A 57,671-nucleotide genomic window follows, 5' to 3' on the forward strand; every position below is an offset into this window, starting at 1 on the left:
GTGAAGCGGCCGAAGACCGACAGCCGGCCGCGCGTGGATCTGCACCGCAGCAGCCTATCGCCCGGCCCGGCTGGGGTCCAGGCTCGGCCGACCGGCAAGCCCCGTCGGTGAGCGACGTGACGCCGGACTCCCGGCCCTGTGAATCAGTCAGCGGGCCGTGACCCTGCACGCCGATCAGTCCTTCGCGATCGAGGGCAGAGGGCGCATTCTGAACAAACGCTCACATGCGAGCGTTGGTTATTGTCCGTTTGCTATCCCAAGGCCGCTTCCCACGACCTTCGCTCTCGCCTACGATATCGCGGGAACGATCAGCTCAGGAGGATTCCTGCCAATGGACGAACCGGCAACACCCTTGGGTCCGACGCACCGTGAGTTCCTAGCGAACACCGGAAGTGTCGCGGCCGATGCCCTTGGTCGCGCGGAGTCGCTTTCAGATGGCGGCGAGCAGGGGGGCATCCCCGATGGACCGGCCACGGCTGCAAACGTCGTCGGCTCGATCCCCCTGAAGCTACGGGTCAATGGCAGGGAGCGTGACCTGCAGATCGATCCGCGCACAACGCTGCTCGACTGCCTTCGCGAGACCATTTCGCTCACCGGCACGAAGAAGGGATGCGACCACGGCCAGTGCGGGGCCTGCACCGTCCACGTCGATGGCAGGCGTGTCCTTTCCTGCCTGAGCCTCGCCATCTTGCTCGACGGCGCCGAGGTCACCACGATCGAGGGCCTCGGCACGCCCGACGCGATGCACCCGATGCAGGCCGCGTTCGTCGAGAGCGACGGCTACCAGTGCGGCTACTGCACTTCGGGCCAGATCATGTCCGCCGTCGCGCTGCTCGACGAACCCTGCGGGCCGACCGACGCCGACGTCAAGGAATTGATGAGCGGGAACATCTGCCGGTGCGGCGCCTACGCGAACATCGTGCAAGCGATCCAGCAAGTGCGCCACCCGAAGTAGACAACGTCAAGGATAATGCTCCCGTGCACACATTCGAATTCACCCGCCCCGTCGACGCTGCCGGCGCCATCGCACTGGCCGCCAGGGCGACCACCGCCCAGCAAGGCGCCGACGTCCGCCTCATCGCCGGGGGCACGACGCTCGTCGACCTGATGAAACTCGGCGTCGAAACGCCGAAACAACTGGTCGACATCAATCGCCTGCCGCTCGATCGCATCGAGCCGCTGCCGCAGGGCGGCCTGAAGATCGGCGGCACCGTGCGAAACTCGACCCTCGCCAACGACGCCACCGTGAAGCGAGATTACTCCGTCCTCTCGCAGGCGATCCTCCAGGGCGCCTCGGCACAGATCCGCAACATGGCCACGACCGCCGGCAACATGCTCCAGCGGACTCGCTGCGTCTACTTCCGCGACCCGGCGATGCCCTGCAACAAGCGCGAACCCGGCAGCGGCTGTCCGGCCATCACCGGACACAATCGCATGCTGGCCATCCTCGGCGCGAGCGACGCTTGCATCGCCACGAACCCCTCCGACATGTGCGTCGCGCTGGCCGCCCTCGACGCCACCGTGCACATCCAGCGAACCGCGGGCTCGCGGGAGGTCCCCTTCGCCGACTTCCACGTCCTCCCCGGCGATACGCCGCAACGCGAGAATGTGCTCGAGCCGGGAGACCTCATCACCCACATCGAACTCCCACCGCCGCTGAGAGGCGCCAAACACGTCTACCTGAAGCTGCGAGATCGCGCGTCCTACGAATTCGCGTTGGCCTCCGCCGCGGTGGTCCTCCAGATCGTCGGCGGAACAATCGTCTCAGCCCGCCTCGCCCTCGGGGGCGTCGGCACCAAGCCCTGGCGTTCTCCGGAAGCCGAAGCGGCGCTCGCCGGCCAGCCCGCCGACGAGGCAACTTACATCGCCGCCGCCGATGCTGCCCTCCGCGACGCGAAGCCGCAAAGCCAAAACGGATTCAAGGTCGAGCTCGCCAGGCGGTGCATCGCGCACGCCCTGCGAAGCGCCGCCACCGCTTAATTCCGCGACGGAGCGAAGGACCCTACCATGCCCGCATCTCCAGCACCCGCCGCGTCCTCGCCCATCGGCCGTGCCACCCCGCGCATTGACGGACCCTTGAAAGTCACCGGCAGTGCGAAGTACTCGTCCGACTTCAATTTCCCGGGCCAGCTCTACGCCGTCCCCGTCGGTGCCACGATCGCCAGCGGCAGGATCACCTCGCTCGACGTTTCGATCGCCGAGAAGATGCCCGGCGTCCGAGCGATCTTTCACCGCGAGAACATCGGCCCGATCTATCGCTCGGTGCGGCAAACCGGATTCGAAGGCATCATGGAGGAACGCCGCCCGCCGTTCGAAGACGACGTCGTCCGCTACTATGGCCAGTACGTTGCTCTGGCCGTCGCCGAAACCTTCGAGGCGGCCAAGGCCGCTGCCGACGCCGTGCGAGTCGCGTACGCGCCCGAGAGGCCGAACGTCGACTCCCACCTCGAAGCCGACAACGAACCCGACACGGTGCTCACCACCTTCGGACCGCATGAGCGCTTGCAGATGGCCCGCGGCGACGCCGATCGGGCCTTCGCCGCCGCTCCTGTCAAGCTCGACGAGACCTATGTCACGCCGACCGAAGCCCACAACCCCATCGAGCTGCACGCCACGAACGCCGTCTGGGACGGCTCGACGCTCACCCTGTATGAGACGACCCAGGGCGTCGTCAATGCGCGCAGCGTCCTCGCGCAAGTCTTCGGCCTGGCACCCGAAAACGTTCGCGTCATCTCCCGATTCCTCGGCTCTGGCTTCGGCGGCAAGCTCTGGCCCTGGACGCACAGCGTGCTCGCCGGAGCCGCGGCGCGTGAGCTCCGACAGCCGGTGAAGCTCGTCGTCAGCCGCAAGATGATGTTCGAAACCGTCGGCCACCGCCCCCGCACGCAGCAACGCATCCGCATCGGGGCCACTCCCGACGGCAAGCTCGTCTCGCTGATGCAGGACTACATCTACCAGCGCTCGATCCTCGATCTCCACCACGAAGACTGCGGCGAGTCGACCGGCATCCAGTACAGCGTCCCCAATCTGCGTGTTACCTTCGGCCGCGCCAAACGCCATATCGGTGCCGGCGCCGACTTCCGCGGCCCCGGCCGCGTCCCCGGCCTCTACGCCACCGAGGCCGCGATGAACGAACTGGCGGGCCGGCTCGGGATCGATCCGATGCAACTCCGCATCATCAACGAGCAGGAAGTCGACGAGTCGCTCAACATCCCCTTCTCGTCGCGTCATCTCGTCGACTGCTTCCGACTCGGCGCCGAGAAGTTCGGCTGGGCCAGGCGCGATGCCGCCGTCGGCTCCATGAAGCGCGACGGCCTGATCCTCGGCTGGGGGATGGCCGGCTGCTCGTGGATCGCCGCCCGCATCTCGGCGGAAGTGGTCATGCACCTGCGCGACGATGGCACCGTCCGCGTCGCTTCCGCCACCCAGGACATCGGCACCGGCACCTACACCATCCTCGCCCAACTCGCCGCCGAGAGGATCGGCATCCCCCTCGATCGCATCGAAGTGACGCTCGGCGACACCGCATTCCCTGCCGGCCCCGTCTCCGGCGGCTCGCTCGTCACCGAATCGGTCATCCCTGCGGTCCTCAAGGCTGCCGACGCCGTGATCGAATCGCTGCTCACCGTCGCCGTCACCACGCCCGGTTCGCCATTCGAGGATCGCCAGCCGATGGAGCTCGCGTTCGAAAACGGTCGGGTCTTCATCAAGGCCGACGGCCCCGCCAATGGCACGCCCTTCGCCGACCTGCTTCGCCAGGCCAAGTTGGCGATGGTCACGCGCCGGGCGAGATCCGAGGGCAACTTCGACGCTCCCGATCCCAAGTTCTCCACGAACTCCTACGGCTGCCACTTCGTCGAAGTCACCTGGCAGCCCGAGACCGCCCGCCTCCGCGTCAGCCGCGTCGTCTCGGTCATCGACGGCGGCAAGATCCTCAATCCCCTGGCCGCGCGCAATCAAATCGAAGGCGCCGTCGTCATGGGCATGGGAATGGCCCTCTTCGAGCACGTCGAGTACGACCCGCAGAACGGGGCTCCCATCAACGCGAGCCTCGCCGACTACATCGTCACCGTGAACGCCGACGCCCCGCCCATCGAAGTCCACTTCCTCGACCACCCCGACAAGGAGGTGAACGAACTCGGCGCCCGCGGCATTGGCGAGATCGGCCTCACCGGGATCGCCGCCGCCATCACCGACGCCGTCCACCACGCCACCGGCGTCCGCGTCCGCGAGCTCCCGATTACAATCGAAAAGCTCCTGTGAATCGGCAGCCGCCGACGGGTCACGAAAAGGCGCATCCGAAATGAACAGCAGACCATCGTTCGACGAAACGTAAAGTCCGGAATCAGACGACAGGGTGCGTCAATTGGGGCAGACCACGCAGCACTCTAATCAACATGCCGCTCGATACGGCTCGCCGGGTGGACAAACCGACGCAGCCCGCTTCGGCGTGGTCGTCCAGCGGCGTTTCGGACCGTAGCAGGCACCTGCCCCGAAGCACTTCGCCGCGGCCGGCCCGTGATGATCCGGAGCCGAGAGGCTGGCACGGTGCTCCTCCCGCAGGCCGAGGTTCGCGGGGCCGCCGAGGTCGCCCCGCGAACCTCCCGGGTCGCCGTTCAGCGGAAGAGACGCTGGACGAAGAGGTAAAGGTTATTCTTCCACTCCGTCGGGTCGTGGCCGTTGCCGTCGACGTGCCAGACGTGCGGGACGTCGTTCTCCTTGAGATGGGCGTGCACGCCCTGGCTGATCCGGAGCAGGTTGTCCTTCGCGCCGCAGGCGATCCAGAGCAGCTTGAGCTGCTCGCGGGCGCGGTCAGGGTCGGGCACCAGCTCGGCCGCGGGCTTCGTGTTCGGGGCCGCGGAGAAGGCGCCGACCCAGGCGAAGGTGTCGAGGTGGGCCAGCCCGAAGTTCAGCGCCTGGCCCCCTCCCATGGAGAGGCCGGCGAGGGCGCGGTGCTCGCGGTCCGCCTTGACCGAGTAGCGCGACTCGATCGCGGGGATGACGTCGTTGAGCAGGTCCTCCTCGAACGCCGCGAAGGCCGGGGCGCCGGCGAAGACGTTCCCCTCGGCCCGGTCGTTTTGCTGGGCGCGGCCGTTGGGCATGACGACGATCATCGGCTCGGCCGCCCCCTCGGCGATCAGGTTGTCGAGCAGGACGTCGGGCCGGGCGAAGCGCTGCCACTCGGTCTCGTCGCCGCCGATGCCGTGCAGGAGGTAGAGCACCGGGTACTCCCGCTCCTCGGAGTAGCCCGGGGGCGTGTAGACGTTCATGCGGCGGGTCGTGCCGACCGACTCGGACTCGTAGGAGATCATCTCCAGCGTCCCGCGGGGGATGCCGTCGCGCGGCTCGTCGAAGCCGGCGGGGGGATCGGGGAAGGCGGGAACGTCGTCGGGGTTCAGCACGATCGGCGGCCCCTGCCCCCGACGACGGGGCGCGCCGGGCCGTCCGGCCGGGCCGGCGGCCTCCCGATCGTCCGGGGACGCGGCCTCCCGCCCGGCCTCGGGGGCGCCGCCGAACAGGAGCGGCGCGAACTCGTGCAGGCTGCGGCGCCAGGTCTGCCACTCGTGCGAGGTGCCGGGCGACTCGTAGTAGACGTGCTCGATCCCGGCCTTTTCCAGCGCCTCGTGGTAATTCTTCACGCTTTGATACATCCGCTCCGGCTCCTCCGTGCCGATCCCGAGCCAGAGCACGTCGACCTTCTCGTTGAAGGCGTCGGCGTCGGCCATCACGCCCCCGTGGGCGGTCTCCGGGTCGAAGGCCACGCCGCCGAAGCCCCCGCCCGCCCCGCTGAACCCGCCGATCGACGAGAACAGGTCGAGGTGCTTCAGGGTGATCTGGAAGGTCTGCATGCCTCCCATCGACAGCCCGGCCATCGCCCGGTGCTCGCGGTCGGGGATCGTGCGGTAGGTCGCGTCGACCATCGGGATCAGGTCCTCGACCATCACGCCCTCGAAGGCGGAGAACATCCGGGTGAAGTCGGGGCGGCCGCCGGGGGGACGGGCGGGCTCGGCGTCGCCGGCCCGGCGTGCGTAGCCCTGCTCCATGACCACGAGCATCGGCCTGGCCTTCCCCTCGGCGATGAGGTTGTCCATGATGAAGCCGACGCGGCCCTGGTTGGGCCAGCCCCGCTCGTCCTCGCCGGCGCCGTGCTGGAGGTAGAGCACCGGGTAGCGTTGCCCACCTTCATCATAGCCGGGCGGCGTGTAGACGAAGATCCGTCGCCACTGCTGCGTCGTCTCGGAGAAGTACCATCGCTCGCGGACCTCGCCGTGGGGCACGTCCTTCGGGAGGTAGAAGTCGGCCCCGTCCTCGGGGATCTCGATGCCGCTGGTCATCTTGCCGGTGCCGAAGTAGGTCTCGCTGGAGGGGTCGTTGACCTCGGCGCCGTCGATGAAGACGCGGTAGTAGTGGAACCCCGGCACCTGGGGCCCGGTGGTGGCGGTCCAGACGCCCTCGTCGTCCTTCTCGGCGGGATAGCGCTGGTCGTCGAAGAAGCCGAAGACGACCTGCCGGGCCTCCGGTGCCCGGATCCGGAACGTGACCCGCAGGTCGGGGTGGATCCGAGGGAACTGCGCCCCTCGGATGTTGCTGGGCGCGGGGACGGCATCGGCGGGCCCCGGGGCCTCGTCCTGGAAGGGGGCCGTGGCCAGGAGCAGGTGCAGCAGGCCGGTGAGCAGGATGCTGTTCATCGTCGGTCCTCCCGTGTTGGGTCGATCGGGACCGCGGACAGCGTCCTGGCCCCGGCACGCCGAAATGGTGCTCTCTTTGGTATCAGCGGCGGGAACGGCCGTTCGGGCCGTGCCGCATGATCGCGATCGGCATCGGGCCGCCCTGCGGGTCAGGTCGCCCGACGCGGGGAGCAGGCCCTCAACGACCGGACCGCCTTCGGTTCCTTCGGGCGGGGACTTGATGATAGGCCCGCGATCGCGGGGAAGCCATGAGGTCACATCTGGAGGGCACCCGCCCCGGGCCCGTCGCCCTGGATGCCGATCGACTGCTGGACCGGGATCCCGGGCAGCTCGTGGCCCTCTCCGTCGGCGTCCGGGTCGAGGGACTCGACAAGGCGATCGACGGCGCGGCCGATTGCCTCGGAGTCGCGCCGGGATGGGTCGACGGCGAACTCGAATGCGAGCCCGCCGAGGCCGAGGCGAACGGAACGACCCGAGACGCCAAGTACGGGCACCCGGCCGGGGATCGGGGACTCCCCGGGATCCCCGATCCCGGCCGACGACTCCGCCCCGGTGATGGTGGCGGATGCCCGTCGGAAACCGGCCCGCCTCGCTCCCCGAGGACCTCTGCGGGATCCAACTGGGGTCTCAATTTACTCGACGAAGCAGGTCCGCATCCGGCGGTGGGCGTCGGTGACGGCGACGAAGTAGCGGCGGACCTCCTCGGGATCGTCCTCCTCGATCGCGTGCTTGAGCCGCTCGACCTTGTCGATGAGCACCCGGGCCTTCATCCGGCGGTAGCGGCTGAGCGTGCCCTCGCGGAGGTAGACGCTCACCTGGAGGCGGCGGACCCAGTCCTGGTAGAGCGGGATGAAGTACTCGGCGTGCTCGGCGTCGCCGCTGGTGGCGGCGGAGAGGACCTCGGCCTTGATGATGTTCAGGTCGTCGAAGATCTGGTCGGCCGGCGGGTAGTAGGTGTAGCAGGCCAGCACGCTGAATGCGACCAGGCCGAGGAGCCCGACACCGCCGAGCACCGGGCCTGGGATCGTGATGTCGTACCGCGAGCGGGGACGATCGGCCCCGGCCGGCCCGGGGGTGCGTTCGAGCCAGTCCTCGATCCGCCAACGCCGATCGAGCCGTCGCAGCGCCAGCCCGGCCAGGCCGACGCCGAGCAGCACGCCGAGGGCCTTGATCTCGTGCGGCATGACCTCGTCGGCAAGCTCCCGCGAGACGGCCGAGAGGCTGCCGCTCCCGGGGTGGAACGGGCAGCAGTAGATGTCGAAGGCGTGGGTGTGCCCGGCCGGCTCGACCCCGCGCGGGGTCAGCGGGGCGTCCATCGCGTAGGCCAGCCCGACCACCACGACGAGCAGGCCGCCCAGCCAGGCGGCCGACCGCTTCGCCCCGTAAGCGCGGGCGACCCAGGCGAGCAGGCCGAGGTTCGCCCCCGCCCCGAAGGTCAGCAGCACGAACGCGGCGGACACGGAGTTGCCGTGCTGGAACATCGAGCCGAGCTGGGCCATTGCGACCATCGGCGTCGCGTAGGCGGGCAGGGCGACGGCCGTCATCTCCAGGGCCGCGAAGGGGTTATCCCGCTCCATCCGGTCCATCAGGCTGCCCGCAGGCAGGGCGACGTTGAGGAGGACGACCCCGAGCAGGCCGACGAGGATGTAGCCGGAGGTCGGGCCTGCCAGCTCTCGGGCCGCCGAGACCAGCAGCGCGATCATGCGCCTCGGCCCGTACGCGACCGGCGGCGGCGACGGCTCGGCCGAGGCGTTGTCCGGGAAGACGCGGTCGAAGGCGACCCCGACGGCCGTCACCACCAGCAGCGAGGCCAGGGCGAAGGTGAAGATGACCACAGGCTCCGAGAGCGAGAGCCCGTAGAGCACCGAGAGCGGATTGAACAGCGGCGCCGTCAGGGCGAAGGCGAGGATCGTCCCGCCGGAGAGGCCGTCGCGGCGAAGCTCGCGGGCGACCGGGATGACCCCGAGCGAGCAGACCGGCAGCAGCATGCCGATCGCCCAGGCCCTCGGCAGGGCCCAGCGCGTGCCGGCCCCGAACAGACGGCGGGTCCCCTCCGGCCCGACCAGCCGCCGGAAGATGGCGGCGATGACCAGCCCCACCAGGATGGTCGGTGCCGCCTCGGTCAGCGCCTCGACGAGGCGCTGGACCCCGCCCCAGAAGATTGCGTCCATCGTCCTCGATTCCTCCCGATGTCCCCGGTGCCTCGGACGTGATCAGTCCCCCGCCCCTTCTCCGGCGACCTCGCCCTCGGCCGAGATCCCTGCCAGGTCCGTCCCCTCGCCGGTCGCCTCGGCCTCGATCGACCGCCGGGGCCTCGGAAACCAGGCCGGATCGGCCTCGTCTCGGACGCGACGGAGATCGTGCACGTCGGGCTCGACCGCGGCGAGACGGTCGCCGCCCACGGCGTTGCCGTCGTCGAGGTCGGAGAGGGCCGACTCATAGGCGGCGAGCAACCGGGCCGCGAGGGCGTCGACCCGGTTCCAGGGGCCCTCGGGCATGTCGCTGTCGGCGGCGACCTCGGGGAGCCACTTCGCCAGGTCGCGCTGGATCGGCAGGAGTTCGTCGTGGGCCTCGTCGACCCGACCGGCCGAGAGGGCCGCTCGGCTCGCCTCGTGGCCGGCGATCAGGCGATCGACGGCGTCGGGGAAGTCGGTCGGCCGGTGAGCCGGGTCGACGTGGGCGGCGTGGTCGTGGTCGTGATCGTGATCATGGTCGTGGTCATGGTCGTCTGCGCATCCGGCCAGGGCGGCGAGCAACGCGAGGGTTCGGGCAATCGGCTTCATCAGGTCGCTCCCAGTCGGGGTTAGGCACGCCGGGCCTTGGGGTAGACGGGCACGGGGACCGAGTCGAGGACTTCGGAGACGACGCGGGAGGCGGCCTCGGGCTCGACGCCGAGCCGCACGTCGAGCACGGGCCGGGCGACGGCCTGCACGTCGTCGGGCGTGACGAAGGCGCGGCCGTCGAGGAAGGCCTGGGCCTGGGCCAGCCGCTGCCACGTCAAGAGGCCTCGCGGGCTGAGTCCGAGCGTCACCTGGCGGTGCCCCCGCGTCGCGGCGGCGAGGTCGACGAGGTACTCGGCCACCATCGGCCCGACGGCGACCCCGGCCACGTGCTCCTGCAAGCCCCGAAGCCGGCCGTGCCCGATCGGCTCGATGGGGGTCGTCTCCTGGTCTTCACCGGATCCGACGGCGGCGGCCAGCATCGCCAGCTCGTCGAGCCGGCCGGGGTAGCCGATCCGCAGCTTCATGGCGAAGCGATCGAGCTGGGCCTCGGGCAGGGGATAGGTGCCGTGCTGCTCCACGGGATTCTGCGTGGCGATGACGAAGAAGGTCCCCGAGAGGACATGCCGGACCGAATCGACCGTCACCTGACGCTCGGCCATCGCCTCCAGCAGGGCGCTCTGGGTGCGGGGCGTGGCGCGGTTGATCTCGTCGGCCAGGAGCACGTCGGCGAAGACGGGGCCGGGCAGGAACTCGAACTCGCGCGTCTTCTGGTCGAAGACGCGGAAGCCGGTGATGTCGCCCGGCAGCAGGTCGGGGGTGCACTGCACGCGGGCGAAGCGGCCGCCGATCACGCGGGCCATCGCCTTGGCCAGCGTCGTCTTGCCCAGTCCGGGGAGGTCCTCGATCAGCAGGTGTCCCCGGGCGAGGAGGCAGGCCAGGACGTGCTCGATCACGTCGGTCTTGCCCCGCAACGCGGCGTTGAGGGCGGATCGGATCGCCTCGACCGCCTGGCGATCGGCGTCGACCAGGGGCGCCTCGGTGGCTTCGGTCATGATGCCAGTTCCCTCGGGAGATTGTCTGTGGGGGTGATCGACCGGAAGGTGCGGAGCGTCCAGCCCCGCACGACGCGGCGGCAGAGGGCCCGGCAGTCGACATCGGACGGGAGCGGGCCGGGGGCGTAGGCGCTCCACTGGGCGAGCCGGACGAGCGCTCGGAGGTCTCCTCCCAGGTGGTCGGGCGCCGACGCGACGATGCCGCCGCACCAGCGCGACGGCGTCTCGCCGATGGTCCTGGCCCGGCCCGCCAGGGAGGCCCGACGCTCGACCAGGCGGAGGGTCGCGAGCACCGCCCGCGACGGCGCCCCGACCCGCGTCGCGAGGCACCAGGCGAGCGTCCAGGCGCGGTCGAGCACGTCGCGGCGTCGCCAGGCCAGCAGGCCGATCCCGACCGCCACGAACCCCAACCCCGCGGCGTTCCTGCCGGCCCACTTCCCGGCCGAGCCCAGGCCCGCCAGCACGCGATCGAGCGGCGATCGGACCGGCGGCATCAACTCGAAGCCCGGCGTCGGCTCGACCGCCACCCAGTCGCCTCCGGGGACCTGGACCTCGACCCAGAGATGGGCGTCGCCCGACGCCACGGCGACGTGCCGCGCGACCGGGTCGTACCTCTTCGGGTCGACGTAGAGGCCGCCGACGACCCGCGTCGGGTAGCCGAGCGACCGGAGCATCAGGGCCGCCGCCGTGGCGAACAGGTAGTCGGGACCCCGTCGGGTGTCCTCCAGGAAGTGGGCCATCACGTCGGGGCAGCCCTCGGGGGGCGTCGCCGCCCGATCGAACGAGCAGTGGCCGCGCAGGTGGGCGACGACGGCCTCGACCTGCCGCCAGCCCCTCGGGACCCCGGCGGACCAGTCCGAGGCCAGCCGGAGCAGGACCGGGGGACACTCATCGACCTGCGAGTATCGGAGGAAGGCGTCGCCGGGTCGCTGCGAGAAGGCGAGCCGCCGCAACGACTCCGGGAGCGGCGAGCGCGCCTCGGTGTCGATCACCGTCCCCGGCGGGATCGACCGGCCGCTCATCCGCAGGACGCCCGGCTGGGCCCACTCGTAGAAGTCGACGCGGTTGACGCTGCCGACCCGGAACCGCTCCAGGTGGGCCGGGCTCGGGATGCTCGCCGTCTCCAGCAGGCCGACCTTGACCCGATGCGTCACCCGCCCCGAGAGGTACGGACGGGCCGTCGCCTCGACCCGCAGCCAGGGGCTCTCGGGCCCCTCGCCCCGGAGCCGGGCATCGTTCGGCGACGGCGGGCCCTCCGCCCAGGACTCGCCGTCGAAGGTGTCGTAGGCGACGAGCCTCAGGTGGGCCGGCGCCCGGCCCCGGACGTAGAGCAGGGCGTCGGCCTCGGCCCCCGGCGGGTCGCGGGGTCCGGGCGGCTTGCGGTGCGTCGAGAACTCGCGGCCGGCGCGATGGTCCTCGGAGGGGTGCTCCCGACGCCTCTGAATCTCGGTCGGCCCGAGCGCGATCGCCTTCTCCTGCTTCTTCTTCATGGGTTCGCCGAAGGTCTCGCTGAAGGCGTCGTACAGGCTCGGCTGATCCGTTTCCAGGTAGACCTCGCTCTGGGAGAAGCCGACGCTGTCGGCCGAGTCGCGGGCATCGACCTCGTTGGGGCCGTCGCCGACGCCGGAGCGGGCCTCGGGGTCCGACCAGTCGGTGCCGCCCGAGGAGGGGAACAGGCCGGCGAGCGCCGCGGCGGCGGTCGTCGGGCCGACGGCCGCGATGGCCAGCATCGCCGCCGTGCCCCCGAGTGCCACCGCCGCGCCGGCCAGCGGCAGCCGGCCCCTCGGCGCCCTGCACGTCGGCAGCCCGAGCCAGTAACCCGCCAGAAGCCAGCCGGCGCCGATGACCGCGAAGGTCCCGGCCATCACGGTCATCACCTGCCCCTCGACCAGCGACGAGCCGGCCAACACCCCGAACAGCGCGACCACCGCCGCCAGCCGCCCCGCCATCGGCTTGCGGGACAGGGCGGCCAGTCCGAGTCCCAGGTTCCGCAGCCCCTCCAGCAGCATCGTCTCCGGCATCACCCCGCCGCCAAGCACAGCGATCCGTGCCGGATGCCAGGCGAACGGCAGGGCGGCCAGGACGAGCAGGGCGATCGTCTCCCGCCGCGTCGGCAGTCGACCCCGGTCGCCCCGACCCCGGCCCAGCAGGGCGAAGGCCGCGAGCATCGCGGCGACGAGCCCTCCTGCCCGGAGCAAGGCCAGGCCGGTCGAATGCGTCATGCCGCGGAGGGCCAGTTCCAGGCTCGCCACGCCGATCGCCGCCAGGGCGATGGTCAAGCCGACCGCCTGGCGGCCCCGCCGGTGTTCCTCAGCGGACATCGCCGATCTCCTTTCGCTGGAGCCAGACCTGTCGGGCGACGCGAGTCGGGTCGTCGATCACGACCCAGGGGCGGATGGGCCAGGCCGGGTCGATCGGCGACCCGGCCACTGCTCCCTCCTCGAACGCCGACGCCGCGAGCACCGCGAACCGCTCGACGGTGCCTCCCGGGCGCCCTCGACCCCCGAGGCGCGCCCGGTCGGTGCAGACGACGACCCGCAAACCCCGGCCGAACCGCCGGCAGGCCGGACCGTCGAGCAGGTCGGCAAGCGGGCCGTACCCCTCCGCATCGAGCCGAGCCATCGCGTCGAGCACCGCCGCACGGCGGGCGGCGGTCGTCCCGCCCTTCGCCGCGATCGGGCGATCGCCGACGACGAGTTCGGCGTCGGCCCCCTGGCCGATCCAGTCGTCGAGCAGGCTGGCGGCCACCCGGATCGCCCATTCGAGCGAGCCGTCGGGCCCCCGGCCGACGTGGGAGGCCGGATCGAGGTCGAGCACGACCTGGATCCTCGGGGCTGCGGCCGCCTGCCGCTCGCAGACGATCAACTCGCCGTGTCGAGCCGTCTGCGACCAGTGGACCCGACGCATCGGGTCCCCCCGGCGATAGGGCCGGACGCCGAGCAGGTCGCCCGCGTCGCCGGGGCGGTCGCGGAAGGAAGCCCCCTCCGAGGCGTCGCCGCCGGCCTCCTCGGGGATCGGGCCGACGGGGAAGGTCCTCGGCCAGATCAGCACGGGACGCCCCACCGCCAGCAACCGGGCCGACTCGCGCAAGCCGAATGGGAAGCCGGTCGTCAGCCGGGCGCCGCCGACCGGGTGCTCACCCCGACGATCGGGCACGAAGTCCCACTCGACGACGCCCCGCCGCCAGCCGCCGACGTGGGCCAAGGCCAGCTGGCTCGGGTCGTCGGCCGCCCCGCCTCCGAAGCGGATTGCGAGCCCCCAGGCCCCCCACGGCGCCCGGTTGCGGAACTCGAGGCGGGCGGCGACGGGCTGCCCTTCCCGGCCTCGGCGCCGCTCGAACGAGACGGCCCCCCGCAGCCCCCGGAGGCTGACCCAGGGCCAGACGACGCCCAGGCCCATGACCGTCGCCAGGCCGCCGGCCAGCGCCAGGCCCCTCGGGTGCAGCACCAGGCCGCAGAGGACCGCCGCGACCGTCGCCGTGCCGAGCACCGCGATCGGGTGCCGGACGACCGGGTCGAGCCGCCGGGCCCATCGGAGTTCGCGTGACAGGACGGAGCGGGGCCGCGCGGGCGCGGTCCCTCCTCGGGTAAGAGTCGTCATCGCCGGGCGTACTCACCATGCCGCCGCGCCGGTCGGATGGCCCGACCGGGCGGCCCTCGCGGGCTCATCACCGGCGACGATCGTCGCCGGTGCCGGTTGCGGGGCAGGTCCCCGGGCCGGCCGCCCCAAGAACTCGGCGGAGGGCGATCCATCCTGCGCGGTCATCGCGCCGGCAATCGCGCATCCTGGGCGGGGGAGTCGGTCGGGGGGGGTCAGGCGGGCGAAATGGGCGGAGCCCGAGGATCGCCTGGAAGGCGATCGGGCGACCGGATGTCGGTCGGAACCGTCGGGATGACCGCGGCGATGGCGACCGATTCCGAGCGGATCGGTTCAGGAAGGTCGAGCAGTTGCCCCTGGCCGGCGACGTGGCAGATCAGGCAGTCCGAATGGTCGGATGCCGGCGAGGCGGGGGCGGGGTGGTCGTCCTCGGTCGAGCAGCTCGTCGCGGCCCCATCATGCGAGCCATCGACCAGCGCATGCAAGCCACCCCCACAGGCCGAGGTCAGCCCGTAAGAGGCGAGCAGCAACGCCGTGATGATTCGTTGGAATGCGGCCGTCATGGGTCGCCCAAGAGTTCAGCCTTCGAGATGCCTGGTGAAGGCCGGGAACCGGGACCGACTTACTGGTTTGTCACGGATATATTGCGCGAACCACCTTCCAGGGTCAACGGGTGCTCCACGTGATTGTCAGGCCCCGATCGAAATGTCCGGTCGATGCGCCCTCCAGCCCAAGCCTGGAGGACGCCATGAACCCCGATCGGATTAGCATCAGCGAACATGATCGCAAGCCCTTCACCGTCCTCAAGCCGGTCCTCGACGGCCGCCGGTCCCAGGCCGAGGCCGCCCGACTGCTCGGCAGGAGCACCAGGCAGGCCCGACGCCTCGTCGCCCGACTGATGGACGAGGGGGATGCAGGGCTGATCCACACGCTCCGGGATCGCCCCTCGAGTCGAATTCCCTGGGCGTGGGAGGGATCAGGCCGGGGCGAGGGGCTCGGTGCTGGGGAGGAGGGAGAGGAGGCGGGAGGCGGTGTGGTCGGGTGGTTCGGGGGCGGAGAGGGGGAGGAACTGGACCTCGGCGAGGGAGCGGAACCAGGTGAGCTGGCGCTTGGCGAACTGGCGGGTGCGGGTCTGGATGAGGTCGAGGGCGGCGGACTCGGAGGGGAGGCGGCCGGCGAGGAGGTCGAGGACCTCGCGGTAGCCGACGCCCTGCATGGGGACGGGGTGGGGCGGGTGGGGCCGGGCGAGCAGGCGGCGGACCTCGTCGATCAGGCCGTCGGCGAACATGGATGTGACGCGGCGGTTGATGCGGTCGTACAGCTCGGCGCGGGGGCGGTCGAGGCAGAAGACGGGGACGGAGGCGGGGGCGGGACGGTCGTGTTCCTGCTGGAGGGCGCTGAGGGGTCGGCCGGTGAGGGTGAAGACTTCGAGGGCGCGGATGACCCGGCGGCGGTCGTTCGGGTGCAGGCGGGAGGCGGAGGGGGGGTCGACGGCGGCGAGCCGGGCGTGGAGGGCGGTGTTGCCGAGGCGGTCGGCCTCGTCTTCCAGGGTTCGGCGGAGGCCGGGGTCGGCGGCGGGGCCGTCGAAGAGGCCGCGCAGGAGGGCTTTCAGGTACATCGGCGTTCCGCCGACGAAGAGGGCGGGCCGGTTGCGCGAGGCGATGGCGCGGAGGGCGTCGGCGGCCCGGTCGCGGTAGTCGGCGACGGAGGCCGATTGCCAGGGGTCGAGCACGTCGATCAGGTGGTGCGGGATGCCGCGGCGCTCGGCCTCGGTGGGCTTGGCGGTGCCGATGTCCATGCCGCGGTAGAGGGTCATCGAGTCGAGGGCGATGACCTCGGCGTCGAGCCGCTCGGCCAGGGCGATGCCGACGCCCGTCTTGCCTGAAGCGGTCGGGCCGGTCAGGTAGATGGCGCGGTGGAAGGGGTTGGCAGTCGGCATGGGCGTCGGGTCGGGGCGGGTGGCGTTGCGTTGCGGTTGTCGGGGACGGCGGCGGATGGACGGTTGCGGGCCGGCGCGGCGACGTCGGGCGGCGAGGATCGCGCCAGGCGTGCTCTGGAACGTCTTGCGGCTGCGCCGCCCGGACAACGCCCCGCGTTGTCCGGGCCACCCGAGGGCACATTCAATCGCATGCGGAAGCGACGACTTTTCAACGATCACTGATCAACGGCGTCCTGCTTCTTGAGGACGAACAGGTGTTCCTTCTCGTGATCGGGCTTGAAATCGTCGGGGTAGTCCTCGCCCTGGGCGTCGTAGATGAGGGTCAGGAATCCGGGGGTCTCGTCGAGGGAGACGAGGGCCTTGCCTTTCGTGCCGACGGTGTCGTCGGACTCGGTCTGGAGTTCGTCGTCGGTCTCGGACTTGACCTTGACGGTTTCGAGCGAGAGGCGGCCGGAGCCGTCGGAGACCTCGTCGATCTGGTAGCGGGCGGCGTAGATCTCGCCGCCGTCGGCGCGGTGGAGGCTGATGCGGTCGGGGGTGATGCGGACGGTGCCTTGCAACTCCTCGTCGGAGACGCGCTCGTCGCCGCGCTGGCCGCGTTCCATCGCATAGACGCCGAGCAGGGAGTCGCGAAACGACTCGCGGGCATCTTGCGAGGGGGTGGGCGTCGGGGCGAGGGTCAGGGCGGCGAGGGCGATCGAGGCGGAGAGGGAAAGCATCGGGGGTCGCTCCTGGGGTTCGGTCTCATCGAAGGGAGAAGGCGTACGCCTCGACCCAGAGGGGGGCAAGTCCGATGCCGGGTGAATCGGATGAGGAGGATCGGGGGGCGGGGTTCCCTTCTTAGAGTTCCCAGACGCGGCGGCCGCCGAGGAACATGGACATGACGCCGTCCTGGCTGACCTTGAGGACGGGCCCGTGGTAGCTGGCGGCGAGGGCGGCGACGGTGCGGGCCCCTTCGGAGGCCCGGGCGGCGAGGATGGCCTCGGGGGTGATGCGGAGGATGGCGCCGAAGGCGAGCAGGTGGGCGCGGCGGTCGACGACGACGGCGCCGTCGATCCCGGCGACGGCCTCGAGGACCGAGGCGTCGAGGTCGCCGACCCGACGGCTGAAGATCAAATGATGCAGGGCCCGCTTGGCCATGCGGGGGGGGAGGTGGTCGGGGTCGGACGGGGCGTCGGGATCGTGGGGGATCATGTCCTCGATCCGGTCGCCGGGGGCGACGAGGTGGGGGAGCGATTCCTCGGGGTCGCGCAGGAGGACGATGAGGGCGCCGACGCGGTCCTCGGAGAGATTGAGGGCGGCCTGGAAGAGGCGAGCGGCGAGTCCGGGCGGGGCCTGGTCGCCGACGGCCTTCGTCCAGGAGGCGAACTTGCTGGGCACGTCGAGCAGTCGCCAGCGGGCGTTGGAGAAGGTGAAGGCGGGCACGCCGCCGGCGAAGACCTTGATCTCCTGCGAGGGGGAGAGGACGAGGCCGACGTGGTCGCCGGTGCGGGTGGCCCGGGCGTGGTGCTCGAAGCGCCGCGGGCAAGGGGCGGGCAAGGGGGCATGGCCCTGCACGCGCTCGGTCCAGCGCTCGATGTCGACGGCCCAGGCGAGGTCGCCGCGGCGGTCGACGACGAAGACGGTGCGGAGGCCGTCGCAGAGGCGGTGGATGATCTTGATCGAGGTCAGTCGGACGTTGTAGCGGGGGGCGTCGGGGGCGTTGGTGCGGTCGGGGAAGGCGGGGTCGGTCTCGGTGCCGAGCAGCAGCGCGCCGGAGGAGACGCGGCGGTCCTCGTAGGTCGAGAGGGCGGCCATCCGCATGGCTTCCATGGCCACGGGCAGCCGCATGGGGGAGGGAGGGTCGAGGTACTCGGTGACGATGACGTCTTCGAGGGCGTAGTCGAACAGCTCGGTGCGGTCGACGGCGTCGACGTCGATGAGGGTCCGGAAGCGGAGGTCGAGGACGCGGACGATCGTCTCGACGAGCTTGCGTTCGGAGCTGAGCAGGGGGACGGGGCTGACCGGCTGGAAGATGTAGCGCGAGCCGAACCAGTCGATGATCAGGTCGAGGCCGTCGGGGTCGTTCAGCAGGTGGTAGTTCGGCTCGTCGGGCCGGGCGTTCCAGTGGATCGGGCTGTGGTCGCCCTCGAGGCGGAGGCGGGAGTCGGGGAAGAAGTGGTCGAGCTGCTGGCGCAGGAGCGCGTGGTAGAGGCCGACGAGCCGGGAGTTGGATCGGAAGGAACGCTCCGGGATCGGGACCGTCGGCTCGGGCATCGGCAATCGTCCCCCAACGCTCGGAACGGCTCGGGAAAGGGGCGGAGGAGTTGGGACCGGGCGGAGTAGTGTAGCGGTTTGCCCGGGCCGTGTCGCGGTCGATTCCCGGGTCGGGCACGATCGGGGCACGGCCGGGCGGCGGGCGCGATCGGGGACGCGATCGCGCCGGCGATCGGGGCCAGGGGACGCCCGAGGGGGGGGCGGTCGGGGCGGCCCCGGCTCAGTGGACGTCGTCGGTGTCGTGGAGGTCGGAGTCGGGGTCGGCGTCGGGCTCGGGGTCGACCGGGGCGTGGCGGCAGACGAGGACCAGGCGGTCGTCGTGGCGCTCGGTCTCGACGAGATCGGCGGGCAGGCCGTCGAGCGACGGCGGCGTGGCCGGGGCGTCGTGCAGGAGCCAGCCCTCGCCGCGGTCCTCGATCGAGCAGACGAGGCGGTCGGATTCGAGGCGGTAGTGGACCGAGGCGATCGGCCGGCCGTGGCCGGGGCCGGCGTCGTCGTGCTGGCGTCCCCAGGAGGAGGCGGAATCCCAGAGGTCGCGCAGGGCGGCGATGACGGCGCAGAGCGAGTCGTCGGGCAAGGGGGTCCAGGCGCGGAGGAGGCTGCGGAGGCGAGACAGCTCGCGGAGCGGCTCGAGCGGGTCGCGCAGGTCGAAGGAGAAGCAGCCCTCGGCCGGGCGTCGGCCGACGTCTTTCCGCCAGGCGTCGGCCGCGGCCAGGGCGCGGAAGATCTGGTCGGGGGTGTAGGGCTTGGGGACGAAGTCGTTGGCCCCGGCGGCGTAGCAGCGGGCCTCGTTCTCCTCGACCCGGGCGGCCGAGACGACGACGACGGGGATGAGCGTCGTCTCTCGGGCCGACTTGATGACGCGGCAGACCTCGTAGCCGCTGAGGTCCGGCAGCATCAGGTCGAGCAGGACGACGTCGGGCCGATGCCGGTGCAACTGGTCGAGGGCCTCGATGCCGCCGAGGGCCGACTGGGGCCGATAGCCGCGCATCTGGACGAGCATCGAGAGCAGCGTGTTGGCGTCCGGTTCGTCTTCAACGATCAAGGCGGTCGGCATGAGACCCCCTGAGGGGCAGGAGCGGCGGGTTGGTCCGATTGCTGCCGAGGGGCCAACCGGCAGGCTCAACGACCCGGGGAGGCGGAAAGAACGCGGGGCCCGGATTATTCTACCCGTCCGACCCGGTTTGGGACAGCGGCGACTGGATCTCGGGGGCGGCGTGTCTCGGCAAGGCAACGGAGACGGTCGTCCCCTGCCCCGGGGTGCTGCGGGCGGACACCTGGCCGCCGTGCAATTCGACGAACTTCTTGACCAGCGTCAGCCCCAGGCCGAGCCCGCGCTTCTGGAACCCGAAGCTGCCCGAGGAATGGCCGGCGGGGTCGAACTCGGTGAAGAAGGGCTCGAAGATCCGGGCCACGGCGCGGGCCTCGATGCCGACGCCGTGGTCGATGACGTCGATCGTGATCCGGTCGGGGCCCTCGGCCCGGGCGACGAGCTGGATGAGGCCGCCGTCGGGGGTGAACTTGATGGCGTTGGTCAGGAGGTTGACCAGGGCGTCCCGGACCTTGTCGGCGTCGAGCGTCGCCCGGCCGAGGCCGGGGCCGTAGTGGCGTTCGAGGCGCTGGGAACGGGCGTGGAGGAACGGCTGGATCTGGTCGGCCACGTCGTCGAGCAGGTGGACCAGGTCGACCGGGGCGAGGCGGACCGAGAGGCGGAAGTCCTGGGCGTTCATCAGCTTCAGGGTGTCGGCGACGAGCCGGGCGAGGCGTCGGGAGCCCTCGGAGAGCTTGGCCAGCAGCTCGGCCTCGACCTCGTCGCGGTCGGGCCTGAGCAGGCGGAGCAGCTCGCTCATGCCGTGGACGAGGGTGATGGGGGTGTTGAACTCGTGGCTGGCGACCTCGAGGAAGGCGCTCTTGACCTCGTTCAGCTCGGTCAGCTCGCGGTTGGCGACGGTCAGGCGGTCGTTGGCGGCGCGGAGCTGCTCGACGAGGCGGCGACGGTCGGCGATCAGCTCGTACTGGGCGACGGCCTGGGCGAGGACGGCGTCGAGCTCGTCCGGCTCCCAGGGCTTGAGGAGGAAGCGGAAGATCTCGCCGCGGTTGACGGCGTTGATGACGGCGCTGATCTCGGCGTAGCCGGTGAAGAGGATCCGGATGGCCTCGGGGGCCAGCAGGCGGGCCCGGGCCAGCAGGGCGTCGCCGCTCATGCCGGGCATGCGCTGGTCGGAGAGGATGATCTGGACGGGTTCGCCCGCGTCGAGCACCGCGAGCGCTTCCTCGCCGCAGGAGGCCGTGAGGACCCGGAACCGACGCCGGAGCAGGCCGGAGAGGCTTTCCAGCAGGCTCGGCTCGTCGTCAACGATCAGCAGGGTGTGGAGACGATCCATGAGGCGAGCTGCACGGGTGGCTTCCGGTTCGGGTCGGAAGGGAGCGATCCAGAGGGACATCGACGGCGGGGGATCAGGAGGCCGGGAACGGCCGGTTCGGGCGACCGAGGGGGCTCAACGCATCATTCCGTTCTGGGGCGAGGGGACGAAGGCCCATCGTTCCTGATTCTGGTCCTGGTCCATTCGGGGTCGGGGCGGGCCGACGCGGGGCGGAGCCGGTCGGCTGCAGGCGCGGGGGTTCGCGGTTCAGCCGGCCGATCCCTCGGGTTCCGGGGGGGGCGGCGGGGGCAGGGTGCCGCCGAGGCGCTCGATCTGGGACTCGAGGCACGAGACCCGGCGATTGAGCGTCTCGAGCTCCTGCTTGAGCCGGTGGCGGTCTTCCTCGACGGCGACGAGCCGGTCGTACTCGGCGGCGGCGGATCGGACGGCATCGAGCAGCTCCTCGGGCTGCCAGGGCTTGCGGAGGAACTGGTAGATGTGGCCGTGGTTGATGGCCGCGATGATCGATTCGAGGTCAGCAAATCCGGTGTAGAGCATCCGGATCGCCTGGGGCATGCGGGCCTGAGCACGGGTCAGGAAGTCGACGCCGGTGATCGAGGGCATCCGCTGGTCGGTCATGATGATGTGGACTTCCTGCTCCCGGAGCGTCCGCAGGCCTTCTTCGGCCCCGTGGGCCTTCAGGACGCGGAACTCCCGGCGCAGGAGGTCGTGAACCGAGTCGCAGACGTCCGGTTCATCATCGACGACGAGCAGGCAGTGCTTCATCGTGGAAGACTCGAGGGGCATGGAGAACGGTCTGGTCGGCCGGGGAGGAGGCCCGGTCCCGACGGACTCAGCCAGCCAGCCGGGGATACAGCATAGCAAACCGGGCGCCGCTCGTCGAACCCGGCCGCCGCCCGATGACGCGTCCACGCGACATCGCCCGGATCGAGGGGGCGACTTCCCGAATCGAGGAAGCCGGCCCCCCGGGGCGGGAGGAGGGGGGCTTCGGGTGCCGTGATCGAGGATCGGCGGGGGCGTCGTCGGGGCCTCTCGGGGCGGCCGGGGCGTCCCGGGGCCGCCGGCCGGGGGTCGCGCCGGCGCCCGAGTCCGGGGCCCGCGGGCCGGCGACGCGGGGCTCATGTGTCAAATCAAAAACATGGCCAAGAGATGACTGCTCGACGCTCTTGACTTTCGGAGGCAAGGCAGCCATGCTAGCACATGGAAAACCACTGCTGCGGGAATTACGACGGATGTCAGTCGCCTTGTGTACTGCCCACCGGAACAATCCTCCAGAGTGATGAGCTTACGAGCCGATTCCTCCCTTGCTCGCAACGGCTTGCCACCCGCTTGCTCCGAGCCCCCTTCTGAGCCTCCGATCGTTCGAGTGGGGCATGGACGCAACATCCCGCCTCTTTCCTCCTCCGGGGCGTGCCGGGTTCAGGAATTTCCGACACGTTCGTTCCTTCTCAGGATCTTGCCAGCGGAACCTCGATGAGCAGCAACTCCACGACAGTTTATTCAGCCGCGCCGACGGCTCGAGATCGTTTCGTCCCCGTTCTTGCCGGCCTGGTCGCGGCGGTTTTGCTCACGGCCTCGGGCTGCGGTGAAGGCGCGGAGGGTCGCAAAGCCGTCTCCGGGACGGTGACGATGAATGGCGCGCCGCTGAACGACGCGATGATCGAGTTCTCGCCGATGAGCACCGACGGCGGTTCGTTCTCGGGCGCGGCGATTGTGGACGGCGAGTACAGCATCCCCGCGAACAAGGGCCTGCTGCCGGGCCAGTACAAGGTCATGGTCACCATGGCCGGATCGGCCCCGGAACCGGAGCTGGACGAGATGCCGGGCGACTCGTCCGTCGTCCCGGTGGCGCCGGAATTGATCCCGGCGAAGTACAACTCCGAGAGCACCTTGACCGCCCAGGTCGAGTCCAGCGGCGAGAACACGTTCGACTTCGAACTGACCCGGTAATCGCCGCCTGGAGCATCCGCCCCGGGGGGATCCCCTCGCGCAATGCGAGGGTCTCCGGCCCTCGGGGCCTCAGTCCCCGCCCCGTCTTCTCGCCGGGTCGTTCGACGCACGTCTCTCCCGGCCTTCGTCTCCCTTTTTTTTATTCGTTCCGATCTGTTCACGAAAGGACGGACTCATGAATCCGAATCGTCGTCGCGGTTTCACCCTGATCGAGCTGCTGGTGGTGATCGCCATCATCGGCGTGCTCATCGCCCTGTTGCTGCCGGCCGTGCAGAGCGCCCGCGAGGCCGCCCGCCGCGCCCAGTGCACGAACAACATGAAGCAGCTCGGCCTGGCCGTGCACAACTACGAGAGCACCCACGGCTCGCTGCCCCCCGGCCGGCTCGGCTGCTGCTGGGGCACCTGGGTGGGCTACGTCCTGCCGTACCTGGAGCAGGACGCGGTCTACTCGTCGTACAACACCCAGGGCAGCGCCACGTCCGAAGGCGTCATGGGCAATACCTCGCTCCGCTACGGCGGCGCGGCGAATGCCACGGCCGTCTCGACCCGGCTGAACGCCCTGTCGTGCCCGAGCGACTCGCCGAACGCCCCGCTGACCGTCACGGTCAACGGCGTCCGTTACGGGGTCCAGTCGTACAACTACGCCGGCAACTACGGCAACACCGGCTACGCCCAGCAGGCGAACCTCAACGGCGTGGCCTTCGGCGGCGCCCCGTATGGCTACCTGAACGAGCGATCTCCCGGCGACCCGGCCCGATCGGCCACCCCCGGCCAGGTCGTCAAGTTCGGCGACATCCGCGACGGCCTGAGCAACACGATGATCCACGGCGAGGTGATCGTGGCCCAGGGCGTCGACCTCCGCGGCTTCGTCTGGTGGGGTGACGGCTCGTCTTACACGAGCTACCTGGCCCCGAACTCGCCGCTGCCCGACCGCATCTACTCGGCCAGCTACTGCAAGTACCCGATGATGGACAACCCGCCCTGCGCGGTGTCCGACGCCACCAACCCGAACATGTTCGCCTCGCGCAGCCGACACCCGGGCGGCGTGAACGTGACCATGGGCGACGGCTCGGTCCGGTTCGTCAAGAACACGATCGACATCTTCACCTGGCGGGCCCTGAGCACGACCCGCGGCGGCGAGGTCATCAGCGCCGACCAGTTCTGAGTCGGTTGACGAGCGGCCTCGTTTCTCGCGTCTCGGCTTGCAAGGCATGCTCGCAGCGGCCTTGCGAGTCGGGTCGGGTCGAGACAGTCATCTGATCCACGCCCGAGGGGCGGGGTTCCCCTGGTCCACTCCATCGATTGGGAGTGGACCAGGGGGGCCTCGCCCCTCGGTGCGTTTCGCGGGGAGGCTTTGCGAAGCCCCCTCACCCCGGCCCTTGCGCCGCGGGCGGGGAGAGGGGGGCGGATTCGACCCTCGCCCCCGATCGCGATGCCGCGAGGGGACGGGCGGGTCCGATCGACATTCCTTTTTCCCGATGAAGGGATTGACGTGTGGATTTGGCTCGGGGAACCTTGTCGTGTTCCGCGAGCATCGGACCCGAGTTCGGGACCGGCCGGTCGATTGGCATCCGGAGGAGGGGTTCCCATGAGCGGCGAACTGGACCGACGCCCGACGGGCTACGTCGTCGGCACCATCCTCGGCGCGGATGGCAGGCCCTCGGGGAGGCCGAAAGAGGTTTGCGTGGTCGACCCGGGGGGCGGGGCCGAGCTGTGCCGGGTGCCCGTGGACGCTCGGGGCCGATTCCTGCTGCGGCGCAAGGCGGTGGACGGGCTCTCGTCCGAGCCGGTCGAGCTGCGGGTGCTGTGCGAGCGAGGCTCGGTGATGGGCAGGGCGGAGACGATCGTCCCGCGATCGACCGCGGCTCGCCTGAAGCTCATGCTGGACGCGCCCGGGGCGGGCCGCCCGGCGGCGGTCGCCGGGCCCCCGCGGCGCCCGGAGCGGGGGCCGGACCTGGTCGCGGTCGAGACGCTGGCCCGGATTGCCGAGGCGCTGAAGGGTCGCGTGCCGGAACGGGACGGGAGACCGCTCGTCCCCTCGTGGGTGAATGCGTCGATCCGGGAGTTGAATACGCTGGCCTCGCTGGGCCGGCGCGTGCTGGAAGGGGATCGATCGGCCGATCGGCAGTTCCTCCGCATGGTGGGGGAACCGGGCCGGGGCACGAGCAACCCCCTGGCGGACCGCCCGACCGGGTCCATGGGGGGCGGGGGGGCGGTCGGCTCCGGCGGCCCCGCGGCCTGGATGAGGATGGGGGGGAGTCCCGGCGCCGGCGGGCTGATGCGGTCGGCGGGCCCCCGGGGGGGAGGCCCCCCCTGCATCGTCGATGCGGCCGGGGCGTTTGTGGCCACGGCGGCCGGGTTCCTGCTGGACCGCTTGCGGGCGGATCGGCTGGGCGACCTGACCCAGCCGGGGGCCCTGGCCCGGCAAACGGCCGACCTGATCAAGGACCGGGCCTTCGCGCTGGAAGGGTTCCGTGACGAGGTCCTCGATGGGCGGTTCGGCGGCGGTTCCTCGTTCCAGCCCCCGATCGGCCCCGGGGGGGGCCTCGGGCCGGATGAGCCGCTCGACTGGCCGAGGGGCGGCCCGATCCCGGGGGGCGGCCCGATCCCGGGGGGCGGCCCCGGAGGGGGGGGCGGAGTTCCGATCCCGGGTCCGGGGACGCCGAGCCCGGGCGGCGGGGTCGGGGGCGGTGTCGGGGGCCTCCCGTGCAGGTTCTGGGTCGATTGCGTCGACGAGATCGTCGATGCCGCGGCGAATTACCAGCCGCCGGCGATGTGCCCGCGCGAGGACGTGATCGGGAGCATCAGCCCCTCCGCGGTTTGCCTCGGGGCGACGGACGTCGAGCTGGAGATCCGGCCGCTGGCGGGCCAATCGTTCTCGTCGACGGGCGTGTGCAACGTGCTGCTGCAGCGGGCGTTCAACAGGAGGGTCCGGCTGGAGACGATCAGCACGTCGGCGAACCTGGTGCGGGTTCGGCTGGGCGAGGCGTTGTTCTCCGGCTGCCTCGGTTTCCGGGGGGCGGCGGCGGGGACTCCCGGGAACATGGCGTTCATCGACTCGTGCTTCCGGATGACGGGGATGCTGCGCAACCCGGTGCTCGACCTGGCCCGCGCCGGGTTCGACGCGACTCAGATTGCCTGCACGGGCCGGAACCGGCTGGACGTGGTGCCGCCGCCCCGGTTGGTCCTGCTGCATGCCGCCGGCGAGCAGGGTTCGGCGAGCGGGGCGACGCAGGTCTCGGTCGCGGAGGAAGGTTGTCGCCCGGTGACGCTGTCCTGGCAGTTCGACCTCGGGAGCGAGAGCGGATGGGCCGACCCGGGCCAGTACATCGAGGTGCGGGTGATCGCGTCGGACGGGACGGTCGCGGGCCAGGGGCTGCCGCCTTCCGGGAGCCTGGTGGTGACGGCCCGGGAGGACGAGGAGTACGTCATTCGGGCGGCGTCGGTGGTCAACGGCTCGACCTGCGGGCAGGCCGAGGGCCGGATCACGGTCGAACGGACGCAGGAGATTCACCTGACGGGGCCGGAGTCGTTGCTCGTGGGCCAGTCGGCCGACGTCACGGTTCGGATCTCGTGCCCGGCCCCTGCGGGCGGGGTGGCGGTGTCGCTCTCCAGCGGCGACCCCAACCGGCTGCAGGTCCCGCCGTCGGCCGTGATCCCGGAGGGGCAGGACGCGGGCAGCGTCTCGGTCGTCGCGACCGGGACCGGATGCCTCGATGTGGTGCTGACGGCCACCGCCGCGGGGCATCTGGGCGCTTCGATCGCGATCGAGGTCTTCGACACGCCGACATTCGACGCCATGACCCCGCAGGCCGTGCAGGCCTGCCGGGCCTTCGAGCTGCAACTGGCCGGCACCTGCTTCAAGGCCGGAGAGACCGTGGTCAGGGCCTCGAAGGCCGGGGAGACGACCCGGACGCTCGAGATCCTGGACATCGGCCCGACCTCGATCCGATGCCGGGGCAGCAATTTCCCGCCCGGGAGCTGGACCGTGTCGGTCACGAGCCGAGGCTTGCAGAGCAATGCACGGGTGCTTGACGTCCAGGCGATCCCCGCCGAGGTCGTCTCGTTCAATGCCTGGCTGGACCCGGTCTTGAACCCGGACTTCGTCCCCTGCCAGGGCAATGGGGTTTGGGTGAGCTGGCACGTCGTCGACGCCGTCCGCGTGGTGATCAGGGAGAACGGCACGACCATCCACGACGTCGAGCCGTCGGGTTGTGGCGCGGTCTCGCAGGACGATTTCAGCCGGATCATCTCGCGGCAGGCGACTTACCGGCTCGAGGCCTTCCCGGTGGGGGGCGGCTCGCCCGTCACCCGCGAGGTCACCGTGGGCGAGCGGGGGCTGCGGCGCCTGCTGCTCCAGAACAACAGCCCGGACGACCTGGTGGTCTGGAGGATCGAGGGCTGGTATTCGAACGCCGCGGACATCCCGCAGGACCAGGGCAACAAGACCGACCTGGCCGCGGGCGCCCAGATCACGCTCTCCTTCTCCGATTGCGTCCCGTACCAGGTGGTCGCGATCAATAAGCCGCACGCCCTCAACGCGAACAGGGATCCTTATGGGGACGCCATCGAGGTCGGCTCGCTCCGGGAGTATGACGTCGCCCTCGTCGGCGAGTCGAACGGCGAGCAGGGAGCCGATGTGATCTGGTGACGCCCTCGCGGCGACGACTCGGCCCCGGCACGATCGAGCGGCCAAGGCGGGCCGGGGACGCGGCCGGTCAATAGCGGCCGGTCTCGTGGTATTCGAGATAATTGAAATGATCGGGGGGGAGGGGGACGGTGACGGAGTCGGGCGGGAGGGCGTCGAGTCCGAGGGCGGCGCGGTAGTCGGCGAGGGAGGTGAAGAAGCGGTAGCCGGCGTCGACGGTCTGGGAGAGGGCGTCGGCGGTGGCCTGCTCGCGGATGTAGACGAGCAGGACGCTGCTGAGGCCCAGCTCGAAGCGGCGGCGCTCGGCCAGTTCGAGGCGTCGGGCGGCCTCGTACGCCTGTTCGAGCGCGATCATCTGCCCGTAGGTGGCCTGGAGCGCGGCCACGGCGTCCTTGACCTGGACCTCGATCTGATCGCGGAGGAACTGCTGGCGGAGCCGGAGCTGGGTGATCTTCGCGTCGGCCACGCGGAGCCGGCCGCGGGGCTCGCGACGCTGGAGGGGGACGGAGAAGAGCAGCGAGGCCTCCATGATGAACGGGGCCTTGTTGCGCTCGATGCGCTGCTCGACCTGGGCGGCGATGTCGTCGCGGTTGGTATTCTTCGGGGGCCCCGTGTTCTGCTCGGCGTAGAGGTAGAAGTTCAGCTCGGGCAGGAGGGAATTCTCGGCCAGGCGGCGGTCGATGGTGAGGACCTGCGATTCGAGGTCCAGGTCGAGCAATTCGGGGCGGAGCCGGAGCGCGGCCTCGATGTCGTCTCCCAGGCGGTCGACGTCGGGCCTGAGCATCCGGGGGAAGGCCGGGGGGACGCGGTCGGGGGACGGGATGCTGGGGAAGCCGCGGGAGTCTCGGTTGTAGAGCGAGAGTTCGAGCGCGGCCTGCTGGAAGCGCCGCTTGGCGTCGAGGACCATGGCCTGACGCTGGACGATGATCCGCTGATTGTCGACCAGCTCGAGCGGCGAGATCAGGCCCAATTCGATCTGACGGGCGATGGCGCGGTTGCGGTCCTCGGCGATCCGGAGCAGCTCGGCCTTGATCCAGTAGTTCTGGCCGATGGCAACCCAGTTCCAGTAGACCTTGGTGACGTCCCGGATCAGGTCGATGCGGCGCCGGGAGACGGCGGGGGTGACCTGGCGGCGGGCGATCTCGGCCTGCATGACCTTGGCGCGTTCGGCGTCGATCGGGCCGTTCTTGAGCAGGGGGACTTCCATGCCGGCGACGTAGGCGCCGCCGTTGAGCGTGTCGAGGTACTGGTAATAGATCGGCCAGACCCCGAGGCCGAGGCGGTAGCCGGCGAAGTAGCGCGTGCCCCAGTTGGCTGACCGCTGGGAGGCGAAGACGTCGTAGAGATACCGCTGGTAGTAGCCGAGGGCCCAGTTGCGGCCCTCGGCGTCGACGCGGAGGTCGAACGGGCCGAGGACGCGCTGGAGGTCGGCGGTGGCGATGCGGGGCTGCTGGAGGATTTCGAGGAACGGCGGGTAGGAGTTCTCGGCGGCGGCGAGGATCTCGGAGAGGCCGAGGGGGACGTCCGGCTCGGGGTCGGCGACGGGGGGAGGCTGCGGGAGCAAGGGGGAGAACTCGGCGAAAAGGCCCTCGGAGGGGATCAGGTCGATCGGCTCGACGAGGCGGCGGATCTCGTCCGGGTCGGGCTGCTCGCCGGGGGCGATCGGCGGCAAGGGGCCGGGGGAGCCGAACAGGTCGACGTCGGAGCCGGGCCTCGGGCCGAGCTGGGGGGGAGGGCCGAAACCGAAGCCGCCGACGCCGCCGCCGATGGGGGCATTCGGCCGGGCGCCGCCGTAGCTGGAGGAGCCGGGGGAGTCGTCGGACAGGCCGGGCAGGTCGAGGGGCGCGGTCTGCGAGAAAATCGGGGGAAGGACGTCGTCTTCCCCGACGCCGAGGACCGGGCCGAGCGGGGGGCGGCCCGGCAGGGGCTCGGGCCGGAGCTGCTCGGGCTGCGAGAGCGGAGGGGCGACCCCCTGGGCGCGGGGAGGCCCCTCGCGCTGGCCGGCCATGTCGGTCGGGGGCAGGCTGCGTTCAGAGGGCAGTTCGCCCTCGGCGCGCGGGGGCCCGCTCTGCCGCTCGGGGGGGATGGAGAACGGGAAGGGGCGGAACGGGGTTTCCTGGGTGCTGTCCTGCATCGCCAGGTGCGTCTCGCCCGGCTGGGAGGCCATTCCCAGGGTCCAGGCGGAGATCGAGAGCAAGACGAGCCAGATCCTCGTATTCATCGGGCCCTCTTACGAGCAGGCAGTGGGCAGTGGGCAGTAGGCAGTAAGGGAGTCATGGGAAGGAAGTTGAGTACCTTCCTGGAACGAGGGGAGGAGGTTGAGTCTGGCCCCCGATCCCCCGGGGGCGGGGAGAGGGGTCTGGGTTCGGATCGCGAGGCATGGCGTTCGAGGCATCGGCCCCCTCACCCGGCCTGACGGCCACCCTCTCGCCCAAAAGAGGGCGAGGGTTGAATTGGCCTTCTCTCCCCGCTCGCGGGGAGAGGACCGGGGTGAGGGGTCTGAGTTCGGATCGCGAGGCTCGGTGCGTCGGCCCAGTTCCCCCTCACCCGGCCTTCGGCCACCCTCTCCCCCGAAGGAGGCGAGGGTTGGGAGAGCGGAACCGCGTCACGAGGGGGTTGATCCAGCCGAACCGGGTCACTCGGCCTGTGGTCGGGGTCTCCTCGGGAAGAGGGAGAAGGTGAGACGGGGGAAGAATACCGGCCCAGGAGAAACGGCCTCAAGAGGCGGAGACGGGTTCCTCGAGGGCGACGTAGGGCGGGAATCCGTTGATCAGACGCCAGATTTCGTAGCCGAGCGTGACGTGACGGAGAAGAACCCAGCCCTGGACCTGGACCCCCTGGCGGAGGAAGCGCTCGGACGGCCAGGCGTCGGCCCGGCCGGGGGGAGGCCCGACGAGGAGCCGGAAGCGGCCGGTGCCGTCGTCGGTCGGGTCGACGAGGATCACCTGGCCGGGGAAGGTGCCGACGGCGACCGAGGGCCAGCCGATGAACTGGACGGCGGGCCAGCCTTCGAACTGCAGGCGGACCTCGCGGCCGGGCTCGATCAGGGGCATGTCGCGGCCGTTGACGAACAGCTCGACGGTCCGGCTCATGGGGTCGGGGTAGTCGGGCACGAGCAGGGCGACGGGGTCGCCCATCTTGACGATGTCGGTGTCCTGTCCGGTCAGGATGCGAAAGATCGTCCCGTCGCGGGGGGCGAGCACCAGGCGACGGCTCTGGCGGGCGAGGTTCACCTCGGCGTTGGTGACGCCTTGCTGGGCCTCGGCCAGGTTGTTCTGGGCCGTCTCGAGGTCGGCGCGGGCCGAGTCGATCCGGCTCTGCAGCTCGGCCCGGACGCGGTCCAGCTCGGCCCCGCGGGCGGCCACCTGTTCGTTGGCGGCGACGAGTTCGGCCTCATTGGCGGCAAAAGCGGCACGAGCCTCGCCATACGCTCTTTCGGCAAACTGGAAGTCCTGGATTGAGACTAATCCCTCGGCGGCCCCGCGCCGCTTGCGTTCGTAGTCGGGGGCGGTGGCCCGGACGCGGGCCTCGGCGGCCTCGAGGTTCTGGCGGGCGACCTCGACGTTCTGGATGGCGATGTCGAGCTGCTTCTGGGCGGCCTCGATGGCGCGGGCCCGGGTCTCGGCAAGGGCGACGACGACTTCCTCGTAGGCCTGGCGGCGGGCGTCGGCGGCCCGGACCTGCTCGCGGGCGGCCTCGAGCAGCAGGCCGAGGCGTTCGAGGAACTCGGGGTCGTTGTCCTCCAGCTCGACGATGCGGTCGCCGCGCTTGACCTGCGAGCCTTCGACGACCCACCAGCGCATCACCCGGCCGTCGATGGTGGCGCGGATCGGCTGGCGGCGGTCCTGGGGGTTGAAGGCGACGACGCGGCCCTGGCCGGGGACGTTCTGCCGCCAGGGGACGAAGGCCAGGGCGACCGGCGCGAGCAGGAGCAGGACGACCAGGACCTTGCTCAGGCGCCTCAGCGGCCCCATCGACTGCACGAGCCGGAGGGCGGGCAGGACATGGGCCCGGGGAGGGACCTCGGGGGGAGTCCTCGTCTGGTCGACGTACCAGGGGCGGTGCGGGGGCTCGTCGGGGTCGAAATGGTCCTGGTCCTCGGGCAGGTCGAGGACATTGGTGGGGATCGGCCGGACGAGGTGAGGCTCGAAGGTGGGGGGGGCCTTCAGGGTCACCGAGCGGTGGCAGCGCTCGACGATGTCGGCGCTGTGGGTGACGACGAGGAGCGTCCAGGGGGCCTCGGGATGGAAGACGGCGTCGAGCACCCGGGCGCGGACGCCGGGGTCGAGGGCGTCGAGCGTCTGGTCGATGATCAAAAGGCGGGGGGCGCCGGCCAGGGCCCGGGCGAGGGTCAGGCGGCGGGCCTGGCCGTCGGAGAGGGGGGCGCCGCCGGTGGTCAGGTCGGTCTGCATGCCCCGGGGGAAGGCCTCCAGCTCCCGGAGCAGGCCGACGCGATCGAGGACCTCCTGCACGTCGTCGAACGAGAGGGTCTCGCGGCCCATCCGGACGTTCTCGACGAGCGAGCCGTGGAAGACCTCGACCTCGCGGACGAGCTGGATCTCGTCGCGGCGCTGGCGGGCGTGGATGTCGTGGTAGTCGGCCCCGTCGTAGAGGATGCGTCCGGTCGAGGGGTCGCGCAGGCCGGCGAGCAGCTCGACGAGCGTCGAGCGCCCGGAGGCGTCGGGTCCGACCAGGGCGACGCGCTCCCCGGGGGCGATCTCCAGGTCGAGCTCGGCCAGGGCGTGATGGTGTCCGTCGTGGATCTGGTCGCCTCGGCCGTGGGAGTCGTGGCTGTGGTACTCGTACGAGACGTCGTGGAGGGCGAGCGCGGCCCCCCTGCCCGGCTCGACCCGGTGCTGCTCGCCCCGCTCGCTGTGCAGCGGCAGGTCGGTCAGGTAGCCGAGCTTCTGCATGGCCGCCATCAGGTCGTAGAACCCTTCGAAGTGCTTGGCGAGGGAGATGAGCGAGCTGGTGGCGACGGCGACGATCAGCTCGGCGGCCACGAGCTGGCCGAGCGTCAGCTGGCCGGTCATCACGAGCCAGCCGCCCAGCGCGAGCATGCCGGTGATGGCGGTCACGGCCAGCAGGTGGGCGTTGATGACCTGATTGAAGACGACCTGGAAGTGGAACCGACGCGCCCGGAGCCAGAGCCGGGCGACCGAGTCGGCCCGCTCTCGGGCGTGCTCGGGTCCGCCCCGGTTGCGGAAGGTCATCGGGTTGCGGGCCAGGTCTTCCAGCCAGTCGGCCGAGGCGTACTTGGCGCGCGACTCCTCGAGGACCGTGGCGATCGCCCCCCGGCCCGAGACGAAGACGACCCAGAGGCTCAGGACGATGAGCACGACGTCGAAGATCAGCAGGAACGGGTGGTAGAAGGCCAGCACGATCATGCCGACCAGCGCCTGGATGATGAGCGAGAGCAGGTCGAGGAACAGGACCGACGTGAGCTTCTGGATCTGGACGAACTCGAAGAACCGGTTGACCAGCTCGGGGCCGTAGAGCCGATCGAAGGCCTCCAGGCGGGCCCGGGGCAGGCGATAGGAGACGTCGGAGACGATCCGGACGTAGATGCGGCGCTGGATGATCTCCATGATGTAGTAGGAGATGACCCGGAAGATCATCGACACGAGCAGGGCGAGGAAGAGCATCACCGAGAGGGAGACGACCTGCTGGTAGGTCGTGCCCAGCGAGACGGTGACGACCAGGCGTTCGACCGCCACCGGGGTGGCCAGCGAGAGCAAGGCGATGATGATGGTGAAGACGACGATCGCCACCAGGTCTTGCCGCTCGGGCTTGAGCAGGGCGATCAGGCGGGAGAGGGGCTTGAGGGGCACGGCCACCTCGCGCTCGAATCGGCCGCCGCGCATCCCTTCGAGCGGCGTGAGCGGCTGGACCAACGCCCATCGGACGCGGTCGGCGTCGGGCCCGAGGCGCTGCTCGATCTCCTCGGCCGGGGCCCAGCGGATGGGCGGGCGTTCGCGCTGCTCGGCATCGTCGTAGACGGTATAGCGCACCTGCCCGGCCCTGGAGGCCGTGACCAGGATCCAGCAGGGCCCGGCCTCGCGGTCGAGGAAGGCCAGCAGCGGGGTCAGGGGGTAGCTGCGGGTGAGCAGCTCCTGCGCGGGCCGGTCCGATTGCTGGATGCGCAGGCCGACGGCGGCCCCGGCCCGTTCGAGCCGGTCGGCCCAGGTGTCCTGCCAGGGGCCGGGGATGGCCCGCTCGGCCTCGGCCAGGGCCCGCATGGCGTCGGCCAGGTCGAGATCCAGGCCCATCGACTGCGCGATCGCGTCGAGCGCCTCGAGGGCCGATTCCCTGATCGCCGTGTGATCCATTGACCTCGCCCTGCGCCTCGCGATGCCCTCGGTCCGTGTCAGCCCCCGAGCCCCGTCGGTTCGGCTCCCCTGCCCTTCCGATCGGATCGGATCGAATCGGATCGGATCGGAATGCCCGGCCGAGGGTCGGGGCCGGGAGCGGCCGGCGTGCGGGGGACCGCGAGGCCACTCGCCATCGAGGGTCGGACCCCGACAGCTCAGGTATCGGACGCTCGTTGCGGGGAATCCATCATTGATTGGCGGCGGTCCGGGCGATCCTCCGGACGCCCGGCGCGGCCCGAGGCCGTCGAATGACCCCGGATCAAGGGCGGGCGGCGGGGCCGGGCCTCGGCGGAGACGACGGCGCGACCGCTTCAGGGCGATCGGCCCAGCGTCCGGGGGGCCGGCCGAGGAGATAGGCCCAGAAGGCGAGGCCGCCGATCAGGAGGACGATGCTCATGTTCTGCGAGATGGTCATGCCGGCGAAGATGGCCCCCTCGTCGTCCCGGAGGCGCTCGATCAGGAATCGGGTGATGGGGTAGGTGACGAGCAGGAGCGCCATCACCTCGCCGTCTCGGCGGCGGAGCGGGAAATAGGCCAGCAGCAGGGCCATCAGGATCAGGCCGTCGAGGGTCGAGTAGAGCTGCGTCGGGTGGACGGGGAGGGACCGGGGGGCGTCCGACGCGATCAGGCCGGCGCCGACGTGGTCGAGCCACGGGAGCGTCTCGGCGGGGAACCGGACGGCCCAGGGCAGATCGCAGGTGTCTCCGAAGCAGCAGCCGTTGAGGAAGCAGCCGACCCGCCCCAGCGCCACGCCCACGGCGATGGCCGGGGCGACGACGTCGAGCATCGGCAGGAACGGGAAGCGCCTCAATCGCCAGAAGAGGGTGAAGCCGACCCCGGCGCCGATGAGGCTGCCGTAGAGGACGATCCCCCCTTCCCAGATCTTGAAGATGTCCCAGAAGGTGCTGATCGTTTCGCGGTGCTGGACGACGTAGAACCCCCGGGCGCCGAGCAGGCCGCCGACGATGACCCAGATGGCCAGGTCGAAGACGTCGTTCGGGTCGACCCGAGAGCGTTTGGCCAGCCACGAGGCGAGGTTCATCCCCACGATGAAGGCCAGGAACAGCATGAGGCCGAAGCCGTGCACGCGGAACCCGGTGCCGGGGATCTCGAAGAGGACCTGCCACATGGTCGGCGGCGTCCTGAGCAAGGGGGAAGGGGGACGGAGGACCGGGGGACGAGGCGCCGGGCGGCCGGCTGACGCGAGCGGTCGGATCGGACCGGATCGGGCCGCCAGCGACCGGGGCGAGGCCCCGCCGCGGGCGACGATGACACGCTCAGGGGGCGACCGCGGCCCGGAGGCCGAGCGGGGTGTAGAGGGCGTCGAGCCGTTCGAGGATCCGATTCTCGCGGTCGAGGGCGACGACGCGGGGCTGATGCCCCTCGACCTCGTCGGTGTCGAGCAGGGCGAAGGCCATGACGATGACGCGGTCGCCGGGGGCGCCGAGGCGGGCCATCGAGCCGTTCAGCTCGACCTGCCGGGCACCCGGGGTGCCGGGGATGGCGTACGTCTCGGCCCGGTCGCCGGTGGCCATGTTGCTGACGAGGATCGACTCGTACGGCAGGATGCCGACGGCGTCCATCAGTTCGGGATCGAGGGTCAGGCTGCCGTGATAATGCAGGGCGCAACCGGTGACGGCGGCCTGGTGCAGCTTGCCCTTGAGCAGCTTCAATTGCATGAAGATTCCGACGTTAGGGTCGGCAAGAGGGTATTGTCGATGAGCCGGGTGTCGCCGAACCGGGCGGCGACCAGGGCGACGGCCGGCCGGCCGGCCGAGAGGTCGTCGATCGGGTCGAGCGTCTCGGCGTCGGCGACCTCGGCGTAGTCGAGTCGGGCCATCGGCTCCAATTCTATCGCCCGGGCAAGATCCTGTCGAACCCGATCGGCCGAGCGCTCGCCCGAGGCGACGGCCTCGGCGGCGGCCCGGAGGGCCCGGGAGAGGACCACGGCGGCCCGGCGCTGGTCGCTGGAGAGGTAGCGGTTGCGGCTGCTCATGGCCAGGCCGTCGCCTTCGCGGTGGGTCTCGACCGGGAGCAGGCGGACGGGCATGTTCAGGTCGGCCACCATGCGGGCGATGACGGCCAGTTGCTGGAAGTCCTTGCGCCCGAAGGCGGCCAGGTCGGGCTGGACGATGCCGAAGAGCTTGGCCACGACGGTCGTCACGCCGCGGAAGTGGGTCGGCCGGCTCTTGCCCTCGAGGACCGAGGAGAGGCCCGGAACCTCGACGAAGGTGGCGGATGGGCCGTTCGGGTACATCTCGTCCACGGTCGGCTCGAAGATCAGGTCGACGCCGCTCTCGGCGCAGCGGCGGTGGTCGTCATCGGGGGTCCGGGGGTAGCGCTGGTAGTCCTCGTTCGGGCCGAACTGGGTGGGGTTGACGAAGATCGAGGCGACGAGGAAGCCGCAATGGTGTCGGCAGGCGTCGATCAGGCGGACGTGGCCGTCGTGCAGGGCCCCCATGGTGGGGACGAAGCCGATCGACTTGCCCGAGGCCCGGGCCTCGGCCACCAGGCGGCGGCACTCGGCGACGGTGGCGACGACGGGAGGGAGCGAGGGAGAGGCAGGGTCGGTGCTCATGGCGTGGTCAGCTCATCCCGAAGCGATGGGGTCGGGTTGGGGGTCGGTGTCGAGGCCGGGGTCAATCAAACGAAACGTCAGGAGCGGTGGGGGCAGTCGGGGTTGTTGAGGCAGTCGTCGGCGATGACGAGGTCGTCGAGGACGCGGCCGTTGAGGAGGGTTTCGGAGACGATCCGGGGGACGTCCTCCTCGGTGACGGGGCCGTACCAGATGCCCTGGGGATAGATGACGACGACCGGGCCGTGCTCGCACTGGTCGAGGCATCCGGCGAAGTTGGCGCGGGCCGTCTGGGCGAGCCCGGCGCGCTTCAGGGCCTTCTTGAAGGCGGAGCGGAGGTCGCCGTCGCCGGTCGGGTCGCAACTGCCGCGACGATGGCCGGGGTCGCGGACGTTTCCGCAAATGAACAGGTGGTGCGAGTACGAGGGCATGGAAGGGGTTGGACCTCGGGACGTAAAAGGGGCGACGAGACGCCACGTGCGGGCGATCGAGGGGGGACTCGGGGGGAGGCGGACCGGACCTTCTTTGTGGGATCGACGCGAAAACGCCCCGCGAAGGAGCAATCGGCCGGCGGTATGGGTTTTTCATGGAGGATCGGCCGGAGCGACCCGTATACTTTCAATGGTGGTCCTTCGGGGCGGATCCGGTCAAGATCGCGCCGGGCGAAGCGATTGCAACCCCGGGGGGTTTGGAGGGAGGATCGAGCCGTGGAGTCTGCCAGGCAGACGGGGACCCCGGAGCCCCGGGACGGGGCCGGGCTGGTGACGGCGGAATCGGTCCTCTGGCCGTCTCGGGAGCAGGTGGAGGCGGCGCTGTCGCGGTGCATCGGGCCGTTCGCGCTGGCCCTGCTGGAGCGGTCGGCGCAGCCGTTCATCATCATCGAGCTGGCCGGGACCCTGTTGCGGGCGAACCGGGCCTTCTGCGACCTGCTCGGCTATGAGCCCGGGGAGCTGATCGGCCGGACGATCGTCGGCCTGACCTCGGAGCGCTGGCACGAGACGACGATCGAGGCCCGCAATCGGCTGCTGGCCGAGGGGCGTCCGCTCCGGTACGAGAAGGAATACCGGGCCCGCGACGGGCACCTGGTGCCGGTCGACCTGGTGGCCGACGTCCTCTACGACGAGGAGGACCGGCCGATGGCCTTCTACTCGTTCATCACCGACCTGAGCGATCAGAAGGAGGCAGAGCGGGCGCTGCGAGAGTCGGAGGCCCGGTTCCGGCACCTGTTCGACGAGGCCCCGTTCGGCTACCACGAGATCGACTGCGACGGCACGATCGTGGCCATCAACCGGGCCGAGTGCGAGATGCTCGGCTACGACTGCGAGGAGCTGGTGGGCCGTCCGATCTTCGAGCTGGTCGATCCGTCGCAGCGCGACGTGGCGCGGCAGTCGGTGGCCGAGAAGATCGCGGGGCGTCGGATGCTCGTGCCGTTCGAGCGGACCTATCGGCGGCGGGACGGCCGGTCGCTGATCGTGATGATCCGCGAGCGCCTGCGGGTCGACGCCGACGGCCGGGTGCAGGGCATCCGGACGACCGTGCAGGACATCACCGAGCAGAAGGAGATGGAGGCGGCCCTGGTCGCCTCTCGGCAGCGCACGCAGGTCCTGTTCGACGGGATCGAGGACGCGGTGTTCGTGCACGACACCGAGGGGAAGATCCTCGAGGCCAACCCGGCGGCCAGCCGGCTGCTCGGCTACAGCCGGGACGAGCTGCTGCGGCTGACGACCTTCGACATCGACGCCGAGGGGTTCGCCGAGGGCTTCTCGGAGCGGCTCAGGCAACAGCTCCGAGACGGCCACATGCGGTACGAAGGCCGTCACCGGGCCAAGAGCGGCCAGGAAATTCCGGTCGAGATCACCAGCTCGACGATCCAGCTCGGCGAGCAGACGGCGGTGCTGGTGGTGGTCCGGGACGTCACCGAGCGGAAGGCCCTGGAGGAGACGCGGCGGAAGTTCGCCGAGTCGCAGGCGACGAACGCCGAGATCCTCTCGCAGAAGAACCGGATGCTGCTCGAATCGGAGGCACGCTACCGGCAACTGACCGAGGCGACGCTCGACGCGGTGATCGTGACCGATTGCCGGGGGAGGATCAGCCTGTTCAACCCGGCCGCCGAGCGGACCTTCGGCTTCGAGGCCACGGAGGTGCTCGGGCGTCCGCTCTCGCTGGTCTTGCTGAACCCGGGAGAGCTGCCGATCGTCGGCGACTGCGGCGAGTGCGAGGAGTGCGCCGCCCCGGCCGAGCGCCTCGTGGGCCGGACCGTCGAGATGCAAGGGCGGCGCAAGGGGGGGCAGCTGTTCCCTCTGGAGCTGTCGCTCAATGCGTTCGGCCTGGGGGAGGAATTGCAGTACATCGGCTCGATCCGCGACCTGACCGAGCGGCAGCGGATGCGGGACATGCTGATCCAGAGCGAGAAGCTGGCCTCGATCGGCCTGCTGAGCGCGGGGGTGGCGCACGAGATCAACAACCCCCTGGCCTACGTCGCCAACAACCTGGCGGTGCTGGAGCGCGACCTGCGCGGGGTGTTCAGCCTGATCGAATCGTACGAGGGGGTCCGGCCGGGCATGGAGGCCGAGGCGGTCCGCCGGATCGAGGAGGTCGAGGCGGATCTGGACTGGGAGTACGTGCGGAAGAACACCGATCGGCTGATCACCCGGACCCGAGAGGGGGTGCAGCGGGTGGCCAGCATCGTCTCGAACCTGCGGAGCATGGCCCGGACCGCCCCGCCGGCCAAGGAGCTGGTGCCCTTGAGCGAGCTGGTGGCCTCGGCCCTGGAGATGGCGCACGGCCAGTTGCGCAAGGCGAAGATCACGGTCGAGGTGGACGCGCCGCCGGACCTGGCCCGCGTGCCGTGCGTGGCCAATCAGATCGCGCAGGTGATCCTCAACCTCCTGATCAACGCGGGCCAGTCGATCCAGGACCTCGGGCGAGCCGAGGGCGGTCGGATCTCGATTCGCCTGCACGACGAGGGGCAGACCCAGGTCATCGAGATCGCCGACGACGGCGGCGGGATCGCCCCCGAGCACCTCCCCCGGCTGTTCGACCCGTTCTTCACGACCAAGCCGGTGGGCGAGGGCACGGGCCTGGGCCTGGCGATCAGCCACAGCATCGTCACCGGCCACGGCGGGTCGATCGAGGTCGAGGAGACGCCAGGCGGGGGCGCGACGTTCCGCTTGCGGTTGCCTACCAGCGGTTGAACACGGTTTTCGCGTGCGACCGCTCGGTCAGGGGACCCGGATCGAGTCGAGGACGCGGCGGAGGATGGCGTCGGGGGAGAGGCCCTCGGCGTCGGCCTCGTAGGAGACGAGCAGGCGGTGGCGGAGGACGTCGGGGGCGACGGCCTTGACGTCGAAGGGAGTGACGTAGTCGCGCCCGGAGATGAGGGCGTGCCCCTGCGAGGCGCGGACCAGGGCGAGGGTGGCCCGGGGGCTGGCCCCCAGCTCGATGAGCGGGCCGAGGTCGAGGCCGTATTCGTGCGGGTCGCGGGTGGCCCGGATCAGGTCGACGATGTACGACTTCAGCGCCGGGGCGACCCGGATCGCCGCGGTGGCGGCGCGGAGGGCCCGGACCTCGACCGGGCCGAGCATGGGGGGATCGGGGTCGAGCGGGATCTGGGTGTCGGCCACGCCGGGCAGGTCGAGCATGGCCAGCTCGGCCTCGCGGTCGGGATAGCCGGCCACGAGCTTCATGAGGAAGCGGTCGAGCTGGGCCTCGGGCAGGGGGTAGGTCCCCTCCTGCTCGATCGGGTTCTGGGTGGCGAGGACGAAGAAGGGGTCGGGCAGGCGGATCGTCTCGTCGCCGATGGTGACCTGGCCCTCCTGCATGGCCTCGAGCAGGGCGCTCTGGACCTTGGCCGGGGCGCGATTGATCTCGTCGGCCAGGAGGACGCTGGTGACGATCGGGCCGTGCTTGATGTCGAAGCGGCCGGTCTGGGGGTGGTAGACCTGGGTGCCGGTCAGGTCGGCCGGGAGCAGGTCGGGGGTGAACTGGATGCGCCGGAAGGGCAGGTCGAGCGCATGGGCGAGCGCACGGACGGCCCGGGTCTTGGCCAGGCCGGGGACCCCCTCGATCAGGACATGGCCGCCGGCCAGCAGGGCGATGACCATGCGATCGAGCAAGGGACGCTGCCCCACGACCCGCGCCTCCAGGCGATCGAACAGGGGGGCGAGGTTCGGCGGCAACGCGGGATCGAGGGTCACGGGCAGGGCGCTCGCTCGGGGGATGGGCCGGTCGGTGGGTGGCAAGGACACCTGGGTTGGGCTTGCCCCCCGAGAGGGGCCGAGCCGAGGTCCGGGGCGGCGGCGAGGCGGCCTTGCCGGCAGGGCGGACACGGACGCCCCCGCCACCGGGTGAGCACCGCCTGGGCGATCGCCGAGCGGCGGTGGCTCATCCGTCGTGCGGCGCGATCCCGGACCCGGCGAGGGGACGCCGGGCGGCCGGCGACGAGGCCGCCCGGCGGGGACGGATGGCCCGACCGATCAGCGGGAGGCGCGTCGGCGTTCCATCATCTTGCGGAGGATGTCCTCGGCGGCGCGGCTGGAATCGATTTCTTCCTTCTTCTTGGCGGAGGCGGGCTGTTCCTCCTCCTCTTTCTTGGCGGAGAAGAAGGGGTTGGACTCGTCGACGAATTCCTCGGCCTCGGGCGGGGCGTCGGGGTCGTATTCGTCGTCGAGCTTGTCGTAGATGAGGTCGTCTTCCCCGGCCGAGGCGGCTTGACGCTCGGCCTCGGCCTCGGCCTCGGGCTCGGGCTCGGCGGCGGCTTCGGGCTCGACCTCGGGGGCGGCCGCGGCTTCGGGCTCGGCCGGGGCGGCGGGGACCTGGTGGTCGGACTTGCTGGCCTCCTGGAAGGAGGAGAAGGTCATGGTGTCGCCCGTGTAGACGCCGGAGGGGCGTTCGGGGGGGGCGGCACTGTCCTTGTCGGTCACGAGCCAGGAGTCGATGTCGTCGTTGCTCAGCTCGTCGAGCGAGGCGGCCTTGGCCATCGCGCGGTCGGACTTGTCGGGCGCGGCGGTGGGGGCGGCTGAGGCGGCGGCGACGGCACCCTGGATGGAGACGGCAAAGGTCAAGGGGCCGACCTGCACGAGATCCTTGTTCTTGAGGATCTGCTCGCTGTTGGGCTCGAGCCGCTGGGTGTTCAGGTAGGTGCCGTTGCGACTGCCCAGGTCGCGCAGGACGACACCCTGCTCGGTTTGCTCGATTTCGGCGTGGTTGCGGCTGACCTGTTCATTGTTCGGGCGCAGGTGGCAGCCCTCTCCCCGTCCGATCCGGAACAGGGGAGTCGCCAGGGGAATGACCTTCCCCTCGGGCTTGCCTTGAACGACGATCAGCGAGACTTTCGCGCTCATACGAAGACGCCCCCAAGCGTGCGCGTCGGCCGTCCCGGACGGTCCCAGGAAATGGAAGCAGACGGAAGTAATAGCGGCGAGAGCGGAGCGTGGGACATGAATCGAAACACCGCTCGGTGGGTCCAACCGGCCCCCACCCGACGTGGCTCCGTCCGGAAGACCTTTCCAGGAGGAATTGTAACCTGTCCTGCCGCAAGGCAAGGTTTGCAGGCCGGTTCAGGTCCACGGGTGTGAGAACAGATCACGTCCATTATCGACGTCGAGCTTACCAGTCCGTGAGCCCTTTGCAAGGGTTCCACGCGGGAATCGCGGGCAATCACCGGCGATCGGTCCAACCGGCCGAGCGGTAGATCGCCGCGGCGATCGCCTCGGCCTCGGCCCGCTCAGCATGCATGAACACATGAGGCTCGGACTCAAGCCCTACCGCTTTCAATAGCACATCCCGGACCGAACCGGCCCAGGCGTCCGGGGCCTCGACGGCCGCCCCGGGGGCGAGGTCGGCCAGGCCGGGCAACTCGGGGGTGCGACCGGAGGTTTCGAGCAGGAGGGAGCCGTGCTGCAGCAAGGCCCCCGACCGGCGGCGCTGGGCGCTGCCCAGGACCTTGGAACCGCCCACGACGAGGTCCTCGGCGTCGCGGTCGAGGAAGCAGAGCAAGGGGCGATCGCGGCCAACGCGGGCCTCGGATTCCCCCCGACGCCGGGCATGGATGCCCCGCTCGGCCAGCACGCCAACAATGGCCTGATGGACCGCGCGATAGAGGTCCTTCGAGCGGCGTGTCAGGGGGTGATCGGCCGGCAGGACCAGGGCATAGGTCAGCTCACGATCGTGCCAGATGGCCCCGCCGCCGGTCGCCCGACGCACCCGGGCGGCGTCTTGCCATCGGGGGTCGGCGTCGGCCTCGGCCCGATGCTGGAAGTAGCCGAGGCTCAGGGTCGGCACCGACCATTCGTACGTGCGGAGCATGGCCGTGCCCGGGTCGGCGAGCACCGAGTCCAGCATCCAGTGATCGACGGCCATGTTCCACGGCCCGTCCCCTGCCTCGTGGGGCAGGACGCGGCATTGCATCGGGCGAGACTCCTTGGGGGCGGTAGGCAGGAGGCAGGGGGCAGGAAGAAGGATGCAGGCGAACGTCGAGAGGAAGGGTGAAAGGCCGAAGGCCCAGCCACCCCGGCGGCGACGAGCGAGGAGATCACCCCGGGGGTGGCGGTTCGTGACTTCTGTGTCCGAGTGATTTAGTAGGAGGGGGAGACGAGCGTCCCTCGGTCGGCGGCGGGGACGGGGGGAACCGAAGTCGAGGGAGGGCTGGGCGTGTCGGAAGACCAGCGGAGGATCGGGCGCTTGGCGGCGGCGACCTCGTCGGGGCGGCTGACGGGGGTGGTGACGGGGGCGGCGTGGAGCAGGTCGGGGGCCTCCTCGGCGATGGAAAGCAGGGCCCGGGCGAAGGCGTCGAGGGTTTCTTTGCTCTCGGTCTCGGTCGGCTCGATCATCAGGGCCTCGGAGACGATCAGGGGGAAGTAGACCGTCGGGGCGTGGAAGCCGTAGTCGATCAGGCGCTTGCCGATGTCCATGGCGCGGACGCCGCGGTCGCGGGCCATCGAGCGGGCCGAGGCGACGAACTCGTGCATGCAGCGCTCGCCCATCGGCACGGGGTAGGCGTGCTTGACCTTCGCGAGCAGGTAATTGGCGTTCAGGACCGCGTGCTGGGCGACCGCCTTCAGCCCCTCGGGACCTTGCGAACGGATGTAGCAGTAAGCTCGGACCAGGACGCCGACGTTGCCGAAGAAGGAGCGGACGCGGCCGATCGCCTTCGGGCGGTCGTGGTCGAGGAAGTAGGTGCCGTCGTCGCGTCGGGCGACGGTCGGGGCGGGGAGATAGGGGGCGAGGTGGTCTCGGACGGCGATCGGCCCGGCGCCGGGGCCGCCGCCGCCGTGGGGGCCGGAGAAGGTCTTGTGCGGGTTGTAGTGCATGAGGTCGACCCCCATGTCTCCCGGCCGGACCACGCCGAGGATGGCGTTCATGTTGGCCCCGTCGAGGTAGAGCAAGGCCCCGCGCTCGTGGAGCAATTCGGCGATCCGGGTGATCTGGTCGTCGAACAGGCCGACGGTGTTCGGGTTGGTGATCATGAACACGCCGACCTCGTCGGTGAGCTTCGCCTTGAAGTCGTCGAGGTCGACGAGCCCGCGCGGGTCGCTCTTGACCGTCACCGCCTTGAACCCGGCCAGTTGGGCCGAGGCGGGGTTGGTGCCGTGGGCACTGTCGGGGACGAGGACGGTCGTGCGGCGCTCGCCGCGGTCGCGGAAGGCGGCGGCGGCGACCATCAAGGCGGTCAACTCGCCCTGCGCCCCGGCGGCCGGCTGGAGGCTGACGGCGGGCAGGCCGGCAATCTCGCCGAGGTCGTGCTGCAGCTCGAACAGGAGCTGCAGCATGCCTTGAATCGTGGATTCATCCTGGTACGGGTGCAGGCCGGCCATGCCGGAGAGGGAGGCGAGCCGCTCGTTCCGCTTCGGGTTGTACTTCATCGTACACGACCCGAGGGGGTAGAAGTTGGCGTCGATCGCCATGTTGAACTTCGAGAGGTTCGTGTAGTGGCGGACGACGTCCAGCTCGCCCAGTTCGGGCAGGGGAGGAGGGGCATCGGCGCGGTGCTCGGCGGGGATCAGGTCGTCGATCGGCCGGTCGGGCACGTCCGAGGGGGGGACGATCCGCACGCGACGGCCGGGGCGAGACGATTCGAACAGGAGCGGGGGCAGGTCGGTTTTCAACATGGGTCGTCGCCAATCCGAGGAAAAAAGGAAATGCGTGCAGGGCGGTTGATGCCGGTGTTCCGCTGGTCGAGGTCAGGCCAAGAGCCGAAGGAGCTTGCCAAGGCGTCAGGCCCGCGACCGCGAGGCGCGATCGAGCAGGCCGAAGGAGGTCCAGAGCAGGCCGACGAGCACGGCCACGAGCAAGAGGACAAGCGTCAATTGATCGGTCACGGCCTGGCTGATCCGGAAGATCGCCGCGACGGCCGGGGACGGCTCGATCCCCTTCGCGTCGTACTGGGTCCTGGCCCAGGGGACGACCGAGGCGAGCAGCACGAGCAAGGCCCCGGCCATCGCGGCGATGATGACGACCGCTCGCCGGTGGCGCCGGGCCGCGTCGCGTTTGCGCATGGGATCAGGCTCCTCCGTCGAACAGGTCGGCCAGGCGGACGCGGAAGCCGGGCAAGACGTCGCCGCCGTCGAGATCCTCGGCCGCGGTGATCGCCCGGGGGGCGAGGCCGGGGCGATGCTCGACGACCTCGCGGCGGTCGGGGTACACCCACCAGACCATCCGCGCCCCAACGTCAAGCCATTCGGTCAGCTTCGACGCGATCCGGCCGGGGCGGTCGCTCGGGGAGACGATCTCGACCACCAGATCGGGGGCGAGGGGAAGATGGCCTTCAGGGTCTCCAAGGGGTTCGAGGCGGGCTCGGGAGACGAAGGCGACATCGGCGCCGCGGACCGTGTCGGGATCGCGCTGAAGGAGGAATCCGGTCTCAGCGGTGTAGGTTTCGCCGAGGCGGTGGTCCTCGACAAAATTGCCGACGCGCCGGAGGATCTTCGAGCCGATCCGGCCGTGACGACCGCCGGGTAAGGGCATGGCGATCAGGCCTCCGCGGTCCAGCTCGACCCGCACCGACGGGTCGTCGAACCGGAGCAGCTCGTCGCTCGTCATCGGGCGGGTGCGGGTCGACATGGGATTCGGCTCCGAACGAGGGGGAGGGCCGTGACGGATCGGACGCTGCGCCCCTGGGGACGGTGGCAAGGGGGCGGGGCGGGCCGGGTCGTGTCGCTCGCAAGCGAGGCCGATCGGTGGGGGCGACACGCCCCCGGCCACCCCGAATCGCACGAATCACGATGCCCGGAACTCAGACGGCGGCCAGCGCCTCGCGGTAGGCGTCGGCGAGGGCGTCGATCTCGGATCGGGTCCGCTTCTCGGTGACGGCGACGAGGATGGCGTCGGCCAGCTCGGGATACCAGCGGCCGAGCGCGATGCCGCCGTGAAAGCCGAGGCGGCCGACCTCGGCCAGGACCCGATTCGGGTCTTTCCCCTCGCATCGGACGACGAATTCCTTGAAGAAGGGGCCGTCGAAAGGGAGGGAGAGGCCGGGGATCTCGGCCAGGCGATCGGCGGCGTAGTGGGCCTTGCGGGCCGATTGCTCGGCGGCGTCTCGGAGACCGGTCGGCCCCATCACGGCCAGGTAGATGCTGGCGCGAAGGGCCATCAATCCTTGATTGGTGCAGATATTCGAGGTCGCTTTTTCGCGGCGGATGTGCTGCTCGCGGGTCTGCAGGGTGAGGACGAAGCAGCGGCGGCCGTCGCGGTCGAGCGTCTGGCCGACGAGGCGGCCGGGGATCTTGCGGAGGTACGACTCGCGGCAGGCGAGCATCCCCAGGTACGGCCCGCCGTAGACGAGGGCATTGCCGAGCGGCTGTCCTTCGGCCGTGACGATGTCGGCGCCATAGGCCCCGGGCTGCTTGAGCAGGCCGAGGCCGATCGGGTCGACGCTGACGATGACCGTCGCGCCCCGTTCCTTGGCGGCGGCGACGAGCGGCTCGATGTCCTCGAGCTGGCCGAAGAAATTCGGCTGCTGGAGGATGACGGCGGCGGTGTCGTCGGTGATCGCGGCGATCAGGTCGTCGAGCGAGGTCCGGCCGTTGCGGGCCGGGACGGTGACGAGTTCCGGGTCGAGGTTTTCGAGGTAGGTCCGGGTGACGGCGCGGTATTCGGGGTGGACCGCCGCGCTGGCCACGACCCGGCCGTGCCGGTTGCCCGAGGCCAGGGCCATCAGCACCCCTTCGGCCACGGCCGAGCCGCCGTCGTAGAGGCTGGCGTTCGAGACATCCAGCCCGGTGAGCTGGGCGACGAGGGTCTGATACTCGAAGATCGCCTGCAGGGTGCCCTGGCTGGCCTCGGCCTGATAGGGGGTGTAAGCGGTGTAGAATTCACCCCGGCTGGCGAGCATGTCGACCACGGCGGGGATGAAGTGGTCGTACGCGCCGCCGCCGAGGAAGCAGGGTCGATCGTCGATGCTCGCGTTCTTCGCGGCCAGCCCGCCGACGTGCCGGGTCAGCTCGATCTCGGTCTGGGCCGGCGGCACGTCGAGCGGCCGATCGAGGCGGACATCCGGCGGGACCATCTCGAACAACTGGTCGAGCGACTCCAGGCCGATCGTCTCAAGCATCTCCCGCGTCTGTTCGTCCGTGTTCAGGATGTAGGCCATTGCCTGCCATGGGGTTCGGAGGATCGGGCGGCGCGAGGACCGACGCGCGATCGCCCGGCCCACGGGGTGATTGTAGGCGCCTATTCTACGGGACGGGCATGCGGGCGACGAGGCGACTTCCGGGACACTCCCCCTGGGAGATGGGGACACGGCTCGAACGACCGGGGCGGCGAAGCCGAGGATTCCCCCGCTCAGGTCGCGTAGTGCTCGGCATACGCCCGTTCCTCGTCGGTCAGCGGGCGTTCGTCGTCGGAGATCGCATACCAGATCTCGTTCTCGATCCAGAAGCGGTAGAGGAATTCTTCGAACGACGTGCTGCAAAGCCAGGGGCCCTCGTCCCAGGGCGAGTCGGCGTCAGCGGGTTCGTCGTGGTGAAGCGTCTCCGGAGGGTCGGCCTCCGGGGCCGGCTCGGAGAAATCGCCGTAGATGTCGGCGGAGGCGAGGACCACCGGCCCCGAGTCCGGATCGAGGTAGAGGTACCAGAGCAGGCATTCCTGCGAGTCGGAAAGGAAGTGGACGAGCGCCGCCCTGGGGTCCCACGGGGGGCGCAACAGTCGATCGGGGAGTTCGAAGTAGCAGTCGGTGCACGATCGGATCCGGCCGACGAGCTCCGGGTCCGCCATGAAGGTCAGGAACGGCCCGGGGATCGTCAGGCCCTTCGCCTCGGCCTCGCCGGCGAGCGCGGCCAATCGGGTCGAGGCGTCCTCCGCCCACCGGGCCGCCGGGGGGTCATGGATCGGCTGGCCCTTGAGCCACGCGAAGTCGCCTCGGAAGTGCTCGGACGGCACGGGGGGCAGCGACTCGTACGCGAAGAACGAGTAGGTCGCCAGTTCGGGATGGTCGCGGTAGCCCGGCAGCTCGATCGACGGCCAGGCCCTGGGGAAGGGCACTCCTCGGGGCGTCGTCATCTTCGGATGCGTCCTGAGTTCGAGGAAGGTCGATCCCGAGGAATGCGCCCACGGTCGCCGATCAGTGCTCCTCGGCGACCTTCTTCTGGTAGGCGTCGTGGTCGAGGAGCTTGGCGAGCTCGGCGTCGGGATTGGAGGGGCGGAGCTTGAGGATCCAGCCGGAGCCGAGGGGGTCCTGGGCGATCTGGTTCACGTCGTCGGCGACCGAGCCGTTGACCTCGATGACCTCGCCGGAGAGGGGGGCGTAGAGGTCGTTGACGGACTTGACGCTCTCGACCTCGCCGAAGGAGTCGCCGGCGGCGAGGGTGGCGCCGGGGGTGGCCTTGGAGAGGTCGATCATGATGAGGTCGGTGAGCTGCTCGACGGCGAAGGTCGAGAGGCCGACGGTCGCCACGTCGCCGTCGATCGAGACCCATTCGTGAGTCGGGGCGTACTTGAGCGTCTTCGGGTCCATGATCGTCGGGACTCCTTTTTTTTTTCGTGATGGGAGGCGGACGGCGGTCGGGTTGAGTCGAGCCGGGGGAAATTGAGGGAAATCGTCAGGATCTCGTCGGGACGAGACCGGTGGAGGTCAGCGAGGAGGTCGCGGCCCCCTCGCCCGGCCCTGGCGGGCATCCTCTCCCCCGATGCTGGGGAAAGGGCCGGAGTGTGGGGGCCCCGGCGGGCTCGCAAGGCCTGGAGAGTCGGCCAGGCTCCCCCTCACCCGGCCTGGCGGCCACCCTCTCCCCCGGCGGGGGCGAGGGTTGGAGTTTGCCTCGCTTTCACCCAAGGAGGGGGAGAGGGGAGGCTCCCTGGACGCAAGACCTCCGTCAGGATCGGGGGCGGTGGTAGAAGGGCAGTTGAACGACCTCGGCCGGCTCGCGATTGCCGCGGATCTCGACCGCAAGCGCGGTGCCGATCGGAGGGGCCTCGGGGGTGACGATCGCCATGGCGAGGCTCTGCTGCAAGGTCGGGGCGAACGTCCCGGAGGTGACGGTGCCGATCAGGGTGTCGCCCTGCAGGACCCCGCAGCCCTGGCGGGCGATCCGGCGGCCGGGGAGCTTCAGTCCGATCCGGGCGGAGCCGGGGTCGCCCTTGAGGCGGGCGAGGGCGTCTCGGCCGACGAAGTCTCCCTTGTCGAGCTTCACGAACGGGGCGAGGCCGGCGGCGAAGGGATTGACCGACTCGCTCAGCTCGTGGCCGTAGAGGGGCATGGCGGCCTCGAAGCGGAGGGTGTCCCGGGCGCCGAGGCCGCAGGGGCGGATGCCGCGATTGAGGCCGCGTTCGAGCAGTTCGAGCCAGACGGCCTCGGCCACGTCGCGGTGGACGATCAGCTCGAAGCCGTCCTCGCCGGTGTAGCCGGTCCGGCTGACCGAGGCGCCGGTGCCGAGCACCTGGCCGGGGGTGTGGCTGTAGTACGCCTGGTCCGAGAGGCGGGGGCCCTCGAACACCTCCTGGAGGGTCGGCAGGGCGGCCGGGCCCTGGATGGCGATCATGGCGGTGTCGAGGGTCGAGTCGGCCATGGTCGCATCGAACGAGCCGCGGTGCTGCTCGAACTGCTCGACCACGCGGAGGCGGTTCGAGGCGTTGCAGACGAGGCCGTAGGCGTCCCCTTCGGTCAGGTGGTAGACGAGGACGTCGTCGAGGATCCCCCCCTCGTCGTCGCAGACGAGGCTGTACTGGATGCGGCCGGGGGCGAGGCGGGCCGCGTCGTTGGTCGTCACGCGCTGGAGCCAGGCCAGGGCGTCGGGGCCGTCGAAGCGGAGGCGGCCCATGTGGCTGATGTCGAACAGGCCGACGTGCCGGCGCACGGCCTGGTGCTCCTCGGCGATGCTGGAGTACTGGACCGGCATCGCCCAGCCGCCGAACTCGACCAGCCGGCCGCCATGGGCCTTGTGCCAGTCGTACAGGGGGGTCTTCAATAGTTCGACGGTGGACATCGGGGGCAGAACCTCAACCAAAAAACGGGGATCAGCGCGCGGACGGATCGCGGCCGATGAGCAACCGCGTTTCAACACGGCCGGGTCCGGTTTGGGGCGATTCTAGCGAAGCCGGCCGCCCGGCGACAACCGCGCGTCGGCCAGGCCCGGGCCGGTCAGGACGAGGAGGCGTCGATCTGGTACTTCCGGACCTTCTCCGGATCGACCTCGATGCCGAGGCCCGGCGCCTCGGGGACCTTCATCCGGCCCGACTCGATGGCGAACGGGTGGGTGATGACGTCGTCGATCAGCCCGTAATAGGTGCAATCGTTCGCCATCGGGAAGTTCGGCGTGCTGGCGGCCAGGTGGAGCATGGCGGCGGTCTTCGGCCCGAGGTCGTGCGAGCAGTGGACGACGCAAGGCACCCCGGCCGACGCGGCCACCTCGGCCACGAGCTTCGTGGCCCAGATGCCGCCGCACTGATAGGTGTCGGGCAGGAGCACGTCGGCCGCCTGTTTGTCGAGGATCGTACGCACGCGGGCCAGGGTCGTGACCGACTCGTTCAGGGCCAAGGGGGTCGAGGTCAGCCCCCGGATGCGGGCCGAGTCGTCGATCAGGTCCTCGGGCATCGGCTGCTCGAAGTACTGGAGGCGGTACGGTTCGAGGTCCTTCGCGAGCTGCTCGCAGACCTCGGGGGAGTAGCCGGTATTGGGGTCGATCCGCAGCTCCAGGCGGTCGCCGACGGCGTCTCGGATGCCGCGGACCATCGCCAGGTCTTCCTCGGGGTCGCGTCCGGCCTTGGTCTTGAGGGTCGAGAAGCCCATCTCGACGTAGAGCTTCGCGATCTCGCCGGCGCGCTCGTACGACTGGATCCCCATGCAGGCGGCCAGCTCGACCTCGCGGCGGTACGGGCCGCCGAGCAGGCGGAACAGGGGCAAGGCGTAGATCTTCCCGGTCAGGTCCCAGAGGGCCATCTCGACGGCGCTCTGGATATAGATGTGGTCGAACTGGAGATCCTCGTACACCGCCATGAGGTTCGTGGGGTCCATCCCCAGCAGCATCGGGCGCAGCCCCTCGGCCTCCCGCCCGGTGAGCGGGGTGCCGAGGTAGACCTGGGGGGTTTCTCCCCAGCCTTCGAGCCCGGTGTCGGTCTCCAGGCGGATCAGGATGGAGAAGGTGGACGACGCCCCCCGGTACCGGCTGTGATAGGGGGCGATCGGCGGCTTCTGCGGCACCTCGACGGAGAACGAATCGACTCGGGCGATTTTCATCGGGCGAATTCCCTCGAAGGGCCTGGCGATCGACGTTCGGGGGCCGGCTCGGATCGGCTCGGGGCGATCATACGAGGTGGGGTCGATCGGGTCGAGCGGTGAGCCGCCTCGTCGATTTCGGACGCGGGCGAGGGCGATCCCCCCCGACCATGCGTGCAAGGAAATCCGAAAGAATTCACTTGCTCCCCCCGGGGCGACCTCGATACAACAGGCATGTCTTGAGCCTTCATGAGTGTGTGTCCATCTGGGGAAGCCTCGTGATTCGACGACTCCGGCTCCGTTGGCCTCGGACGGTCGATCGCTTCCGAATCGGGATGACGGCCCGACGCCCCGCCCGGGCCTTGGCTTTGGCAATGGCAGGGGTGCTCACCTCGGGGCTTGGGTTCGGCCCGGAGCGGGCAATCGGCCAGGTCATGCCCATGCCCGTCCCCGTGATGGACGTGGCGGTTGCGCGGTCCTCGAACGAGGAGCCGGGGCGGCCGATCCAGCTCCCGCCGGCCTCGACCGAGGTGAAGGAGGCGTTCGAGGACTTCGAGCGGTTCGCCCGCCGGTCGGCCTGGGAGCGGGCCTTCAAGGCGATCGACGGCATCCCCGACGACCAGAACGCGCGGTTCGTCGATCGCGACGACGGGTTCATCACCCGGGTCTCGGAACGCAGGCGAGGCGTGCTGGCGGGCCTCCCCCCCGAGGGGCGCGAGGCCTACCGCCTGTTCGCCGACGCCGAGGCCCGGCAATTGCTCGACCGGGCCGCCGGCGAGGCGGAGCAGGAGACCCTCGAACGGCTCTTCGCCGCGTACTTCCTCACCTCGAGCGGGGACGATGCCGCCGACCGGCTGGGCGACCTCCGCTTCGAGCAAGGGCGGTTCGACCAGGCGGCCGAGTGCTGGCTGGCCATCCTCCGCGAGTACCCTGATTCGGACCTGCCGCCGGCCCAGGTCGCCGTGAAGGCGGCCTTGGCCCTGCACCGGGCCGGCCGGGCCTCGGAGGTGGACGAGCTGCGACAGGAGATCCGGGGGCGGTACGCCGGCGAGGAGGTCGTCATCGGCGGATCGAGCGTCGATCCCATCGCCTTCCTCGATCGGGCCACCTCGGAGGCGGGGGGGGGAGCCTCGGAACGCCCGCCCTCCACCGCAGCCGATCAGGCCGCCCCGGTGCTGGGGGAGGCGGCAGAGGCGGCCTGGCAGATCCGGTTCGGCGACTCGGTCGTCGCCGGGATGTCGGAGCAGGAAGAGCAGCAGTGGCAGGCCAACCCGTTCAGCCGCGTCGTCCCGGGCACGGCGACGGACGAGACCCGGCTGTTCGTGAATTACCTCGGTTATGTCTTCGCGGTCGATTTGACGACCGGCAAGCTGCTCTGGCGGACGGCGCCGTTCCACGACCTGAACACGGCCCTCTCGCAGAATCAGAGCCGGATGCTCGACCCGACGCGCTACCTGGTGGCCGTGGCGGGGGATCGGTTGCTCTGCCTGGAACGGGATCTGCGCGACCAGAGCTACAATGCGCCGTTCCGCCTGGTTTGCCGCCGAGCGGACTCGGGAGAGGTGGCCTGGCAAGCGTCCGATCAGCCGGAGATGAGCGGGCTCGAACCGATCGGCCCCCCCCTGCCCGCCGGCGATTGGGTGTTCGTCGTCGCCAGGTCGGCGATGAACCAGCAGCCGCAGCAGGGGCCGGGGCTCTTCGTGCTGGCGATCGAGGCGGCGAGCGGCGCGATCCTCTGGAAGACCGAGGTCGGCACGCTCCGGCAGGACCAGCAGCGGATGTATTACGGCATGCCGTTCCAGGAGGCCCAGCCGCAGCTCGTGCGCCGCGGGGGGGCGGTCTTCCTCGACTCGCACGCGGGCGTCGTCGCGCGGCTCGACGCCGAGACCGGGGAGCTGGCCTGGGGCTATGCGTATGAGACCGAGCCGGTCTCGGGATCGGGCGGCCGGGTCTTCGTGTCTTCGAATCGCGTGCCCGACCCGGAAACCGTCGCAGGCCGCCCGGTCGAAGTGGGCGGGGCCCTCGTGGTCAAGGGGGCGAAGTCGGCCCGGATCGTGGCCATCGACCCGGACCGGATGACCCTGCGCTGGGATCGACCGATGGCCAAGTCGGCCCGATTACTCGGGGCGGTGGGCAACCTGATCATCCTCGGCGGGCCGGAGGTCGATGCGCTCGACGCGGATTCTCAGGATCTCCGGTGGTCGGTCCGCCTGCCCGGTGGTAGCTACGACGGCCGGCCGATCCTCCGGGACGACGGCATCTGGCACCTGACCCCCCGGGGGATCTTCGAGCTGGACCCGCAGACCGGCCGCGTGCGGCGCATCGTCCGGGGAGCGGACACCGGGGCGATCGGCGGCGACCTCCTGCTGACCGACCGCTGGCTGATCGCGGTCTCGAACCGGACGATCACGGCCTACGAGCGTCGCCCCGGGCGGGGAGATCTCGACTCGAACCGCGACGACGACAACGCAAACGACGACTCGCGGACCACGACCGACGAAGGAGAGCAGTGAGATGCGGACAACGCGATCGGCCGTGACGGCCGGGATCCTCCTCGTCCTCGGCGCGGGGATGCCGGCGACTCGCGACGCCCTCGGCCAGGTGGTGACGACGCCGAGCACCCAGGCGGCCGAGAACATCGAGGGGATCACCGTCTCGGGCAAGGCGACCACCTACGCCCGGCCCGACCTGATGGAGATCGACCTGCAGGTCTCCTCGGCCTCGGAGCTGACCGCCGACGCGATCGTCAAATACCGGGACGCCAAGGCGAGGATCGAGGAGGCGTTCGAGAACCTGAAGCTCGACCAGGTCGCCATCGAGGAGCGCGGGTTGCTCGTCGACCAGAAGGGGCCGACGCCGAACCAGTACGGCGGGATCGACCCCCGGGCGACCCTGAGCGCCAAGCCCGAGGTGCAGCTCTCCCGGAAGCTCGTCGTCCGCTGCTCCGGGATCGAAGGACGCGACGAGGAGGAACTGTTGCAGCTCGTCGCCCGCTTGCTCGACGTGGCGCAGGATGCCGGAGGGACGGTCGGCCCCCCGCCGGGCGTGAACCCGTATCAATATAGCGGCCGGGGGATCGACCTGAATCTCGTCCGGTTCATCGTCGAGGACTTCGGCGCGGTCGAGGACCAGGCGTACGAGGCCGCCGTGGCCGACGCCCGGAGCCGGGCCGATCGCCTCGCCCGCCTGAGCGGGGCGGAGCTGGGTCCGATCGTCGCCATCCAGGAGGTTTCCAGGCCGGGCGACCCCGTCGCCAACGTCCCCCGCGTGGTGATGCCGAACGAGGAACCGCCGCAGGCCGGGCGGCTGGAATCGACCCGCTTACAGGAGATCCCCGTGCGGGTCGAGGTGCTCGTCCGGTTCCAGCTCCGACCGACCCCGGACGAGGGGGCCGGCACCCCATGAACCAGCGACCGCGGCATGGGCACCGCCTCCCCGTTCAACACGCCCCGGATCGCCGGGCCTTCCTCGGCCGGTGCCTGGCGGGCCTGGCCGCGGCCGGCCTGGCACGACCGCAGGCCCACGGCCAGGACCGCGGCCAGGTCCTGCCCGAGCACCTGACGCCCGAGATCCTGCGCGCCATCGAACGGGGCACCGATTACCTGGCCAACACCCAGGCCGACGACGGCTCGTGGATCATCGGCGGCGGCCAGGCGTACCCGGTGGCCATGACCGGCCTGGCGGGGACGGCCTTCCTGGCGCACGGCGACTCGCCGACGCGGGGCCCGTACGCCAAGCACGTGCAAGGGGCGGTCGAGTTCCTCGTGCGCTGCTCCACCCCCTCGGGCCTCCTGACCGGGCCGAGCCAGGACAACGGCCAGCCGATGCACGGGCACGGCTTCGCGTTGATGTTCCTGGCGTCGGTTTATGGGATGATTACCAAGGAATCGCTCCGCCGCGAGGTCCGCGAGGCGATCCGCAAGGCGGTGATCCTGACCGCCCGGGGGCAGAGCATCCACGGCGGCTGGACCTACGTCCCCGGCACCGGCGACGAGGGCTCCGTGACCGTCACCCAGGTCCAGGCCCTCCGGGCGGCGCACAACGCCGGGTTCCTCGTGCCTCCGGCGGTGATCGAGGAGGCGGGCAACTACCTGGAGAAGTGCCGGACGCCGGAGGGGGGCATCGCCTACTCGCTCGGCTCGGGGGGCGGCCCCCGCCTGCCGATCTCGGCCGCGGCGGTGGCCACCCTGTACAACTCGGGCCAGTTCGACAGCCCGATCGCCACCGATTGCCTGAAATATGTTTGGGACGCGTTCCAGGCCACCGACGCCTGGCATAAAGGAGGAGGGCACACCTATTACGCCCACCTCTACGCCGCCCAGGCGTTCTACATGGCCGGCGACGAGTACTGGGACGAGTATTTCCCCGAGACGCGCGACCACCTGATGGGCCTCCAGGCCGAAGACGGCTCGTGGAACGGCGACGGCATCGGCGAGGTCTACGGCACCTCGATCGCCGCCATCATCCTGCAACTCCCGTTCAAGTATCTTCCTGTCTTCCAGCGTTGAACGGATCGGATTTCCGACGAAAGGGACGGCCTCGTGAGCACCTCGACCGAAGACCTCGACCTCGCCGGCCTGGAGGAGCTGCAAACCGCCCACCGGCAGATCCGGGAGCAGATGTCCCGGCAGATCGTCGGGCAGGATGAGGTCGTCGATCAACTGTTGATCGCCGTCTTCGCCCGGGGGCATTGCATCCTCGAAGGCGTGCCCGGCCTGGCGAAGACCCTGATGGTGCAGAGCCTGGCGCAATCGCTCTCGCTCGACTTCAACCGCATCCAGTTCACCCCCGACCTGATGCCGTCGGACATCACCGGCACCGAGGTCCTGTACGAGGACCGCAACAGCGGGGCCCGCGAACTCCGCTTCGTCCCCGGCCCGATCTTCGCCAACCTGATCCTCGCCGACGAGATCAACCGCACCCCCCCCAAGACCCAGGCCGCGCTGCTCGAAGCGATGCAGGAACGCCAGGTCACGGCCGGGGGGCACCGCCACGGCCTGCCCGACCCGTTCTTCGTGCTGGCCACGCAGAACCCGATCGAGCAGGAAGGGACCTACCCCCTGCCCGAGGCCCAGCTCGACCGCTTCCTGTTCAAGATCTTCATCGAGTATCCCACCCCCGACGAGGAGCGCAGGATCTACCGCGTGACCACCGGGGCCGACCGGCAGGAGATCGTGCCGATCATCGCCGGCGAGCGGATCGCCGCCCTGCAGAAGCTCGTGCGGCGGGTGCCGGTGTCGGACCTCTGCATCGATTACGCCATGGATCTGGTTCGGGCGACCCGGGGCCCCGAGCACGGCGGGCCGTCGTACATCGGCGACTGGGTCGCCTGGGGGGCCGGCCCTCGGGCCGGCCAGGCCCTGATCCTGGCGGCCAAGGCCCGCGCCGCCCTGGCGGGCCGGCCGAGCGTGGCCGCCGAGGACATCAAGGAGGTCGCCCGGCCGGTCCTCCGCCACCGCGTCGTCATCAACTACAACGCCCAGGCGGCCGGCGAGTCGAGCGACTCGATCATCCGGCGCCTCCTGGACGACATCCCGATCCGCAAGGGGGCCGCCGATGACGCCGTCGCGGACGTATTCCGATCCTGACGCGATCGCCCGGATCGCCGACCTGACGCTCCGCTCCCGTCGCCTGGCCGAGGGGGCGATCAGCGGCCAGCACCGCAGCCCGTTCCTCGGCTTCAACATCGAGTTCGCCTCGTACCGCGAATACTCGCCCGGCGAGGACCTGCGGCGGCTCGACTGGCGCGTGTTCGCGCGATCGGATCGGCACTACATCAAGCAATACGAGCAGGAGAGCAACGTCCGCGTGACCTTCGTCGTCGATGCCAGCGCCTCGATGGCGTACAAGGGGACCCGCGCGGCCCTCTCGAAGTTCGACTACGCCGCCACCCTGGTCGTCTCGCTCGCCCTGCTGCTGGTCAGGCAGCAAGACCCGGTCGGCCTGGTCCTGTTCGACGAGGAGGCGACCGAGGCCCTGCCGCCGAACGCCACCCAGGCGCAGATCGTCGCGATGACGGCCCAGCTCGAGCGCTGCGCCCCGGGCCGGACGACCGACCTCGGCGGCCTGCTCCGGTCGCTCGCCGGGCAGCTCAAACGGCGGAGCGTCGTGGTGGTGGTCTCCGACATGTTCACCGATCCCGAGCCGCTCTACGACAGCCTCAACCGCCTGCGGTTCCAGGGGCACGAGGCGCTCATCCTCCAGATCCTCGACCGCGACGAGCTGGAACTCCCATTCGACGGGCCGACGATCTTCAAAGACATCGAGGGGGATGAAGAACTGTTCGCCGAGCCCTGGGCCTTCCGCCGCGAGTACCGCAAGGCGATGGAGGAGTTCCTGGAGAACGTCCGCCGCGAGTGCGGCCAGCGGGGCTACGACCACGTGCGGTTCGTGACCGACGAGCCGCTGGCCGACGCCCTGAGCGTCTTCCTCCACTCGCGGCTCGACGCCGATCGAGCGGCCCGACAAGGCGGGCGGGCCTGACCCATGATGACCTTCCTCACCCCCCTGCTCCTCTGGGGAACCCTGCTGGGCGCCGTGCCGCTCATCATCCACCTGCTGAACCGCCGACGGTTCCGCCGCGTGGAATGGGCGCCGATGCGCCTGCTCAAGCTGACGGTCCGACGCAACCGCCGCCGGCTCCAGGTCGAACAGTGGTTGCTCTTGCTCCTGCGCATCGCCTTGCCGATCCTCCTCTTCCTCATGCTCGCCCGGCCGATCCTCGACCCGACGGGGCTGGAGGGTTGGGCCGGCCCGGGAAGCCGGACGAGCCGGATCGTGCTGGTCGATGATTCGCTGAGCATGGGATATACCGGCGACGGCCCGCCGGCCTTCCACCAGGCC

44 protein-coding genes (1 of these 44 running past the window's edge) are annotated in these 57,671 nt (G+C 70.4%); 13 read left to right on the forward strand and 31 right to left on the reverse strand.

The genetic code is table 11. The features are described 5' to 3' along the window. Positions 1–331: 331 nt before the first annotated feature. The 3 genes from AB1L88_RS19410 to AB1L88_RS19420 are packed head-to-tail and all read left to right on the forward strand — an operon-like array spanning position 332 to position 4,263. A complete protein-coding gene (locus AB1L88_RS19410) occupies positions 332–955 on the forward strand; it encodes a 2Fe-2S iron-sulfur cluster-binding protein (protein ID WP_367098344.1) in 624 nt (207 codons plus the stop codon). A gap of 23 nt (positions 956–978) precedes the next feature. Further along, entirely contained in the window at positions 979–1,980 is a 1,002-nt protein-coding gene (locus tag AB1L88_RS19415) for a xanthine dehydrogenase family protein subunit M (protein ID WP_367098345.1), read from the forward strand. A 27-nt stretch (positions 1,981–2,007) separates the two neighbouring features. Next, positions 2,008–4,263: a xanthine dehydrogenase family protein molybdopterin-binding subunit gene (locus tag AB1L88_RS19420; RefSeq protein WP_367098346.1), complete on the forward strand. Its 2,256-nt coding sequence runs from the start codon at positions 2,008–2,010 to the stop codon at positions 4,261–4,263. Between the two features lie 353 nt (positions 4,264–4,616). Here AB1L88_RS19420 and AB1L88_RS19425 read toward each other — a convergent pair whose 3' ends face one another. From AB1L88_RS19425 to AB1L88_RS19490, 14 genes are all read right to left on the reverse strand, one after another. Then, positions 4,617–6,689, reverse strand: a complete 2,073-nt coding sequence (locus tag AB1L88_RS19425) for an alpha/beta hydrolase-fold protein (RefSeq protein ID WP_367098347.1) — start codon at positions 6,687–6,689, stop codon at positions 4,617–4,619. 254 nt (positions 6,690–6,943) lie between these two features. Beyond that, positions 6,944–7,183 (reverse strand): hypothetical protein, encoded by a 240-nt coding sequence (locus tag AB1L88_RS19430; RefSeq protein WP_367098348.1) that lies wholly within the window; start codon positions 7,181–7,183, stop codon positions 6,944–6,946. A gap of 138 nt (positions 7,184–7,321) precedes the next feature. Further along, the gene (locus AB1L88_RS19435) at positions 7,322–8,860 is read right to left on the reverse strand and encodes a permease (RefSeq protein WP_367098349.1); all 1,539 of its coding nucleotides are present in this window, start codon (positions 8,858–8,860) and stop codon (positions 7,322–7,324) included. 42 nt (positions 8,861–8,902) lie between these two features. Next, positions 8,903–9,472 (reverse strand): hypothetical protein, encoded by a 570-nt coding sequence (locus AB1L88_RS19440; RefSeq protein ID WP_367098350.1) that lies wholly within the window; start codon positions 9,470–9,472, stop codon positions 8,903–8,905. A 20-nt stretch (positions 9,473–9,492) separates the two neighbouring features. Then, a complete protein-coding gene (locus tag AB1L88_RS19445; RefSeq protein ID WP_367098351.1) occupies positions 9,493–10,464 on the reverse strand; it encodes an AAA family ATPase in 972 nt (323 codons plus the stop codon). Beyond that, positions 10,461–12,785: a transglutaminase-like domain-containing protein gene (locus AB1L88_RS19450; RefSeq protein ID WP_367098352.1), complete on the reverse strand. Its 2,325-nt coding sequence runs from the start codon at positions 12,783–12,785 to the stop codon at positions 10,461–10,463. The genes AB1L88_RS19445 and AB1L88_RS19450 overlap by 4 nt, the downstream gene beginning before the upstream one ends. Beyond that, positions 12,775–14,064, reverse strand: coding sequence for a DUF58 domain-containing protein (locus AB1L88_RS19455; RefSeq protein ID WP_367098353.1), 1,290 nt, complete (start codon positions 14,062–14,064; stop codon positions 12,775–12,777). Before AB1L88_RS19455 ends, AB1L88_RS19450 begins: the two co-directional genes overlap by 11 nt. Before the next feature lie 212 nt (positions 14,065–14,276). Beyond that, on the reverse strand, positions 14,277–14,624 hold the full coding sequence (locus AB1L88_RS19460) for a DUF2946 family protein (protein ID WP_367098354.1): 348 nt from the start codon (positions 14,622–14,624) through the stop codon (positions 14,277–14,279). A gap of 413 nt (positions 14,625–15,037) precedes the next feature. Beyond that, positions 15,038–16,000, reverse strand: a complete 963-nt coding sequence (gene miaA, locus AB1L88_RS19465) for a tRNA (adenosine(37)-N6)-dimethylallyltransferase MiaA (protein WP_367098355.1) — start codon at positions 15,998–16,000, stop codon at positions 15,038–15,040. A 215-nt stretch (positions 16,001–16,215) separates the two neighbouring features. Continuing rightward, entirely contained in the window at positions 16,216–16,719 is a 504-nt protein-coding gene (locus tag AB1L88_RS19470; RefSeq protein ID WP_367098356.1) for a hypothetical protein, read from the reverse strand. Between the two features lie 121 nt (positions 16,720–16,840). Next, positions 16,841–18,256, reverse strand: coding sequence for a hypothetical protein (locus AB1L88_RS19475; protein WP_367098357.1), 1,416 nt, complete (start codon positions 18,254–18,256; stop codon positions 16,841–16,843). A 220-nt stretch (positions 18,257–18,476) separates the two neighbouring features. Next, complete coding sequence (locus tag AB1L88_RS19480; protein ID WP_367098358.1) at positions 18,477–19,313, reverse strand: response regulator; 837 nt, start codon at positions 19,311–19,313, stop codon at positions 18,477–18,479. Between the two features lie 109 nt (positions 19,314–19,422). Beyond that, positions 19,423–20,640 (reverse strand): hybrid sensor histidine kinase/response regulator, encoded by a 1,218-nt coding sequence (locus tag AB1L88_RS19485; RefSeq protein ID WP_367098359.1) that lies wholly within the window; start codon positions 20,638–20,640, stop codon positions 19,423–19,425. Positions 20,641–20,886: 246 nt separating this feature from the next. Further along, complete coding sequence (locus AB1L88_RS19490) at positions 20,887–21,405, reverse strand: response regulator (protein WP_367098360.1); 519 nt, start codon at positions 21,403–21,405, stop codon at positions 20,887–20,889. A gap of 864 nt (positions 21,406–22,269) precedes the next feature. Here AB1L88_RS19490 and AB1L88_RS19495 point away from each other — a divergent pair. From AB1L88_RS19495 to AB1L88_RS19505, 3 genes are all read left to right on the forward strand, one after another. Then, positions 22,270–22,590 carry a hypothetical protein gene (locus AB1L88_RS19495; protein WP_367098361.1) on the forward strand — a complete coding sequence of 107 codons (321 nt, stop codon included), beginning with the start codon at positions 22,270–22,272 and terminating at the stop codon, positions 22,588–22,590. A gap of 175 nt (positions 22,591–22,765) precedes the next feature. Continuing rightward, positions 22,766–23,755, forward strand: a complete 990-nt coding sequence (locus tag AB1L88_RS19500; protein WP_367098362.1) for a DUF1559 domain-containing protein — start codon at positions 22,766–22,768, stop codon at positions 23,753–23,755. A gap of 423 nt (positions 23,756–24,178) precedes the next feature. Then, positions 24,179–27,241 carry a hypothetical protein gene (locus AB1L88_RS19505; protein ID WP_367098363.1) on the forward strand — a complete coding sequence of 1,021 codons (3,063 nt, stop codon included), beginning with the start codon at positions 24,179–24,181 and terminating at the stop codon, positions 27,239–27,241. Positions 27,242–27,308: 67 nt separating this feature from the next. Here the strand turns inward: AB1L88_RS19505 and AB1L88_RS19510 are convergent, their stop codons facing one another. The 6 genes from AB1L88_RS19510 to AB1L88_RS19535 form a co-directional block, all read right to left on the reverse strand. Continuing rightward, positions 27,309–29,459, reverse strand: a complete 2,151-nt coding sequence (locus tag AB1L88_RS19510; RefSeq protein WP_367098364.1) for a TolC family protein — start codon at positions 29,457–29,459, stop codon at positions 27,309–27,311. Positions 29,460–29,955: 496 nt separating this feature from the next. Then, positions 29,956–33,567, reverse strand: a complete 3,612-nt coding sequence (locus AB1L88_RS19515; protein WP_367098365.1) for an ATP-binding cassette domain-containing protein — start codon at positions 33,565–33,567, stop codon at positions 29,956–29,958. 301 nt (positions 33,568–33,868) lie between these two features. Then, a complete protein-coding gene (gene lgt / locus AB1L88_RS19520; protein WP_367098366.1) occupies positions 33,869–34,738 on the reverse strand; it encodes a prolipoprotein diacylglyceryl transferase in 870 nt (289 codons plus the stop codon). A 148-nt stretch (positions 34,739–34,886) separates the two neighbouring features. Further along, entirely contained in the window at positions 34,887–35,288 is a 402-nt protein-coding gene (gene panD, locus AB1L88_RS19525; protein WP_367098367.1) for an aspartate 1-decarboxylase, read from the reverse strand. After that, entirely contained in the window at positions 35,279–36,187 is a 909-nt protein-coding gene (gene panC / locus AB1L88_RS19530) for a pantoate--beta-alanine ligase (protein ID WP_367098368.1), read from the reverse strand. The genes panD and panC overlap by 10 nt, the downstream gene beginning before the upstream one ends. A 77-nt stretch (positions 36,188–36,264) precedes the next feature. Next, positions 36,265–36,615 (reverse strand): (2Fe-2S) ferredoxin domain-containing protein, encoded by a 351-nt coding sequence (locus AB1L88_RS19535; protein ID WP_367098369.1) that lies wholly within the window; start codon positions 36,613–36,615, stop codon positions 36,265–36,267. A 276-nt stretch (positions 36,616–36,891) separates the two neighbouring features. On the opposite strand from AB1L88_RS19535, the gene AB1L88_RS19540 reads away from it, so the two are divergent. Continuing rightward, entirely contained in the window at positions 36,892–39,378 is a 2,487-nt protein-coding gene (locus AB1L88_RS19540) for a PAS domain S-box protein (protein ID WP_367098370.1), read from the forward strand. A 27-nt stretch (positions 39,379–39,405) separates the two neighbouring features. Here the strand turns inward: AB1L88_RS19540 and AB1L88_RS19545 are convergent, their stop codons facing one another. The 11 genes from AB1L88_RS19545 to AB1L88_RS19595 form a co-directional block, all read right to left on the reverse strand. Further along, positions 39,406–40,380, reverse strand: coding sequence for a MoxR family ATPase (locus AB1L88_RS19545; RefSeq protein WP_367098371.1), 975 nt, complete (start codon positions 40,378–40,380; stop codon positions 39,406–39,408). Between the two features lie 279 nt (positions 40,381–40,659). Continuing rightward, on the reverse strand, positions 40,660–41,526 hold the full coding sequence (locus tag AB1L88_RS19550; RefSeq protein WP_367098372.1) for an FHA domain-containing protein: 867 nt from the start codon (positions 41,524–41,526) through the stop codon (positions 40,660–40,662). 316 nt (positions 41,527–41,842) lie between these two features. Then, positions 41,843–42,592 (reverse strand): lipoate--protein ligase, encoded by a 750-nt coding sequence (locus tag AB1L88_RS19555; RefSeq protein WP_367098373.1) that lies wholly within the window; start codon positions 42,590–42,592, stop codon positions 41,843–41,845. A gap of 167 nt (positions 42,593–42,759) precedes the next feature. Beyond that, positions 42,760–44,292, reverse strand: a complete 1,533-nt coding sequence (gene gcvPB / locus AB1L88_RS19560; protein ID WP_367098374.1) for an aminomethyl-transferring glycine dehydrogenase subunit GcvPB — start codon at positions 44,290–44,292, stop codon at positions 42,760–42,762. A 105-nt stretch (positions 44,293–44,397) separates the two neighbouring features. Further along, positions 44,398–44,679 (reverse strand): hypothetical protein, encoded by a 282-nt coding sequence (locus AB1L88_RS19565; RefSeq protein ID WP_367098375.1) that lies wholly within the window; start codon positions 44,677–44,679, stop codon positions 44,398–44,400. 4 nt (positions 44,680–44,683) lie between these two features. Then, a complete protein-coding gene (locus AB1L88_RS19570) occupies positions 44,684–45,244 on the reverse strand; it encodes a Uma2 family endonuclease (RefSeq protein ID WP_367098376.1) in 561 nt (186 codons plus the stop codon). A gap of 172 nt (positions 45,245–45,416) precedes the next feature. Next, positions 45,417–46,772, reverse strand: a complete 1,356-nt coding sequence (gcvPA, locus tag AB1L88_RS19575) for an aminomethyl-transferring glycine dehydrogenase subunit GcvPA (RefSeq protein WP_367098377.1) — start codon at positions 46,770–46,772, stop codon at positions 45,417–45,419. Positions 46,773–46,963: 191 nt separating this feature from the next. Further along, complete coding sequence (locus AB1L88_RS19580; protein ID WP_367098378.1) at positions 46,964–47,680, reverse strand: hypothetical protein; 717 nt, start codon at positions 47,678–47,680, stop codon at positions 46,964–46,966. A gap of 61 nt (positions 47,681–47,741) precedes the next feature. After that, positions 47,742–48,134 carry a glycine cleavage system protein GcvH gene (gene gcvH / locus AB1L88_RS19585; protein ID WP_367098379.1) on the reverse strand — a complete coding sequence of 131 codons (393 nt, stop codon included), beginning with the start codon at positions 48,132–48,134 and terminating at the stop codon, positions 47,742–47,744. A 355-nt stretch (positions 48,135–48,489) separates the two neighbouring features. Beyond that, positions 48,490–49,599 carry a glycine cleavage system aminomethyltransferase GcvT gene (gene gcvT / locus AB1L88_RS19590; RefSeq protein WP_367098380.1) on the reverse strand — a complete coding sequence of 370 codons (1,110 nt, stop codon included), beginning with the start codon at positions 49,597–49,599 and terminating at the stop codon, positions 48,490–48,492. Positions 49,600–49,754: 155 nt separating this feature from the next. After that, complete coding sequence (locus AB1L88_RS19595; RefSeq protein WP_367098381.1) at positions 49,755–50,849, reverse strand: mandelate racemase/muconate lactonizing enzyme family protein; 1,095 nt, start codon at positions 50,847–50,849, stop codon at positions 49,755–49,757. 257 nt (positions 50,850–51,106) lie between these two features. Here AB1L88_RS19595 and AB1L88_RS19600 point away from each other — a divergent pair, with 257 nt between their 5' ends. The 6 genes in view from AB1L88_RS19600 to AB1L88_RS19625 are tightly spaced (at most 33 nt apart) and all read left to right on the forward strand, a layout consistent with a single transcriptional unit that may run on beyond the window. Then, positions 51,107–53,341, forward strand: a complete 2,235-nt coding sequence (locus tag AB1L88_RS19600; protein ID WP_367098382.1) for a PQQ-binding-like beta-propeller repeat protein — start codon at positions 51,107–51,109, stop codon at positions 53,339–53,341. A gap of 1 nt (position 53,342) precedes the next feature. Continuing rightward, complete coding sequence (locus AB1L88_RS19605; protein ID WP_367098383.1) at positions 53,343–54,233, forward strand: SIMPL domain-containing protein; 891 nt, start codon at positions 53,343–53,345, stop codon at positions 54,231–54,233. Further along, positions 54,230–55,336: a prenyltransferase/squalene oxidase repeat-containing protein gene (locus AB1L88_RS19610; protein ID WP_367098384.1), complete on the forward strand. Its 1,107-nt coding sequence runs from the start codon at positions 54,230–54,232 to the stop codon at positions 55,334–55,336. The genes AB1L88_RS19605 and AB1L88_RS19610 overlap by 4 nt, the downstream gene beginning before the upstream one ends. Positions 55,337–55,369: 33 nt before the next feature. Continuing rightward, a complete protein-coding gene (locus AB1L88_RS19615) occupies positions 55,370–56,416 on the forward strand; it encodes an AAA family ATPase (RefSeq protein WP_367098385.1) in 1,047 nt (348 codons plus the stop codon). After that, positions 56,385–57,311: a DUF58 domain-containing protein gene (locus AB1L88_RS19620; protein ID WP_367098386.1), complete on the forward strand. Its 927-nt coding sequence runs from the start codon at positions 56,385–56,387 to the stop codon at positions 57,309–57,311. The genes AB1L88_RS19615 and AB1L88_RS19620 overlap by 32 nt, the downstream gene beginning before the upstream one ends. A 3-nt stretch (positions 57,312–57,314) precedes the next feature. Continuing rightward, positions 57,315–57,671 carry the beginning of a BatA domain-containing protein gene (locus AB1L88_RS19625; protein WP_367098387.1) on the forward strand. Its footprint extends 1,818 nt past the window's final position, so 357 of the gene's 2,175 nt are visible here — the first part of the coding sequence; its start codon is at positions 57,315–57,317; its stop codon lies off the right edge, out of view.

This window comes from Tautonia sp. JC769, from assembly GCF_040717455.1.
In the GTDB taxonomy this organism is placed as follows: Bacteria; Planctomycetota; Planctomycetia; order Isosphaerales; family Isosphaeraceae; genus Tautonia.

What these genes read in the sequence shown, in the direction of transcription:
- miaA (WP_367098355.1), bottom strand. Translation starts at nt 16,000, where the DNA reads ATGCCGACTGCCAACCCCTTCCACCGCGCCATCTACCTGACCGGCCCG.
- AB1L88_RS19565 (WP_367098375.1), bottom strand. Translation starts at nt 44,679, where the DNA reads ATGCGCAAACGCGACGCGGCCCGGCGCCACCGGCGAGCGGTCGTCATC.
- gcvT (WP_367098380.1), bottom strand. Translation starts at nt 49,599, where the DNA reads ATGTCCACCGTCGAACTATTGAAGACCCCCCTGTACGACTGGCACAAG.
- lgt (WP_367098366.1), bottom strand. Translation starts at nt 34,738, where the DNA reads ATGTGGCAGGTCCTCTTCGAGATCCCCGGCACCGGGTTCCGCGTGCAC.
- AB1L88_RS19570 (WP_367098376.1), bottom strand. Translation starts at nt 45,244, where the DNA reads ATGTCGACCCGCACCCGCCCGATGACGAGCGACGAGCTGCTCCGGTTC.
- gcvPB (WP_367098374.1), bottom strand. Translation starts at nt 44,292, where the DNA reads ATGTTGAAAACCGACCTGCCCCCGCTCCTGTTCGAATCGTCTCGCCCC.
- AB1L88_RS19460 (WP_367098354.1), bottom strand. Translation starts at nt 14,624, where the DNA reads ATGACGGCCGCATTCCAACGAATCATCACGGCGTTGCTGCTCGCCTCT.
- AB1L88_RS19495 (WP_367098361.1), top strand. Translation starts at nt 22,270, where the DNA reads ATGAATGGCGCGCCGCTGAACGACGCGATGATCGAGTTCTCGCCGATG.
- AB1L88_RS19515 (WP_367098365.1), bottom strand. Translation starts at nt 33,567, where the DNA reads ATGGATCACACGGCGATCAGGGAATCGGCCCTCGAGGCGCTCGACGCG.
- AB1L88_RS19425 (WP_367098347.1), bottom strand. Translation starts at nt 6,689, where the DNA reads ATGAACAGCATCCTGCTCACCGGCCTGCTGCACCTGCTCCTGGCCACG.
- AB1L88_RS19610 (WP_367098384.1), top strand. Translation starts at nt 54,230, where the DNA reads ATGAACCAGCGACCGCGGCATGGGCACCGCCTCCCCGTTCAACACGCC.
- AB1L88_RS19455 (WP_367098353.1), bottom strand. Translation starts at nt 14,064, where the DNA reads ATGACGACTCTTACCCGAGGAGGGACCGCGCCCGCGCGGCCCCGCTCC.
- AB1L88_RS19595 (WP_367098381.1), bottom strand. Translation starts at nt 50,849, where the DNA reads ATGAAAATCGCCCGAGTCGATTCGTTCTCCGTCGAGGTGCCGCAGAAG.
- gcvH (WP_367098379.1), bottom strand. Translation starts at nt 48,134, where the DNA reads ATGGACCCGAAGACGCTCAAGTACGCCCCGACTCACGAATGGGTCTCG.
- AB1L88_RS19500 (WP_367098362.1), top strand. Translation starts at nt 22,766, where the DNA reads ATGAATCCGAATCGTCGTCGCGGTTTCACCCTGATCGAGCTGCTGGTG.
- AB1L88_RS19470 (WP_367098356.1), bottom strand. Translation starts at nt 16,719, where the DNA reads ATGCTTTCCCTCTCCGCCTCGATCGCCCTCGCCGCCCTGACCCTCGCC.
- AB1L88_RS19535 (WP_367098369.1), bottom strand. Translation starts at nt 36,615, where the DNA reads ATGCCCTCGTACTCGCACCACCTGTTCATTTGCGGAAACGTCCGCGAC.
- AB1L88_RS19490 (WP_367098360.1), bottom strand. Translation starts at nt 21,405, where the DNA reads ATGAAGCACTGCCTGCTCGTCGTCGATGATGAACCGGACGTCTGCGAC.
- AB1L88_RS19435 (WP_367098349.1), bottom strand. Translation starts at nt 8,860, where the DNA reads ATGGACGCAATCTTCTGGGGCGGGGTCCAGCGCCTCGTCGAGGCGCTG.
- AB1L88_RS19450 (WP_367098352.1), bottom strand. Translation starts at nt 12,785, where the DNA reads ATGTCCGCTGAGGAACACCGGCGGGGCCGCCAGGCGGTCGGCTTGACC.
- AB1L88_RS19555 (WP_367098373.1), bottom strand. Translation starts at nt 42,592, where the DNA reads ATGCAATGCCGCGTCCTGCCCCACGAGGCAGGGGACGGGCCGTGGAAC.
- AB1L88_RS19485 (WP_367098359.1), bottom strand. Translation starts at nt 20,640, where the DNA reads ATGGATCGTCTCCACACCCTGCTGATCGTTGACGACGAGCCGAGCCTG.
- AB1L88_RS19440 (WP_367098350.1), bottom strand. Translation starts at nt 9,472, where the DNA reads ATGAAGCCGATTGCCCGAACCCTCGCGTTGCTCGCCGCCCTGGCCGGA.
- AB1L88_RS19580 (WP_367098378.1), bottom strand. Translation starts at nt 47,680, where the DNA reads ATGACGACGCCCCGAGGAGTGCCCTTCCCCAGGGCCTGGCCGTCGATC.
- AB1L88_RS19620 (WP_367098386.1), top strand. Translation starts at nt 56,385, where the DNA reads ATGACGCCGTCGCGGACGTATTCCGATCCTGACGCGATCGCCCGGATC.
- AB1L88_RS19505 (WP_367098363.1), top strand. Translation starts at nt 24,179, where the DNA reads ATGAGCGGCGAACTGGACCGACGCCCGACGGGCTACGTCGTCGGCACC.
- panC (WP_367098368.1), bottom strand. Translation starts at nt 36,187, where the DNA reads ATGAGCACCGACCCTGCCTCTCCCTCGCTCCCTCCCGTCGTCGCCACC.
- AB1L88_RS19605 (WP_367098383.1), top strand. Translation starts at nt 53,343, where the DNA reads ATGCGGACAACGCGATCGGCCGTGACGGCCGGGATCCTCCTCGTCCTC.
- AB1L88_RS19475 (WP_367098357.1), bottom strand. Translation starts at nt 18,256, where the DNA reads ATGCCCGAGCCGACGGTCCCGATCCCGGAGCGTTCCTTCCGATCCAAC.
- AB1L88_RS19420 (WP_367098346.1), top strand. Translation starts at nt 2,008, where the DNA reads ATGCCCGCATCTCCAGCACCCGCCGCGTCCTCGCCCATCGGCCGTGCC.
- gcvPA (WP_367098377.1), bottom strand. Translation starts at nt 46,772, where the DNA reads ATGGCCTACATCCTGAACACGGACGAACAGACGCGGGAGATGCTTGAG.
- AB1L88_RS19445 (WP_367098351.1), bottom strand. Translation starts at nt 10,464, where the DNA reads ATGACCGAAGCCACCGAGGCGCCCCTGGTCGACGCCGATCGCCAGGCG.
- AB1L88_RS19550 (WP_367098372.1), bottom strand. Translation starts at nt 41,526, where the DNA reads ATGAGCGCGAAAGTCTCGCTGATCGTCGTTCAAGGCAAGCCCGAGGGG.
- AB1L88_RS19410 (WP_367098344.1), top strand. Translation starts at nt 332, where the DNA reads ATGGACGAACCGGCAACACCCTTGGGTCCGACGCACCGTGAGTTCCTA.
- panD (WP_367098367.1), bottom strand. Translation starts at nt 35,288, where the DNA reads ATGCAATTGAAGCTGCTCAAGGGCAAGCTGCACCAGGCCGCCGTCACC.
- AB1L88_RS19510 (WP_367098364.1), bottom strand. Translation starts at nt 29,459, where the DNA reads ATGAATACGAGGATCTGGCTCGTCTTGCTCTCGATCTCCGCCTGGACC.
- AB1L88_RS19480 (WP_367098358.1), bottom strand. Translation starts at nt 19,313, where the DNA reads ATGCCGACCGCCTTGATCGTTGAAGACGAACCGGACGCCAACACGCTG.